Raw genomic sequence first — 55,469 nt, forward strand, 5'->3', positions numbered from 1 at the left:
CCAGCTCCAGGCGGGTGAGGGGGCCTTGGGACAGGACGACCGTGAAGATCTGTGCGGCGGCCGGGGTGTTGACGGGGAAGGTCTCGGCGCGGTGGGTGAAGCGCATGGCCGGGAACCTAGAGGGGTTCTTTTCCGTCGTCAATAAAAGAAGCAGAATTGACGGCCCGCCGGATGGTCGGTCCCTGTGGAACAGCAGGGGATCGAGGGGCGAAATGGTCGATTTCATCCCATTCACCGGCAATACTGCGCGAATCCGCATCGCGCAGTGATCAGCGAATCTCCAACCGTCTGCCCGCTGTGCCGATGTGACTCGTCGACAGGAAGAGAGAGCAGTCGCATGGCATCAGCAACGGTGCGCAGGGGCACGGTGGTGGGGGCGGTCCTGCTGTCTCTGCTGGCGGTTCCCGCACAGGCCGCACCCCGGGAATCGACGGCCTCCGAGACCGGTACCACCGCGCCGGGCGCGCTCCCGAAACCCGACCTCACCGGTCTGCGCGGAGTCCTGCGCACGGCGCTGAAGCAGGGCGCACCCGGCGCGCTGGCCCGGATCGACCACGCCGACGGCACGGTCCGCCTGGCCGCCGAGGGCGTCGCCGACCGGAAGACCCGGCGGACCATCGGCGACGCCGACCGCTTCCGCATCGGCAGCGTCACCAAGGTCTTCACCGCGACGGTGCTGCTGCAACTGGTCGACGAGAAGAAGCTGAAGCTCGACTCGTCGGTCAACCGCTATCTGCCCGGCCTGCTGCCCGACGGCCGGATCACGGTGCGGCACGTGCTGAGCCATCGCAGCGGGCTGTACGACTACACGAACGAGATGTTCGCGAGGACCGTCCCCGGATTCGAGGCGGTCCGCACCAAGGCCTTCACCCTCCGTCAGCTGGTGGAGCGGTCGCTGCGCCGGCCGCGGACCGGCGCGCCGGGCGCCGGCTACTCGTACTCCAACACCAACTTCGTCATCGCGGGGATGCTCGCCAGGAAGCTGACCGGCCACTCCCTGCGGACCGAGTACCAGAACCGGATCATCGAGCCGCTGAAACTGCGCGACACCTTCTACGCGCATCCGGCCACAGAGATCCCCGGCCGCCACGCCCGCGGCTACCTCACCCCGGACCAGGCGGGCGCCGCCCTGGTCGACGCCACCAAGCAGACGGCGTCCTGGGCCCAGAGCGCCGGCGCGCTCATCTCCAGCACCCGGGACCTCAACACCTTCCTCACAGCACTGCTCGGCGGCCGGCTGACCTCGGCCGCGCAACTGGCGCAGATGCAGCGGTGGGTGCCGGCGGGCGGGTCGCAGGCGTACGGGCTCGGGCTGCGCCGCCGCACCCTGTCGTGCGGTGTGTCCGTGTACGGCCACACGGGCGCCGTCCAGGGCTACTACACGTACGCCTTCACCACGAAGCACGGCGGGCGCAGCCTCAGCGCGCTCGCCAACACCTCCAACAACGGGACGGTCCTCAACACGATGCTGGGCACGCTGGAGTCGGCGTTCTGCGGCAAGCGGTCGAAGGCGGCGCGTGGTTCCGCCACGCCGGTCGAGCGGCACGAGGACATCGCTCCGGGGATCACGCTGGGCTGACCGCGGGACAGGCGGGCGGGGAACGCTCACGCGCCTGCGCACGTTGTCCGGACGACCCCCCAGGGGTCCCCAGCGACGACAGCAGGGCGGCACGATGAGCGAGTTGGTCCCCGGGGGCAATCTGCCCCTCCCGGGCGGTGCCGTCACCGTCCGGGTCCCCGGCCCGTTCGACGTGTCCGCGCTCATCACGGACGACGACGGCAAGGTCGGGGGCGACGACGACTTCGTCTTCTACAACCAGCCGGCCACTCAGGGCGCCCGCCTGCACGGCGACACCCTGATCGTCGACCCGTCGCGGCTGCGCGCCGGGGCCACCCGGCTCACGGTGGTCGTCAGCCCGGCCGATCCCGCCACTCCCCTGGGCCGGCTGCCCGCCCCCACCCTCCACGTCACCAACGCGAGCGGCCGTCCCCTCGCCCGGTTCGTCCCGTCACGCCCGAGCCAGGAGACCGTCCTGCTGCTCGCGGAGATCTACCGACGCGGCGACGGCTGGAAGCTGCGGGCGCTGGGGCAGGGGTACACCGACGGCCTGGCGGGCCTGGCCCGCGACTTCGGAGTGGACGTCGCCGACGCCCCACCGGCGCCGACGACCCGCCCGACGCCGTCCGCCTCCTTGCCGACAGCCCGGCCGCCACTGCCGTCCGTGCCGTCGCTGCCGCCACGGACGGCACGGACGGCACGGACGGCACGGACGGCACGGACGGCACGCCAGATCGTGTCGGCACCCGACCCCGACGGCTTCCTCGGCCTCGTCAACTCCGCCCGGGCCGCGGTCGGTGCACCGCCGGTCGCCCTCGATGCCCGCCTGGCCGCCGCGGCACGCGCCCACGCGTCCGCCATGGCCTCGGCGGGGCGGCTCGGCGTCGAGGGCGCGGACGGGGTCTCCGTCCACCAGCGCGTCACCGCCGCCGGATACGCGTATGTCACCGTCGGCGAGCACCTGGTCTCCGGCCCGCGCACGCCGGCCGAGTTCGTCGCGTACTGCCTGCGCACCGAACAGCCGCGGCGCACCCTGCACAACCGGGCGTTCACCCACGCCGGTCTGGCGTACGTCACCGACAGCCGCTCCGGCGACACGTTCTGGACCGCGCTGTGGGCCAGGCCCCTCACTCCGGCCGAACTGGCGCGCGCGCAGGCCGATGTCGTCGAGCTCACCAACCGGGAGCGCGCCCGGGCCGGGCTGCCGCCCCTCGCGCCGGACCCGCCGCTGACCGCCGCCGCGCAGGCCTACAGCACGGACATGGCGGCCCGCGCGTTCTACTCCCACACCTCGCCCGAAGGCACCCAGCCCTGGGACCGGGCCGCCGCCGCGGGTTCCACCCGGCGCTCGATCGGCGAGAACATCGCCTGCGGCCAGCGTTCCCCCGTCGACGTCGTGGAGGGCTGGATGAACAGCCCCGGTCACCGTGCCAACATCCTCAAGCCCGGCTTCACCCACATAGGGGTCGGATTCGCGGGCGGCGGCCCCGCGGGCACGTACTGGACGCAGCTGTTCGGCGCCTGAGGCAGCCGCCCCCAGCCGTCCCCAGGCGTCCCCGAAGAAACGCCCCGTCCGCGATCTTGGCGGAAGGCGTCCCTCCGGGCCAGGATGCCTGCATGAAGGGTGACCTGTTTTCCAGCGAGCACATGGTGCAGCCGGCCACAGCGCCGGGCATGACGGTCGAGAACTCCAAGTGCATCAAGTACGCGGTGCACGGCGAGATGCTCGCCCGCCAGGGGGCGATGGTCGCCTACCGCGGCAATCTCCAGTTCGAGCGCAAGGGCCAGGGCGTGGGCGGCATGCTCAAGCGCGCGGTCACCGGTGAGGGGCTCCCCCTCATGGCGGTGCGCGGGCAGGGCGAGGCGTGGTTCGCACACGAGGCGCAGAGCTGCTTCGTCGTCGAGATCGACCCCGGCGACGAGTTCACCGTCAACGGCCGCAACGTCCTGTGTTTCGACGCCTCGTTGTCGTACCGCATCGCCACCGTGAAGGGCGCCGGCATGACCGGCGGTGGTTTGTTCAACAGCGTGTTCACCGGGCACGGCAAGCTCGGCCTGGTGTGCGACGGCACTCCGCTGGTCATTCCGGTCTCGCCGCAGTACCCGGTGTACGTCGACACGGACGCGGTCGTCGGCTGGACGGCGGGCCTCAACACCTCGCTGCACCGCTCGCAGTCCATCGGGTCGATGCTGCGCGGCGGTTCCGGCGAGGCCGTGCAGCTGATGCTCGAGGGCCAGGGATATGTCGTGGTCCGGCCCAGCGAGGCCACGCCCCAGAAACCCCAGCAGCACTGAGACCTCATGCGGTGATCTGCGCCTCACGGGCAACCCGTTCGGCTCCGTCCGCGTCTTGACCGGCAACAGACCAAGCCCTGGCCTTCGGGCCGGGGCTGATTTTCGAGGCACTATACACACCATGTATACACGCAACGTATAGCTGCGCTGCATGGACGGTGTGCATACGGAACCGAAAGGCATGCATGTACGGCAAGGCATTCGCCCCGGAGTACCAGGGCGCCCTCACCACCCTGTCCGTGAACTCCTCGCTGACCGACGTACTGGCCGCCGGCACCGAGCAGTTGAGGGCAGCCGAGCAAGCCGGCCGGCACGGGGAGGCGGCGCGCTCCGGGCTGGCGGTCGCCGAGGCGCACCGCAGGCTGGGCCGCATCGGGGAGGCGGACCGGGCATGGAAGGCGAGCTACCGTGCGGCCCGGGCCGCCGGGGACCTCGCGGCGATGGCCTGGGCGCTGTGGAGCGGCGGCACGCTGGCCCGGCAGCGCGGCTCCCTGGCGCTGGCCCGGCGGCTGCTTCGGCTCGCGGCCGAACTGGCTGAGCGCGGCGGCGACATCCTCGCCCGCGGCTACTCGCTGGCGGGACTGGCCGAGACCGGCCGCATCCAGGGCGACTACGAGGCCGTCGGCAGGCTGCACGAGCAGCTGCTCGCCGAGGCCCGCCGACGCGGCGAGGCGCGGCACACGGTGTGGGCGCTGGAGGGCATCGCGCAGATGCACCGCAACACCGGTGCGTACGACACGGCGTACGCGATGTTCGAGGAGGCGGCCGGGATCGCCGCACACGCCGACGACCGGCGGGGGCGCGCCTGGGCGCTGCGCGGGCTCGCCGACGTCGTCTCCGTGCGCGACGGCGACACCGAGCGTGCGCTCGCCCTGCTGTCCGAGGCGGAGGTGACGTGCCGAACGATGAAGCTGTCCAGCGCGCTGGCCTACAACCACAAGATGCGCGGCAACGTCCTCTACCGCGCCGGGCGTTACATCGAGGCCCGCGACCTCTACCAGCAGGCGCTGACGGAGTTCCGGGCCATGAGCGAGCCACGCGGTCAGGCGCTGGCCCGCCTCGGGCTGGCCAAGTCCCTGGCCCGGCTGGGCCGCGACAGGGCCGAGACCGCGGCCGAACTGGCCGACCTGGCAGGCACATTGGAACGCATCGGACTGCGACACGCACGGGAGATGGTGGCGCGGGCCCAGGCGGAGTTCGGTCTGCGGGTGCGGGACGAGTCCCCGCTAGGGGCGCAGGACGGGTCCCGACCGCGGGCGGAGGTCGTACGGTGACTGCGCTGACGTTCGCAGTCACCGCACCCGAAGTCCTCGACCGCTGCCGCGCGTTGGTGCGGCCCGCGCTGCGGGAGGCGGTGGGGCGTATGCATCCGTGGGTCGGGGAGATGGCCGCGTACTCGTTCGGCTGGTGCGAGGTCGGTGGCCGGCCCGCCGTCGTGTCCGGCGGCAAAGGGCTGCGGCCGGCGCTCGCCGTGCTCGGGGCCGAGGCGGCCGGTGCGCCCGGGCGGGCCGGGGTGCCGGCGGCGGTTGCGGTGGAACTGGTGCACGCCTTCTCCCTGCTGCACGACGACATCATGGACGGCGACGCGGCCCGGCGCCGCCGCCCGACCGTGTGGAAGGCGTACGGGACGGGTCCGGCGGTCCTCACGGGGGACGCGCTGTTCGCCCTGGCCGTCGAGACGCTCGCCGCGACGCCGGCCGGACCCGCGGCCCTGCGCCTGCTGTCCACGGCGCTGGGCGACCTGGTGCGCGGGCAGGCCGACGACCTGCTGTTCGCCACGCGTCCCTGGACGGGGCCGCGCCGGGTGCGACCGGGCGAGTACCGCACGATGGCCGAGCACAAGACCGGCGCGCTGCTGGGCTGTGCGGCCGCGCTGGGCGCCCTGCTCGGCGGAGCGCCGCCCGCCACGGTCGCCGCCCTGGACCGGGCCGGCCGGCATCTCGGGATCGCGTTCCAGGTCGTCGACGACGCCCTGGGGATCTGGGGTGATCCGGCCGTCACCGGCAAGCCCGTCCACGGCGATCTGCGGGAGGGCAAGAAGACCTTCCCGGTGCTGGCGGCGCTCGATGCGGCGGGCCCCGCGGCGGGACGGCTCGCCGCTCTCCTGGAATCCGCCGGGGAGCCCGCGGAGGCGGCCGCGCTGATCGAGGAGGCGGGCGGCCGGGCGGCGGCGCCGGCCGAGGCGCGCCGGCAGGTCGCCGCCGTGGAGTCGGCCCTCGCCGAGGTGCCGATCGCGACGGGAGCGGCCGACGACCTGCGGTCGCTGCTGGGCTTCCTGGTACGGCGCGACCTCTGAGACCGGGTTGACCGCGCCCGCCCCGCACGTCAGGGTGCGAGTCGGCGTGGATCATCGCCCCGCGCCGGAAGGATGAGTGCCTTGATCGGGATCACGGACATCGAGAACGCGGCCGAGCGGATCGCCGGACACGTCGTACGCACCCCGACGGTCCCGAGCCCCGGCCTGTCCGCGCTGCTCGGTGCCCCCGTCACCGCGAAGCTCGAAATGCTCCAGCGCACCGGCTCGTTCAAGGCGCGCGGGGCGACGGCCAGGCTGCTCGCGCTGAACGGGGCCGAGCGGGCCGCCGGGGTGGTGGCGGTCAGCGGCGGCAACCACGGGATCGCCCTCGCCGTCATGGCGGCGGCCCTCGACGTCAAGGCGACGGTCGTCATGCCGCGTTCGGCGCCCGCCCGCTCCGTCGAGATCGTGCGGGAGACGGGCGCGTCGCTGCGGCTGACCGACGACATGGACGGGGCCTTCTCGCTCGTGACACGGCTGCGCGACGAGGGGCTGACGCTGGTGCACCCGTTCGACGACCCCGTGGTGATCGCCGGTCAGGGCACCGTCGGGCTGGAGTTCGCCGAGGACGCCGACGACCTCACCGACGTGCTGGTGAGTGTCGGGGGCGGCGGGCTGATCGCCGGTGTCGCGGCCGCGTTGCGGGCCCGCCGTCCGGGCCTGCGGATCTGGGGCGTGGAGACCGAGGGCGCCGAAGCCATGTCCCGGGCGCTGGCGGCGGGCGGTCCGGTGCCGGTCCCGCTGTCGTCGATCGTGTCCACGCTGAGCGCGCCCTCGGTGTCGCAGCTGACGTACGACCATGTGTCCGCCCTGGTCACCGAGGTGCTCGTGGTCCCCGACCGGGAGGCCGTGCGAGGCTCGCTCGAACTCGCCGACCACGCCAAGGTGTGGGCCGAACCGGCTGCCGGGTGCCTGCTTCCCGCGGCCCGGCGGGTCCTGGAGCGGGTCGGTGAGGGCGCCCGGCTGGGGCTCGTGGTGTGCGGGGGCAACGCGACGACCGGCGACGTGCTGGACTGGTCCGAGCGGTTCGGGCTGCGCTGAGTCGGGTCAACTGCGATCGCCGGACGGACAGTTCTTACTGAACTGTCGTACAGCGGGTGAACAAAAGAAAAGAGACGCCGTTCAGTTGAGAATTCATTGAACACATCCCGCCGCGGGCGCCGTACCTCTGTGAAAGGTGAGAGCCAGGGGTTCAGCGAGGGATGACATGGTCAAGGCGCACGTCTCCACACACGAGTTGGTCGCCGGAAGGTACCGGCTCCTGGAGGTCCTCCACCGCGAAACCAACCGTATCTGCTGGTACGGCGAGGACATCCAGGTCGAGCGCCCCTGTCTGCTCACCCAGATCGGGCTGCCGGCCGACCCGGACGGGGAGAGCGCGCGCCGGGCCACCGCGCGGGTCATCCGTATGTCGGAGACCATGGCCCTGCTGTGCCCCGGCCGGGTCGCCCCGGTCGTCGACGCCATGGTGGAGTCCGACACGCTGTGGATCGTCACCGAGTGCATCGACGGCATCCCGTTGGGCGAAGTGATCGGCCGGCGGGGCTCGATCAACTACGTACGGGCGGCACGCATCGGTCTCGAGTTGCTCGACGTGCTGGAGGCGGCGCACGGCGAGGGCATCACGCACGGCGAACTCAGCCCCGGCCAGGTGTTCGTACGGGAGGGGGGCACGGTCGTCGTCACCGGCTTCGGCCTGGCCGGCGCGACCCTCGCGCCCCGGGTCACCGTGCCGTCGTACGCCTCCCCCGAGCAGGCCCGTGACGAGCGCATCGGGCCGGCCGCGGACCTGTGGGCGCTGGGCGCGATCCTCTACACGATGGTCGAGGGCCGTCCGCCCTTCCGGGACCGGGACCGGCCCGAGAGCACCCTGAAGGGCGTGGACCGGCTGCCGCTGCGGGCGCCGTTGCGGGCGGGGCCGCTCACTCGGACCGTGCAGGGGCTGCTGCGCAAGAACTGCCAGGAGCGGCTGACCCGCCCGGTGGTCCGCGAGGCGCTCACCCGGGTTCTGAACGAGGACCCGGACATGGCCGTGAGTCCGATGCCCCGAACCCGGCTGCGCGGGATGTACACGGCGGGCCCGGGGTGGAGCAGGCGCACCATGGTCGCCGGAACCGCCCTGGCCGTCGTCACGGTCGCCGTCACCGTCCTGGCCGTGACGCGCCAACTGCCGGGCACCAGCACCGCCGCGAGCGACACGCCGCCGAGTCCGGCCCCCTCCGCCTCGGCCGTCGCGCCCGGCGGCGGCACCGACGGACAGGCCTCCCGACCACCGACGACGCCGACACCCACACCACAGACGCCCACCCCCACACCGACACCGACACCGACACCCGAGCCGACACCGACGGCAACCCCCTCGGGCAACGCGCTGCCTTCCGGATACAGCGTCTACAGCTCCCCCGAGGGCTTCTCCGTGGCCCTCCCAGAAGGCTGGAAGCCGTTGGACACCACGCGCATGGCCGACCTGGCGTACCGCGTGACCTTCGGCGCGAAGGACGACCCGCGCACGCTCGCCGTCACCTACAGCGAACGCGTGGGCGAGGACGCCGTCGCCGTCTGGCGGGACGACGTCGAGCCGGACCTCAAGACGTCGGGCGACTACCGACGGATCGGCGAGATCAGCGCGACGACGTACCAGGGGCGCGAGGCCGCGGACATGGAGTGGCTGGCCGACGTCGACGGCACCCGCGTGCGCACGTTCGGCCGCGGCTTCCTCATCGGAGAAGGCCGCGGCTACTCGCTGCGCTGGACGACCCCGGCCGCGGACTGGAACGACAGCGCGAACCGGGAGGCGCTGGACACCTTCCTCAAGACGTTCCGACAGCCGTCAGACTGACGACCGTCGGGGAGCCTTCATATGGCGCAGACGCCCGCCGCTCAGCGGCTCCGGGCGCCATCGTGCCGTGAAGGTACGGTCCGAGAGCGAGCACGTCACCACCAGATGGTGCGGTGTCTCCAGGAAGGCCAGGTCGACGACGAGGGTGTCCGCGTCGGTCCATCCCCCGCCCGCCGCGACGGGAAGCGGCTCCTCGGTGACAGTCCAACCACCTTGTCCCAGCGGCAGTTCCAGCCGGTGGCCGTCCTCGACGAGCGTCAGACGCCAGCCGTCCCCGTCCGCCGAGACCTGAGCCCCGGTCAGCGCACGCAGGCTCTCGCGCACCACGTCGTCCGGGGCGAACTCGGCGCCGGACCAGGCCTCCGCCCGGTCCGGCGGCGCCGGCTTGCCGGGTACGGTCGGCAGCGCCAGGTGGGCCGTCCGCTCGGCCAGGGCCGCGTCCGTCTCCTGCCGGCCGGACAGCGGTTCGGTCCCGAAGGCGGGCAGCAGATGCTCCCAGGCCAGGTTCAGGATCTGCGGCATGTCCTCGCTCGCCGAGGTCATCGCGACCACCACGTCGTACTCGGGCAGCACCAGGCAGTACTGCCCGTACGCCCCGTCGCCCCGGTAGCCGTGCCGGGACCGCCAGAACTGGAAGCCGTAGCCCTGCTGCCAGTCGGACCGTGCGCCCTCGGGCGTACCGTCGGCGTTCGCGATGTGCACGCGGGTGGCCTCGGCCACCCACCCCTCGGGCAGCAGCCGCTCGCCCTCCCACACGCCGTCCCGCAGGTACAGCTGGCCGAGCCGGGCGATCGCGTCGGTGGTGGCGTGCAGCCCGCTGAAGCCCAGCTCACGGCCCGCCCGGCCGCGCGTCCAGGCCACCTCGCCGATGCCCAGCGGATCCAGCAGCCGCGGCCGCAGGTACTCGGTCAGCGACTGACCGGTCACCCGTTCGATGATCGCGGACAGCGTGTAGGTGGTGGGCTGGTTGTAGGCGAACACGGTCCCTGGATCCCGCTCCGGCGGCAGCAGCAGGAAACCCCGGACGGGCTCGTCCCGGTCCAGTGCGCGCGCCCGGTCGTAGGTCTCGTCGAGGTGCCCGCTGGACATGGACGCCACATGCCGTACGAGCATCGCGCGGCTGCGCGGATCGGTGATGTCGGCGTCGAACTCCGGGAAGTACGAGATGACCGGATCGTCCAGACCTATGAGCCCCTCCCCGACCGCGAGGCCCACGGCCGTCGCCGTGAAGCTCTTGCTGAGGGAGTACAGGAGATGGAGGCGGTCCGGGGTGTACGGCGCCCACCAGCCGGACGCCACCACGTGATCGTGCCGCAGGATCATCAGGCCGTGCGGCTCGATGCCCGGGGCGGCTTCGAGGGCGTCGAGGAAGGCGTGGACACCCGACGCGTCGACGCCCTGGGCGGCGGGGGTACTCGTGGGCAGCGGGCGAAGGGACTCACGGCCAGTACTCATAAGGGCATTCTCTCCCGAGCCCCCGCCGTGATCGAGAGGCGGCGGTCGGCCTGTTTTCCCCGCCGCTCACCGGGGACTCAGGCCTTATGGTGCAAATCGGATACACGATGATGACCGAACAGGCCGGCCCCCGTGAGCTCGTCGACCATGTGGTGCGGGCCGAGGAGGCGGGCTACGACTTCTCGGTGACCTCGGACCACTACTTTCCGTGGTTGCGCACCCAGGGGCACTCGCCGTACGCGTGGAGTGTGCTGGGCGCCGCCGCCCAGGCGACCTCGCGCATTCCGCTGATGACGTACGTCACGTGTCCCACCGTCCGCTACCACCCGGCGGTGGTGGCGCAGAAGGCGGCGACGATGCAGTTGCTGTCCGAGGGCCGGTTCCGGCTGGGGCTCGGCTCGGGCGAGAACCTCAACGAGCATGTGGTGGGCGGCGGCTGGCCGTCCGTCGACACGCGGCACGAGATGCTCGAAGAGGCGGTGGAGATCATCCGCACGCTCTTCAAGGGCGGCCATGTGAACCACCGCGGGACGCACTTCGACGTCGAGTCGGCCCGGCTGTGGGACCTTCCCGACCAGCCGCCGCCGATCGGCATCGCCGTCTCCGGCGAGCAGTCCTGCGACCTCGCGGGCCGGCTGGCCGACCTGGTCATCGCCACCGAGCCCAAGGCGGGGCTCCTCGACGCCTTCGACCGGCACGGCGGCGCGGGCAAGCCGCGCGTGGGCCAGCTGCCGGTCTGCTACGACCCGGACCGGGACGCGGCGGTCAAGCGCGCCCACGCCCAGTTCCGCTGGTTCGGCAACGGCTGGAAGGTCAACTCCGAGCTCCCGCACCCGGATTCGTTCGAGTCGGCCACGCAGTTCGTCACCCCCGACGACGTCGCCGCCTCGATCCCGTGCGGCGACGACCCGGAGGACTTCGTCGAGGCGGTACGGCCGTACGCGGAGGCCGGTTTCACCGAGATCGCCCTGGTGCAGATCGGCGGGGAGTCGCAGCCCGAGTATCTCGACTGGGCGGGCAAGACCCTGCTGCCGGAGCTGCGCGACGCGTTCGCCTGAGCGGGCCCGGGCCGCCCCGGCGGCACCCGCGGGTGCCATAGGCTTTTGACCTGCACCGTGTGCGGTCCGACCAGCCTGCCCAGGAGAATCACCCGTGACCCTTGCGATCGTCCCGTCCGAGACGTCCCCCGTGCCCCTGTCCGACCTCGTGGCGCGGGACGCGCGCGAGTTCGGCGTCTACGCGCGAACCGGCGGATGGGCCTTCGGTCTGATGGTGGCGCGCAGCGTGCGGCCCGGCGGCCAGAGCGCGGACGAGACGCCGAAGGTGTCGGCGAAGGAGTTCGCCGAACTCGCCGGCTGTTCGCCCGAGCGCGTCATGCGCTACTACAAGGCCTGGGACCGGGCCGCCGACGACGGTCTCGTCCCGCACTTCGAGGCGCTCGCACCCGGCCAGGAGGTGGAACTGCCGGACGCCGACGTGTGGCTCGGCTACTACGTCTCCCGTTCCTCCGCGACCTCCGAGCGCGGCACCGCCATCGCGGAGGCCGCGGAGGCCGAGGGCATCCGGCCGACCAAGGCGCTGGAGGTCGCCGAGAACCCGACCGCGCTTCGTGCCGCGATCCTCGCGGACCCCTCCACCGCCCGCGCGGCCCGCAGTGCGCTCCTGGACCGGCTGAGGGAGGACCCGGAGCTCCAGGCCGAGTTGGCGCGTGACGTCGTCCGCACCGACGACCTGAAGAAGGCCGTCGCCACCGAGAGCCGGGCGGCCGACCGGATCGGATACGTGCGCCAGATCGCCGAGTCCGGTCAGGTGAAGACCCCTGCCGGGCAGACGATCGACGCGCCCGTCGACCTCCGCCAGGAGGCCGAGCGGCACCTGTCGCTCCTCGACGAGCTGGAGGAGGACGAGGACACCGGCGAGTGGGCGACCGAGGCGTACGACACCATGAAGTCGCTCGTCGCCGATGCCGTGGAGGCCGACCCCGAACTGCGCGTCCAGGAACGGCGGACGAAGTTCTACAGCAGCCTGCAGAAGGCCACGAAGGTGTTCGAGGAGCTCACCTTCGACGACGCCCAGGAGTTCTACGAGGACGACATGGTCCAGCGCCTGGAGGAACTCCAGAACGCCATCGCCCTGTGCATCACGGAGCTGCGCGGAGCGCGTGGGATTCACCCGTAGGGCTGAGCATCTTGTGCGCGACGGGGGTACTAGAGGGCTTTAAGACTGTTCCTTCCGGAGGCCCTCTCGTGAACTCCTTCGTGCACAAGACCCTCGTCGTGCAGCTTCAGGCCGGCGCCTCGGACCGCTTTCCGGTGCTCGCCCACCTGAGCTATGACGCGGCGGACCCGTTCGCCGTCACCGCGGTGTTCAGCCATGACGGCCGTGTGCTGGCGCGGTGGCGGCTGGACCGCGAGATGCTCACGGACGGTCTGGGCCGCCCGGTCGGCGTGGGCGACGTGCGCATGCGGCCGGTCTCGACGGGGGTCTGGGAGGAACTGCGCCTGGAGTTCCTCGGCGACGCCCGTCCCGACGGAGGCCGCCAGTGCGCCGTGGTCTACGCGTGGGCTCCGGCGCTCGCGACCTTTCTGCGGGAGACCCGCGAGGTCGTGGCGCCGGGGCGGGAGGAAGTGCGGATCGACGACTTCCTGCAGGAGGTCATCGCCGGGAGCTGACCGGGGCGCGCGGACCGGGCGCTGTCACTTCGTCGTATGACGGAACCGCACCAGCAGCGGTACCAGGAACCAGCACAGCACGTACCAGACGACCACGCCCGCGACCAGCCAGGGCACGTACCCGTCGTGGGTCGCGACGCGCAAAATCAGCAGCAGGGCCGCGGTCAGGGTGGCGAGCAGCAGGATCAGGCCGACGAAGGTCAGCCGGGCGGCCCATTCGACGGTCTGCGGTTTGACCCTGCGTCCGACCACCAGACGGTGCAGGGAGACCGGTCCGATCAGCGCACCGGTGGCGGCGGCGCCCAGGACGACCGTGACGATGTAGATGGTCTTGTCCGTGTCCGACAGGTCCACGTACCTGGGGGTGAACACGACGGTGAGCAGGAATCCGAACAGGATCTGCACGCCTGTCTGGGCGACCCTGACCTCCTGGATGAGTTCCGCCCACTTCCGGTCGGCTCTCTCCAGTTCGGTCTCGTTGCGCCCGGTGTTGGTGGTGTCCGCTGTGCTTCCGGTGGCCGACAAGCTTCCTCCCTGGCCGATCGAACCCCGCTTCGTTCCTGTGCACCGGGTTCCCTGTTTCCCGCATTTCTGACCGGTCGTGGCAGCGGAGGAAACGGTCGTGACGGAACGTGTTTGCGGACTCGCCGAACGGCAATCCGGATCCCATGACGGAATCGGACAAGGACACGAGCAAGAACTCAGCAGCCGCCTCGGTCGCCGCGGACAAGGCGCGGCAGAGCGCGGACAAGGCGACGGCCCCGGCCTCACAGACGGCGCGGGCGGCAGCCACGAAGACCGACGAGGCGGCGTCAACCGCCAAGGCAGGTGCGCAGCGGGCGGCCGACGCCACGAGCGCGGCCGCGCACACGGCGGCCAAGAGCGTCGAGGCGGGCCGGCAGGCGGTCGTCTCGGCCTCGGGCCAGGTCGCGGCCGGTGCGAAGACGGCGTGGACGGTGCTCAGCCACCGCAAGCTCGTCGCCGCCGGCGTCGGGGCGGGCCTGACCGCACTGGGCGCCGCGTCCTTCGCGGCGGGCCGCCGGGCCGAGCGCCACACGTACGGGCCGGTCACCCGGCTGACCGGCGGGCGCATCTGAGGGGCGGCTGTTTCGACGATCACCGGGCGGTTACACGGAGCGCGAGGCGAACGGCGTGACGGCCACGGCCGTCACGCCCCGCCCGAAGACATCCAGTATCCGAGGAGTCCCGTTGACCACACCCGGCACCCACCTCACTGTCACACTGTCCGGCGGCAGCGCCACCGACGCGGAGCAGGTCGTACGAGCCCTGGAGCCCGCCTTCGGCTCCCCCGACCGGCTGCCGACCGACGAGAACGCCACCGTTCACACGGCCACGTTCGCCGTCGGTGGGGCCGGGCATCCTCAGGGGAGCGTTGGCCACCTGTCCGCGCCGGTCACGGTCACCGTGCAGGGCACACCGGAGGCCGTCGACAAGGCGAGCGAGACCCTGGCCCACGCCTTTTCCGCGCACGACCAGGGAACCGCGTCCGGCGACCAGGAGCAGGAACGCCAGCTGCTGCTCACGCCCTGAGCTACCAGCGGGTCTCCACCTGGTCCTTGATCCGCCGGTCGTACAGCTCGCGGATCGCGGTGAGCGTGGCCTCGGACAGTTCCGGCAGCTTGGCGGCGGCCGCGTTGGCGCGGGCCTGCTCGGGCGAGCGGGCGCCGGGGATCACGGTGGTCACCCCGGGCTGCTGGACGATCCAGCGCAGCGCCAGCTGGGCCGGGGTGCAGCCCTCGGGCGCGAGCGCGGCGAACTCGGCGGCGGCCTCGACGCCGGTCGTGTAGTCCACGCCGGAGAAGGTCTCGCCCTGGTCGAAGGACTCGCCGTGCCGGTTGTAGGTACGGTGGTCGTTCTCGGGGAAAACGGTGTCCTTGGTGTACTTGCCGGACAGCAGGCCCGAGGCGAGCGGGACGCGGGCGATGATGCCGACGCCGGCCTCCCGGGCCGCCGGCAGCACCTCGTTCAGGGGCTTCATGCGGAACGGGTTCAGGATGATCTGGACGCTCGCCACGCCCGGTCGGGCGATCGCGGTCAGCGCCTCCTGGCAGGTCTCCACGCTGACGCCGTAGGCGGCGATGCGCTCCTCCTCGACCAGGGTGTCGAGGGCGTCGAAGACCTCGTCCGTGGAGTACACGGGCGTGGGCGGGCAGTGCAGCTGGACCAGGTCGAGGCGGTCGACACCGAGGTTGCGCCGGGAACGGTCGTTCCATGCCCGGAAGTTGTCCAGGACGTAGTTCTCTGGGATCTGGTCGACACGGCGGCCCATCTTCGTCGCGACCAGCACGTGCAGGTCGGGCCGGCTGCCGAGGAAGGTGGCGATGGTCTGCTCGCTGCGCCCGTCGCCGTACACGTCGGCCGTGTCGAAGAAGGTGACCCCCGACTCGGCCGCCGCCTCCAGCACCGTCAGGGCTTCCTTGTCGTCGACGTCTCCCCAGTCGGCACCCAGCTGCCAGGTGCCGAGACCGACGACGGATGCGTGCTGCTGCGACCTACCGAATGTGCGCTCGTCCATGGCGTCAGTCTGTCACCCGCCGTCACCCCGCACGGAACCGGCTGCTCCGGCCGGTCACCTGGACGTCTTTCACCCACACGAGTGATTGGGCGAGAGGGAAGGCATGCACGTGTCAACGGGCCCCTAGCGTGAGCCCGTGACTGATCGTTCAGTAAACAACCGCCCGTCGGAAGACTCGTCCTGGAGCCGCCGGGGCGTCCTCCGCTCCACCGCCGCCCTGGCCGCCGTACCCGTCCTGGTGGCCGCCGATCCGGCGGTCGCTGCCGAAGAGGTGCCGGACTTCCCGGCGGGCGTCGCCCTGTACCGCTCGGCGTACCGGAACTGGGTCGGCGAGATCACCGCCGACGGGCTGTGGGCCTGTGCCCCTCAGGACGGCGAGCAGGCGGTCGCCGTCGTCAACTGGGCCTGGCGGCACGGCTGGACGGTGCGGGCCCGGGGTTCCTCGCACAGCTGGTCGCCGCTGACCGTCACGGAGGGGACGGCGTCTCACGCGCCGGTCCTGCTCGTCGACACCGCCTCCCACTTCACCGGTATGGCCCTGGAGTCCGGCTCCTCCGTCCGCTCCGGCACGGGCGTCACGCTGGAGGCGCTGCTCACCTACCTCGAGGAGCACGGCCTCGGCGTCACGGCCGCGCCCGCGCCCGGCGACCTCACCCTGGGCGGCGCCCTGGCCGTCGACGCGCACGGCACCGCCGTACCGGCAAAGGGCGAGCGACGACTGCCCGGGCACACGTACGGCTCGCTGAGCAATCTGGTGCTGTCGCTGACGGCGGTGATGTGGGACGAGGACCGCGGCGCCTACGCGCTGCGGACGTTCCGCCGCGACGAGGCGGACTGTGCCGCGCTCCTCACCCATCTCGGACGGGCCCTGGTCGTCGAGGTGGTACTGCGGGTGGGCGCGAACACCAACCTGCGGTGTGTGAGCCGGGTGGACATCCCGGCGGGCGAGCTGTTCGCGGCGCCCGGCGAGGACGGTCGGACCTTCGCGAGCTTCCTGGAGCAGGCCGGCCGGGTCGAGGCGATCTGGTTCGCCTTCACCGAGTTCCCCTGGCTGAAGGTGTGGAGCGTCTCCCCCACCCGGCCGCTCACCTCGCGCCGCGTGACGTCGCCGTACAACTACCCGTTCTCCGACAACGTCCCGACCCTGGTGGCGGACCTGGCCGGGCGGATGGTGTCGGACGCGGCCTGGTATCTGGCCCCGGTGCTCGGCAACGCGCAGTACGACGCGGCGGCGCTCGGACTCGTGACCACGCTGTCCGCCGACATCTGGGGGCCCTCCAAGAACACGCTGCTGTACCTCAAGCCCACCACGCTCCGGGTGACCGCGAACGGGTACGCGGTGCTCACCACTCGGGACCAAGTGCAGCGTGTCGTCGCCGAGTTCACGTCCTGCTACCGGGAGCGGCTCACGGCGTACGCGGCCCGGGGCCGGTTCCCGGTCAACGGCACCGTCGAGATCCGGGTGACCGGCCTCGACGAGCCGGGCGACGTCGGAGTGGGCGGAGCCCGCACCCCGCTGCTGTCGGCGCTGCGGCCGAGCGAGGAGCACCCGGAGTGGGACACCGCCGTGTGGCTGGATGTGCTGACACTGCCCGGCACGCCGTACGCGGAGATGTTCCTGCGCGAGATCGAGCGGTTCCTGCTGGACACCTACGACGGCGGACACGCGCTCACCCGGGTCGAGTGGTCCAAGGGGTGGGCGTACACGGACGAGGCCGTGTGGAGCGACGAGGAGGTGCTGGGGACGGTGGTGCCCGCCTCGTTCGGCGAGAGCGTGTGGGGGCAGGCGGCCGGCACACTCGACCGGCTCGACCCGCACCGCGTCTTCGGGAACGGCTTCCTCGACCGGTTGTTCCGATGAGGCTCGCCGGCGGAGCTACTCGCGGGACGCCAGGGCCCGCGCCTGCACGGTCCGCGCCACCTTCGGTCCGAGCCAGCGCTTGAACCTGCGCAGCGCCTCCAGCCGCCCGGCCGCGCGGTCGATCCGGTAGTACAGCTGGGGCGGGACGTGGGGCAGCAGGGGTGAGTGGCGCTGGCCGAGCAGGGCGAACATCCGGTCCGGGGGGAGGTGGATGTAGCGCGGCAGGTTCTCGTACCACTGGGCGCTGTAGCGGGCCGCGCTCTGGAGCGACAGGAGCTGCGCCTTGCGTTCCCGCTCGTAACGGGCGAGGGCCTGCGGGAGGGCGGAGTGCGCGCCGAGCGCGTCGGCCAGGGCGGCGGCGTCCTCCAGGGCGAGGGTGGTGCCGGCGCCGATGGAGTAGTGCGTGGTGTGGGCCGCGTCGCCGAGCAGGACGAGGTTGTCGCGGTGCCAGGTGCGGTTGGTGAGGGTGCGGAAGGTCAGCCACTGGGCGCCCGCCCGGGCCGAGGTGCGCCCGATCAGGGGGTGGCCGTCCAGCACGTCGGCGAAGAGCTTCTCCAGGAGGGCCAGGCCGTCGGGCTCGTTCGCCTCGTCCAGACCGAGGCCGGTCCAGGTCTCCGGTGCGCACTCGACGACACAGGTGCTGCGCTCGGGGCCGAAGGCGTAGCCGTAGCACCAGATCCAGCCGTGGTCGGTCTGTGCGAACGCGAAGGTGAAGGCGTCGAAGACCTTGGTGGTGCCGAGCCAGATGTAGCGGTTGCGGCCGGTGCTGATCTCCGTGCCGAAGTGGTCCGCGTGGCGGGTCCGGAGGGTGCTGTGCACGCCGTCGGCGGCCACGACCAGGTCGGCTGCGGGGACGTTCGCGTCCGTGATCCCGTGCTCGAACTCCAGCCGTACGCCGAGTGAGCGGGCCCGTGCGGCGAGGATCTCCAGCAGGCGGTGCCGGCCGATGCCGAAGGCCTCGTCGCCTTGCTGCCGGGTCGCCACCTCCCCCACGTGGGCGACGCCCTCGGCCCAGCGGACCGAGTGCTTCTCCAGGGCGCGGGCCGACTCGGGGTCGTACTCGTGGAGTCTGTCCAGCAGTCCGCGCCAGTACGTCACGCCCCGGCCGTAGGTCGAGCCCTCCGGGTCGCGTTCGTGGACGGTGATGTCGTGGGACGGGTCCCGTCGTTTCAGCAGGATCGAGAGATACAGGCCGGCGGGCCCGCCACCGACGCAGGCGACCTTCACGCACACCCCTAGTAGTTACCCATCGCGGTCAATTGGCAACGCAGAGTAGCAGTTCGGGAGCGTACTCCTGAGACCTTCCTGATCGCGTCACTTTCCGCAGGTGAGACAGCCCACAGGGGGCGCACCCGTCCGCGAAGGATCACCGGAAACACCGCCCCCAGGAGAAGGAATTCCCCCTTCCGGGGTGCCGCGAGCCCTCTCCATGGCAAGATCAACTTCGTTCAACTCTGCACGACATTTTGGTAATTGTCTGGATCGGAGCCAACCCGCCGCCGGGGATTTCTCCCCCTCTCGTCCGGGCCGATAGGCATGCGGGGTCGTCGACCGAACACGCCCCAGGAGGTCCCGCATGCCCGAACTCAGCCGTCGCCGCGCGCTCACCGCCGCTGCCGCCCTCGCCGCGGCGGCCGGTGCCCCGGCGGTCACCGCGCCGGGCGCGTCCGCCGCCGAGCACCGCGACGACTCCCCCGCGCCCTTCGACGAGGTCTACAAGGGCCGCCGGATACAGGGCCGGCCGGCCGCCGGGGGCGGTCACCACCACGGCACCGGACACGGCACCGGATACGCCGTCTTCGTCGACGGCGTGGAGCTGCACGTGATGCGCAACGCCGACGGCAGCTGGATCAGCGTCGTCAGCCACTACGACCCGGTGGCCACTCCCCGTGCCGCCGCCCGTGCCGCGGTGGACGAACTGCAGGGCGCCGCGCTGCTCCCCTTCCCCACCAACTGACCTGATCCGCCCGCTCGTTGGGAGACCCGCACATGACCGTCCGCAAAAACCAGGCGACCCTGACCGCCGACGATAAGCGCCGTTTCGTCGCCGCGCTCCTGGAACTCAAGCGCAGTGGCCGCTACGACGGCTTCGTCAGCACGCACAACGCCTTCATCGTCGGCGACACCGACAACGGCGAACGCACCGGCCACCGTTCGCCGTCCTTCCTGCCCTGGCACCGCAGATTTCTTTTGGAGTTCGAGCGCGCACTGCAATCCGTGGACGCCTCGGTCGCGCTGCCGTACTGGGACTGGAGCAGCGACCGCTCGACGCGGTCCTCGTTGTGGGCGCCCGACTTCCTCGGCGGCACCGGACGCAGCCGGGACGGCCGGGTGACGGACGGGCCGTTCGCCGCCGACACCGGCAACTGGCCGATCAGCGTGCGCATCGACGGGCGGACGTATCTGCGGCGGGCTCTGGGCAGTGGCGTACGGGAGTTGCCGACCCGGGCCGACGTCGAGTCCGTGCTCTCCATACCGACCTACGACATGGCCCCGTGGAACAGCGCCTCGGACGGTTTCCGCAACCATCTGGAGGGCTGGCGGGGCGTCAACCTGCACAACAGGGTCCATGTCTGGGTCGGCGGGCAGATGGCCACCGGTGTCTCCCCGAACGACCCGGTCTTCTGGCTGCACCACGCGTACGTCGACAAACTGTGGACCGAGTGGCAGCGCCGGCATCCCGGCTCCGGATACGCCCCAGCCGCCGGGACGCCGGACGTGGTCGACCTCGACGAGACCATGAAGCCCTGGCACGACACGCGTCCCGCCGACCTGCTGGACCACACCGCCCACTACACCTTCGACACCGACTGACGGCCGCCGGTCCGGGGTTGGCTCCGCAGGTCACGGGTACTCGCGTCGGACCACCCGACGAGACGAAGGAGGCGATGACCTGTGTCGCAGGTCGAGGAATCCATCGAGGTCGGCGTCCCCGTGCACACGGCCTACAACCAGTGGACGCAGTTCGAGACCTTCCCCGAGTTCATGAGCGGGGTGGAGCGCATCGAGCAGCGCACGGACACGCTCACCCACTGGGTGACCAATGTGAACGGCGTCCACCGGGAGTTCGACGCGGAGATCACGGAGCAGATCCCGGACGAGCGGGTCGCCTGGACCACGGTCGCCGGCGAGGCCGAGCAGGCCGGCGTGGTGACCTTCCACCGGCTCGACGACCAGCACACCAAGGTGATGCTGCAGATGGACTTCCATCCGGACAAGGTCACCGAGAAGGTCGGTGACAAGCTCGGGTTCGTGAAGCGGCAGACCAAGGGTGACCTCGAGCGCTTCAAGAAGTTCATCGAGGAGCGCGGCCAGGAGACCGGGGAATGGCGCGGCGTCGTCGTGTGACCGCCGCCCCCGGCTATCCGGCGGCAGCCGTACGGCACTCCGGATGGCCCCAGCCCTGATCGTTCTTGGCGATGGGTTCCCCGGCCGCGTACGGGCGTCCGCAGACGCAGCGGCCGGGGAACTTCGCCTTGATGGTCCGTGCGGAGCCGCCGCTCTTGCCGGACGCCTTGGCCCCACCGGGCCGCTTGCGCGGGCCGCGGGCCACGGGCGCGTCCGGTGCGGGCGGCGGCTCCGGCGAACCGAGACCGCTGCCCGCGGGCTCCTGCACGATCGCCGCCTGGCTGGCGGCGCGGTCGGCGAAGTCGTTGAGCCGGTCGCCGTCGACCTGGTGGGCGGGCACGTAGCGGAACTCGACCGAGCGGCCGTCGAGCAGTTCGTCGATGCGTACGACCAGATCCTGGTTGGCGACCGGCTTGCCGCCGGAGGTCTTCCAGCCGTTGCGCTTCCAGCCGGGCAGCCAGGTGGTGACCGCCTTCATGGCGTACTGCGAGTCCATCCGGATCTCGAGCGGTACGTCCGGGTCGGTCGACGCCAGCAGGCGTTCCAGCGCGGTCAGTTCGGCGACGTTGTTGGTGGCCTTGCCGAGCGGCCCCGCCTCCCAGCGGGAGGGAGTCTCCGACTCGTCCGCGACCACCCAGGCCCAGCCCGCCGGTCCCGGGTTTCCCTTCGAAGCCCCGTCGCACGCGGCCACCACACGTTCACCCATGCGCCCGATCATGCCATGGCCGCGCGGAGCGTTCGGACTCCGTTCAGGAGACGTCCGTGACCTGCGGCATGTCTCCCGAGGTCGTCGTGACGTCGATCACCGAGAAGCTCGCGCCCTGCGGGTCGCTGAGGGCGGCGAAGCGGCCGAAGGGGGTGTCCATCGGCCCGAAGCGGAGGACGCCGCCGAGCTTGGTCGCGCGGGCGACGGCGTCGTCGCAGTCGTCGACGGTGAAGTAGACGTTGATGTACGGCGGCACCTCGGGCGGGAACTCGTCCGTCATCTTCATACGGCCCAGGACCGTGTTGCCGTCGGCGTCGAACAGGCGGAAGTCGACCGCGTCGTCCTGCATCTGCTTGGCCGTGTACGGGAAGACGGCCGGGAAGAACGCGTCCGACTTCTCCGGCTCACGGGTGAAGACCTCGGCCCAGCAGAACGCGCCGGGCTGCTCGGGCGGCGCCTCGAAGCCCTCGTGGACGCCGGCCTGCCACACGCCGAAGACGACGCCGCTGGGGTCGCGGCCCAGGCACATGGTGCCGAAGTCGCCGACCTGCATCGGCTCCATCACCACCTCGCCGCCGTTGTCACGGATTTTGCCGGCGGTGGCGGCGGCGTCCGGCGACGCGAAGTACAGGCACCACTGCGAGTGCCCCTCCTGGCCGGACATCGGCGGTACGACGGCGGCGACGGCCTTGCCGTCCGCGTAGGCCTGCGTGTAGTTGCCGTACTCCGACGACGCCTCGCCGAAGGTCCAGCCCAGAACGTCGCCGTAGAAGCTCTTGGCTCCCTCCACGTCCCTGAACATCGCGTCGGCCCAACAGGGGGTTCCCTCAGGTTGTACGGCCATGGCTGCGGCCCTCTCCGAGTCGGTGGATGGTCCGTTTCCGGCTGTCCGCTTCCTCACGCTAGCCATCGCCTCGCCGGACCGCGCGTCGAACGGTCGGGTCCGTTTCGGAGTGGACAGAAGAGGGCGGCTTTCGACAGAACGTGACGAGATCTGCGGCGGGACGGGGAGCGGTTCGGCGGACGGAACGATGCGGGTGGGGTCGTCGGGGCGGGGCGGATACGCGCAGTACACGACCGTGTCGCGCCGTCTTCGCCCACGGGTGGGCCTGACGGCCTCGACGACGGCCCGCCTGCCGGGGCTGCAGGGCACGGCGGTCCGGCTCGCCGGCGGGGAGTGTGCTCGCGGCCCTCGCAGCGGTCCGGATCATCAAGCGAAGAGCACGGTGAGCGGCCGGCAGGCGGACCGGGCCGCCGACGGGCCAGAGGACCCCGAGACTCGCAGAGCGCTCCGGATCATGAGGCTCAGAGCACGAGCAACGACCGGCAGACGAACCGGCCCACCGACCGACTGCGCGCTCCGCGGCCCTCGCAGCCGTCCGGATCATCAAGCGGAGAGCACGGTGAGCGGCCGGCAGGCGGGACCGGGCCGCCGACGGGCACAGAAGACCCCGACGCTCGCAGAGCGCTCCGGATCATGAGGCTCAGAGCACGAGCAACGACCGGCAGACGAACCGGCCCACCGACCGACAGCGCGCTCCGCGGCCCTCGCAGCCGTCCGGATCATCAAGCAGAGAGCCCGGTGAGCGGCCGGCAGGCGGACCGGGCCGCCGACGGGCACAGAAGACCCCGACGCTCGCAGAGCGCTCCGGATCATGAGGCTCAGAGCACGAGCAACGACCGGCAGACGAACCGGCCCACCGACCGACAGCGCGCTCCGCGGCCCTCGCAGCCGTCCGGATCATCAAGCAGAGAGCCCGGTGAGCGGCCGGCAGGCGGGACCGGGCCGCCGACGGGCACAGAAGACCCCGACGCTCGCAGAGCGGTTCGGATCGGGAGGCTGAGAGCACGAGCAGCGGCCGGCAGACGATCCGGCTGCCGACCGACAGCTCGCTCCGCGGCCCTCGCAGCCGTCCGGATCGTCGGGCAGGGAGTGCGGGAAGTGGTTCGGGCGGCGGTCGGGCGGCCTGTGCGCCGGGGGCTCGGGCCGTGCGACCGGCGTGTGGTCATACGCTCGTTCGTCCTCTACCTCGTTCGGGGGTTTGCACCTCCCGGTCACCGAAGCCGCCCCGTTCGCGCCGTTACCGGCCGCCACCCCGGCTGTTTGGCTTGTTCCTGCGGCGCGCCCGGCACATCCGCCACGAAGCCGCCGCCACCAGGCTGCTGTCAGCACCGACCACTCCACTCGCCCCTGTTCACCCCCAGGGAGGGAATGTGTCCGCACCCGAAAGCGCCCCCGGACCCACCACCGACGACCCCGAGCCCATGGCGCCGCCCGTCGGCGACGGACAGCTCACCAGTCTCAGTACGCGGGCGGCACGTCAGCTCGCCACGACCACCAAGTCCGAACCGCAGATGCAGGCCATCACCTCGCGATGGCTGCTGAAGATGCTGCCGTGGACGGACGTCCGGGGCGGCGCCTACCGGGTCAACCGGCGCCTCCAGCTGCGGATCGGCCGAGGGCGGGTGCAGTTCGACCAGAACGGGGCCGACGACGTCAAGGTCATCCCCGAGACGCTCACCGAACTGCCGGCCCTGCGCGGCTACTCCGACACCGAGGCCCTGAGGGAGATCGCCTCCCGGTTCCGGGTGAAGGAGGTGCGGGCCGGCCAGATCCTCGTCGAGGCCGGCCAGCCCGTCACGGAGGCGTACCTGGTCGTGCACGGCAGGTTCACCCGGTTCGCCGTGGGCAAGTACGGCGAGGAGGAGGTCATCGGCGTCGTCACCGACGGCGAGGGCCTGGGCGACGAGGCCGTCGGCCGGGCCGACCCGCTGTGGCTGACCTCGGTGCGGGCGGAGACCGCCGGGGTGGTGCTGGCACTGTCCTGGGACGCGCTCACCGAGTTCACCGGCCGCACGCCGTCCCTGGCGACCCACCTGGAGGCCTACGCCGAGCGGCAGAACAGGCCGATGAACCGCAAGGGCGAGGCCGACGTACCGGTGCAGGCCGGTCACGTGGGCGAGCCGGTGCTGCCCGGCGGGTACGTGGACTACGAACTCGCCCCGCGCGAGTACGAGTTGTCGCTCACCCAGACCGTGCTGCGGGTCCACAGCCGGGTCGCCGACCTCTACAACGACCCGATGGACCAGACCCAGCAGCAACTCCGCCTGACCATCGAGGAGATCCGCGAACGCCAGGAGTGGGAGCTGGTCAACAACCGGGAGTTCGGGCTGCTCCACAACACCGACTACGGCCAGCGCATCAGCACCTTCTCCGGGCCGCCGACCCCGGACGACCTGGACGAGCTGCTCGCCATGCGCCGCAAGACCCGGCTCTTCCTCGCCCATCCGAAGGCCATCGCGGCGTTCTTCCGGCAGTGCAACCGGCGTGGTCTGGTGCCGGGAACCGTGAACGTGGAGGGGCACGAGGTGCCCGCCTGGCGCGGTGTGCCGCTCTTCCCGTGCGGCAAGATCCCGATCGGCCCGCAACACACCACCAGCATCATCGCGCTGCGCACCGGAGAGGCGGACCAGGGTGTCGTCGGCCTCTACCAGACCGGCATCCCCGAGGAGTACCAACCGGGCCTGAACGTACGGTTCATGGGCATCGACGGCACCGCGATCATCCGTTACCTCGTCACCGCCTACTACTCGCTGGCCATCCTCGTGCCCGACGCGGCGGGGATCCTGGAGAACGTGCAGATCGGACGGACGGCCGACTGACGGGGAGGAGCCTGCGAGGAGTACGTCAATGAGCTCACCCCCTGCATCGGGTTCCAACCTGCGCATTCCCGGCCCCCCGAGCCTCGCCCCCACGCCACGAGCCCGGCGTGGCGGCCCGGTCCCCGGTCTCAGGTACCGGCCCGCCGTCCCCGCCGACCCGGAGAAGGTGCGGGAGGTCGACGAGAGACTGGAGGCCTGGGCCCGCCGGCTCGACCTGTTCCCGCCGGCCTGGACGGGCGACTTCTCGGGGTTCCAGTTCGGCCGGGCCGTGGTGCTCCAGCATCCGGGCGCGGTGGATCTCGAACGCCTGACCGTCGCCGGCGAACTGCTGCTGGCCGAGAACCTCGTCGACAGCTGCTACTGCGAGGAGGACGAGGGCCGGGGCGCCTCCGCCCGCGGCCTCGGCGGCCGGCTGATCCTGGCCCAGTCGGCGATCGACCCCTTCCACGGCACCCCCGAGCTGGAGGAACAGTGGCGGGAGGGCGTCCAGGCCGACGGGCCGCTGCGCTCGTACCACTGGGCCCTGAAGGACTACGCCGCCTTCGCCACGCCCAGTCAGACGGACCGCTTCGTCCACGACATCGCCCGACTGCACCTCGGCTATCTCGCCGAGGCCGCCTGGTCGGAGATCCGGTACGTGCCCCGGGTCTGGGAGTACCTGGTGATGCGGCAGTTCAACAACTTCCGGCCCTGTCTGTCGATCGTCGACGCGGTGGACGGCTACGAACTGCCCGAAGCGGTCTACGCCCGCCCCGAGATACAGCGGATCACGGCGCTCGCGTGCAACGCCACCACGATCGTCAACGACCTGTACTCCTTCACCAAGGAGCTGGCGAGCGACCCGACCCACCTGAACCTGCCGCAGGTCATCGCCGCGGGCGAGGGGTGCGGGCTGAAGGCCGCCTATCTGAAGGCGGTGGAGATCCACAACCGGATCATGGACACCTTCGAGGAGGAGTCCGCGGCGCTGTCCGCCGGCTCGCCCCTCGTCGAGCGCTACGCCCGGAGCCTGGCTGCCTGGGTGTCCGGCAACCACGAGTGGCACGCCACCAACACCCATCGCTATCACCTGCCCAACTACTGGTAACACAGCCCGCCCTGACGTCTCGTCAGACGCACCACGAGGAGCCACCGTTGAAGACCGCCGACGCCGGCACCACGACAGCACTGGTGCCGACCCAGTCCACGTACCAGACCCGTGTCGCGGACTACTGGAACGCCGAGGAGAACCCGGTCAACCTCGAGCTCGGAAAGCTCGACGACCTCTACCACCACCACTACGGCCTCGGAGACGTCGACCGCTCCGTGCTCGACGACCCCGACCCCGTCCGACGGCGGGAGCGGATCACCGCGGAACTGCACCGCCTGGAACACGCGCAGGCCGAACTCCTCGCCGCCCACCTCGGCCCGCTGACCCCCGACGACCGCGTCTTCGACGCCGGCTGCGGGCGCGGCGGCGGCAGCGTCGTCGCCCATCTCAGGTACGGCTGCCGCACCGACGGCGTGACGATCTCCGCCAAGCAGGCCGAGTTCGCGAACGCCCAGGCCCGCAAGCGGGGCATCGACGACCGGGTGCGCTACCACCACCGCAACATGCTGGACACCGGCTTCCCGGCGGGTCAGTTCGCGGCATCGTGGAACAACGAGTCGACGATGTACGTCGAGCTCGACCTGCTGTTCGCCGAGCACGCCCGGCTGCTGCGCCGCGGCGGACGCTATGTGGTGATCACCGGCTGCTACAACGACACCTACGGGCAGGCCTCCCGCGAGGTCTCCCTCATCAACGCCCACTACATCTGCGACATCCACCCGCGCTCGGAGTACTTTCGCGCCATGGCGAGGAACCGGCTGGTGCCCGTCCACGTGGAAGATCTGACGGAGGCGGCCCTCCCGTACTGGGACCTGCGCAAGGAGGCGGACCACCTGGTCACGGGCATCGAGGACACCTTCCTGACCGCCTACCGGAACGGCAGCTTCCAGTACCTGCTGATCGCGGCCGACCGGGTGTGAGTCACGGTCGGACCTCGGCCGGTCCGGTGTCTTCCGCCCTGTGCCCGGCTGTGCTTGCCTGGGGAGCCGTTTCGTCGGCCGGGGCGGGGGTGCTCGTATGCGCAGGGTGTGGGCCGTGGGGATGCTGCTGGCCGGGCTGCTGCTCGGCGCGTGCACGGATCCGGCGTCCGGTCCGGAGGATGCGCCGCCCTCCCCCGACGTACCCGTCTCGTCCCCCGCCACCGAGCACCGGCGGCCGCCCGCCTCGCCGCGCGCACCGGCGAAGGCACCCACCGTGCTGTACCTGGGCGATTCCCTGGCGATGGAGAACCAGCGGGTGCTCGGCGAGGAGCTGCGCCGCGACCTGGGCGCGAAGTACACGAGCGCCCCCTACTCGGGGACCACGGTGTGCGACTACCTGGAGGGCACCGGGGCGCGGTCGCTCGTCCCCGACCGGGACAAGGCGGCCGCCCTGGTGCGGTCGCTGCACCCGGACTACGTGGTCCTGCAGTTCTGGGGCAACGCCTGGGGCTACACCTGGTGCATGGACGGGATCACCCACAACGCCTCGCCCACCGAGTACTTCGAGCGGTACGCCGCGGACGCCGAGCGGCTCACCGAGCAGATCGCGGCGGCCGGCGGGGCGAAGCGGCCGAAGATCGTGTGGGTGCTGCAGGGCCCGGACCCGATCACCCCCGACCGGGTACGGCGCGTGAACAGCCTCTACGAGGAGCAGGCCGCCGCCGCGGGCGACCTCGTCGCCGACGCGGGAAAGACGGTCAGCCCCGCCGGTGCCCGGCAGACCTGGGTCCAGTACCTGCCGTGCACCGCCTACGAGCACGACCACCCGGACTACTGCACCCAGCCCGACCGGGACCGCACCGCCCTCCACCTCGACAAGGACTACCTGCACTTCTGCCTGGCGCCCACGACGGCCACGCCGAAGCCCTGCCCGGTCCGCTCCCCCGGCATCCTGCGCATCGCCCGGGAGATCACGCGGGTGATCGGCGAACGAGCTCGGTCTCGATGAGCCGGTTGAGGTGACGGCGCGCGTCCTCGGTGCTCAGCGCGGGCACCTGGCGCAGCCGTTGCAGGGCGAGTCCGTCGGCGAGGGCGGAGAAGCGGACGGTGAAGCCGTCGAGGTCGTCGCCGGTGAACTCGCCCTCGGCGACGCCCCGTTCGGCCAGGGCGCGGATCTGCTGATGCCAGGCTTCGTACCGCTGGGCCTGTCCGCGCGCGAAGGCCTCGTCCGTACCCTGGTCGCCGGCGTTCCAGTAGTCGAACCACATCCGCCAGTGCCGGTCGGTGTCCTCGGTGAACAGGGCGTCGACCAGCAGCCGCAGCGCCTCGGCCGCGCTGGAGGCCTGCTCGGCGGTCTCGCTCAGCTCGGCGTAGTACCGCTCGATGTGCAGCACCATCGCCTCGGAGAGGATCTCCTGCACGCTGCCGAAGTGATAGGTGACGGTACCGACGGACACCCCGGCCGCGGCGGCCACGTCCCGCACCCCGACCGAGGCATAGCCGCGTTCGGCGATCAGCGGGACGGCCGCCTCGACGATGAGCCGTCGGCGCACCTCGGTGGGCTGGCGGGTACGGTCGGCGGCGGCGACGGCACGACGTGGGGACTTCGCGGCCTGGGAGGGCTTCGCGGCCGTCATCCGGACGTCCTCGGGGTGGTGCGGTGCCATGCGCGCTTGGCCACTGTCTCTCCGTTCGCCCGTGCTTCGACGCGACTGTCCATGATGAAGTCCGCGGCCGTGGCGCGCAGCTCCGTGCGCACCATGATCTCAGCGGCCCAGTCGGCGCTGTCCTCCCCGCGGTTCTGCTCGCGCCGCAGCCGGATGTGCCACTGCGACACGGCCTGCGCGGACAGCGGGTCGTCGCTGCGGATGCGGTAGGTCTCCTGTGCGCTCTCCTCGTACCGCAGTCCGTCCGGGTAGGTCCGGGATCCCCCGTAGTTGGGGTCGACCTCCAGCGTCCACTCGCCCTTCGCCACGTCGTGCGTGACGAGCCGCTCGGGAGCCGGGTCGGGGGGCCGGTCGTAGATGACGGCGAGCGGCGGGGCCTGTTCGGGTTCCTCGAAGCGGATCGGCGGGCCGTCGACGGCTTCCCGTACGGGGAGGAGTACGGCGCTCTCGGCGGGGACGACCCGCAGTTCGCCGCGCTGTCCGTGCGGCCACACCCACGGCCAGTACGCGTCGGAGACGGCGACGCGGACGCGGTGGCCGGGCGGGAAGGCGTAGCCGATGCCGTTGAGCTCGACCTCGACGTCCTCGTACGTCCCCGGGGTCCACTCGACGGCCCGGTCGCGGCCCTGCCTGCTCAGCAGGTTGAGCACGCCACGGCTGACCAGGGTGGACGAGCCGTCCGGGGCGACGTCGCAGAGCCGGGCGATGACGTGAGCCCGCGGGGTGGCGCTGTCCAGGCGGAGCCGTACGCGCGGGCGGCCGAGGATCTCGACGCGCTCGGCGAGGGGCTCCGAGTCGAAGCAGACCGAACGGCCGTCCTCCTCGCGCTGGTCCGGCGGCAGGTCGCTCGCGTTGCCGAACGGGAAGAAGCGGCCGGCGTCGAGGCCGGTGTGCTGCGGGGATCGTACGAGGACCGGGTGGGCGCTCGCACCCAAGGCCCGCTTCTCGAAGGTGACGTGCGGCGAGGGCCAGTCGGTCTCGCCGACCCAGCGGCCCGGCATCTCGTCGTACGAGGTGGCGGGCGGCACCGGGTCGTTGATCCAGGCGCGCAGGAGGGGCTCCTCCATGACGCCCGTGTCGGTGCCCTTCAGGTGCTGGTCCCACCAGCGCAGGGTCTCCTGGAGGAAGCCGATCGCGGGGCCCGGCGGGAGGCCCCGGTCGGGGTACTGGTGCGACCAGGGGCCGATCAGTCCCCGTACCCGGTCGGCGGGCAGGTGCTCGACGAGCCGGAGCACGGCGTCCCGGTAGGGGTCGTGCCAGCCGCCGACGGCGAGGACGGCCGCCTGCAGCGCCCCGTAGTCCTCGCAGACGCTTCCGTGCCGCCAGTAGGCGTCGCGCTGCTGGTGGTCCAGCCAGGTGTGCAGGAAGGGTTCGAGGGCGTCCAGGCGCTCGCGCCACATCGGCAGCCAGCGGTCGGCGCCGACGGTCGCCGGGTCCGGTGGGCGGGAGGCGAAGGCGAGCATGGTGCCGGCCCAGGCGGGCATGTCGATGCCGAGGACGGCGCCTCCGGTGTAGTGGACGTCGTTGTCGTAGCGGTCGTCGGTCGAGCAGACGGTGACGATCGCCTTCAGCGGTTCGGGGGCGAGCGCGGCGATCTGGAGCGCGTTGAAGCCGCCCCACGAGATGCCGAACATGCCGACCTTGCCGGTGCACCAGCGCTGCGCGGCAAGCCAGTCGACGACGTCGACACCGTCCGCGAGCTCCTGCGCGTCGTACTCGTCGCCGGGCGTGCCCTCGCTGTCGCCGTGGCCGCGGATGTCGACGCGGACGGAGGCGTAGCCGTGACCGGCGTACCAGGGGTGGCGCTGGGCGTCGCGCGGGGCGGTCCAGTCGCTCTTGCGGTACGGGAGGTACTCGAGCAGCGCGGGCACGGGGTCGGACTCGGCGTCGGCGGGCCGCCAGACGCGGGCGTGCAGCCGGGTCCTTCCGTCCCGGGTGGGGATCCAGACGTCCTCGCGGATCACCTGGCGCTCGAACTGCTCGCGGTACCTCACGAAACTCCTTCAGCGATCGGGGTGTTGACGGGGCTCCAGCGGCGGACGCGATGGCCGTCGCCGTGGTCGGTCCACAGGTCGTCCGGTGCGGCGGCGTCCTCCCACTCGGCGACGTCCTCGACGAACGGCTGCGCGTCGGGGTCGGGTTCGAGGGCGGCCGCCATCAGCTGCCGGGTGTAGGGGTGCCCGGGCGCGGCGAAGACGACTTCCGTCGGGCCTTCCTCGACGACCACGCCGTGCCGCAGGACGAGGACCCGGTCCGCCACGCCGCGTACGACGGCCAGGTCATGGCTGATGAACAGACAGGCGAGAGCGCGTTCCCGGCGCAGGTCGTCGAGCAGCCTGAGGACGTCGGCCTGCACGGAGACGTCGAGGGCGGTGGTGATCTCGTCGGCGATCAGCACGTCCGGCTCGCCCGCGAGCGCCCGGGCGATGCCGATGCGCTGCCGCTGACCGCCGGAGAGCTGCGCGGGCAGGCGGTCGGCGAGGGCCGGGTCGAGGCGCACGTCCGAGATGAGCTGCCGGGCGCGCTCGGCCGCGTCGGTACGACTGGTCGCGGTGCCGAAGAAGCGCAGGGGCCGTCGGACCGCTTCGCCCACCGAGCGGCGGGGGTTGAGCGAGGTGTCCGCGTTCTGGAAGACCAGCTGGACGCGGCGGCGCAGGGGCAGTGGCCTCTGGTGCGCGGGCGGGTTCAGGTCGCCGGCCTCGTGCGTCATGGTGCCGCCGGACGGGGTGCGCAGGCCCGCCAGTGTCCACGCGAGGGTCGACTTGCCGCTGCCCGACTCGCCGACGAGCGCGAGGACTTCACCGCGCCGGACGTCGAAGGAGACGCCGTGCACGGCGCGGGACCTGCCGTAGTCGATGGTGACGTCGCGCGCGCAGAGGACGACCGGGGCGTCTGCGGCCACGTCGGCCTTGGGCCTGACCTCCCGCTCCCCCGCCTCACCCACGAGCGCGAGCCCGGCGTCGTCGAGGCGCGGCACGCTCGCCAACAGCCTTCGGGTGTACGGGCCTTCGGGTGCGGCGAACAGCTTCCGCGTGGGCGCCGACTCGACCGCCCGGCCCGAGTGCAGCACGGTCACCTCGTCGGCCAGGTGCGCGACCACGCCCAGGTCGTGGCTCACCAGCAGGGCCGCCAGGCCGAGTTCGTCACGCAGTGCGGCGATCAGGTCGAGGACGCTGCGCTGGGTGACGACGTCCAGGCCGGTGGTCGGCTCGTCGAGGACCAGGAGCTTCGGGCGGGCCGCGACGGCCATGGCGATGGCGACGCGCTGCTGCTGGCCGCCGGACAGCTCGTGCGGGTAGCGGCGGGCCAGCTCGGCGGGGCGGGGCAGCCGGACCTGTTCGAGCAGCTCGACGACGGGGACATCACCGCCGACCTCCTCGATCTGCTTCCCGATCCGCATCGAGGGGGTGAGCGCATGCCCCGCGTTCTGGGCGACCATCGCGACGGTCCCGCCGCGCAGGCGCCGCAACTCCCGTGCGGGAAGCGCGAAGACCTCGCGGCCGTCCACGCGGACCGAGCCCCCGGTGATGCGGGAGCCGTGCCGCAGATGCCCCAGCAGGGTCGCGGCGACGGTCGACTTGCCGCTGCCGGACTCGCCGACGAGGGCGAGCGTCCGCCCCTCGGCGACCTCCAGGGACACCTCGCGCACCACGGGCACGTCCCGGCCGCCCGAACGGTAAGCCACCGACAGGGAGTTCACGGCAACGATCGAGGCCATCAGGAGCCCTCCCTGATCCGGTCCACGCCCCACGCCTTGGACAGGCCGTCGGCCGCGAGGTTGAGCCCGACCACGAGCGTGGCCAGGGCGATGATCGGCGCGAGGCTCGCCATCGGGACGACGGTGATGGCGGTGCGGTTCTCGGCGACCATCAGACCCCAGTCGGGGGTCGGCGGGTCGGCGCCGAAGCCGAGGAAGGACAGCGAGGAGATCAGCAGCACGACCCAGGAGGCCCGCATGGCGAACTCGACGTACACCACGTCCGTGATGTTGGGCAGGATCTCCCGGCGCAGGATCGACCAGGTGCTCTCCCCGCGGGCGCGGGCGGCGGTCACGTAGTCGGCGGGCACCACCGCGAGGGCGGCGCCGCGCACGACGCGCACGACCTGAGGGACGTACACGACGGCGACGGCGAGGACGATGACGGCCGGGCCGGTGCCGAGCGCGGTCACGACGACGAGCAGCGCCAGGACGGAGGGCACGGACAGCACGGCGTCCAGGATCCGTCCGAGCACGTCGTCGAACAGGCCGGCGCGCAGTGCGACCGCGCAGCCGACCACCGTGCCGAGGGCGACGGTCAGCACGGTCGCGGCGACGGACACGCCGAGCGCGTACCGGCCGCCGTACAGCACGCGCGCCAGGACGTCACGGCCGTACTGGTCGGTGCCCGCCCAGTGTTGCGGGCTCGGGCCGAGCAGTGCCTGCGCGGGGTCGTTGGCGATGGGGTCGTAGGAGGTGAGGAGCGGGGCCAGCAGGGCGATCACGACGTGTACGGCGACGACGGCGAGGCCGAGGACGGCGGTGCGCGAGGTGCGCAGGGTGCGCCAGGCGCGTGCGGCCGCCGGGGCTGCGGCGAGCGTGGTCATCGGGTCCTCCCGCGCGTGCGGAGCTTGGGGTCGAGGGCCATCGCGCCGAGGTCGGCGGCGAGGTTGCAGACGACGTAGACGACCGCGCTGATCAGGGCGATGGCCTGGATGACGGGCAGGTCCCGGTTCTGCACCGAGGAGAGCATCAGCTTGCCGATGCCGGGGTAGTTGAAGACGTTCTCGACGACGGCGACGCCGCCCGCGAGCCAGGCGACGTTGAGGGCGATAACGTGCAGGGTGGGCAGCAGAGCGCTCGGCAGGGCGTGCCGGGTGACGACCCTCCAGGTCGACAGGCCCTTCAGCCGGGCGGTCGTGACGAACTCGCCCGCCATCACGTCGATCACCGAGGTACGGGTCATGCGGACGATGTACGCGGCCATGACCACGGCGAGCGCGAGGGCGGGGAGCCAGACGGCGGGCAGGAGTTGGCCGACGGTGGCGTCCGGGCCGTAGAGGACGACCGCGGGGAACCACGGCAGCGCCACCGAGAAGCACAGCACCAGCACGGTCGCCACGACGAACTCGGGGACGCTCATGCCGACGAGGCTCGCGGTCGAGATGACGTGGTCGGGCCAGCGGTCGCGGTACAGGCCCGCGAGGATGCCGAGGACGACCGATCCGGTGACGGCGAAGAGGACGGTCACGAGGGCTATCAGCGCGGAGTTGCCGAGGTACGACGCCACCTCGCCGCCCACCGGCCGGCTGGAGACGAGGGAGGTACCGAAGTCGCCGTGCGTGGCGCCCGCGATCCAGTCGGCGTAGCGCTCCCAGGCGGGCCGGTCGAGCCCGAGCTGCCCCCGCAGTGCGGCGACGGCGTCCGGGGTGGCGTCCTTGCCGAGGACCTGGGTGGCGACGTCACCGGGCAGGGCCTGAACGGCGAGGAAGACCAGCACGGAGGAGAGGAAGAGCGTGCCGAGGGCGGCCGCGATCCGGCGGGCCAGGAAGGAGAGCATCCTCAGGCTCCCTTCAGGCCGATGCCGAGGTAGTCGAACTCGAAGCCGTGCTCGGCGTATCCGCGCACCTTGCGCGAGATCCCGACGAGCCGGTCGGCGAACATCGGGGTCATCGCCCCGCCCTTCTCGATCACCATCGTCTGCGCCTCGCCGTACAGCTCGCGGCGCCGCGTGTCGTCCGTCTCGGCGCGCGCCCGGTCCAGGAGGGCGTCGAAGTCCTTGTCGGACCAGGCTGTTTCGTTGTACGAGGAGCCGCTGCGGAAGATCTGGGTGAAGAGCTGGTCGACGGGTCGGCCGGTGAACCAGTAGGTGGCCATCAGGGGCTTCTTCATCCAGATCTGCGTGTAGTACGAGTCCGCCGACGCCGTCTTGACCCGGATGCGGATGCCGGCCCGTCTGGCCGAGTCCTGGTAGGCGAGGGCCATGGGCGTGAACAGCGGGTCGTAGGAGGAGGTGTGGAGGTCGACGGCGAGGCCCTCCTGGCCCGCCTTCTTGAGCAGGTGACGCGCCTGTTCCGGGTCGTGCTTCGGGTGCGCGGGGATGTGGACCGGGTCGCTCGGCGGCACGGGGTTGTCCCAGCCTGCGGTGCCCGCGCCCTGGAGGGCGACCTTGACGACGTGCTCGGGGTCGTAGGCGAGCTTCATGGCCTGCCGTACCCGGACGTCGGTGAAGGGCTTCTCCGTGGTGAGCATCGGCAGGACGTACCACTGGGCGTTCTTCACGCGCGCGATGGTGGCCCGGTCGGAGGCGGCGACCACCCGGGCGGTCGCGAAGTCGAGGTTGGTCTGGGAGAGCAGGTCCACCTGGCCCGCGAGCAGGGCGTTCGAGCGGGCCGACATGTCGGCGACCGAGTAGAAGGCGATGGCGTCGAGGACGGGAGCGCCCGCCCAGTGGTCCCGGTACGCGGTGACCCGGCCGGGTCCGGCGGGCGCGAAGGACTCCAGCTGGAAGGGGCCGGTGCCGATGCCGGTGCGGCCGATCGACTTCGCGCTGCCGTCCGGGACGACGTAGCAGTTGTAGTGCGTGAGGAGGCTCGGGAACTCGGCGTTCGGGGACTTGAGCGGGACGACGAGGGTGTGGGCGTCGGGGGTGCGCAGCCGCTCCGGGTCGACGAGCGGGGCGAGTACGGCGGCCTGCGGGGACGCCGTCGCCTTGTCGAGGATGTGGCGGAGCGTGTAGACCGCGTCGGCGGCGGTGAAGGGGCGGCCGTGGTGGAAGGTGACGCCCTTGCGGAGCCGGAAGGTCCAGGTGCGGGCCGTGCTGTCGGGCTCCCAGGACTCGGCCAGGTCGGGGGCGAGCTCGCCGTTCGCGTCGACGCGGACCAGCCGGTTGTAGAGGGCGCCCAGGTATTCGTACGCCGACAGGGCGCTCGCCGGGTCCAGGGTCTCGGCGTCGGAGGCGGGCGGCCGGGCGATGCGCAGGGTGCCGCCGCGGTCGGGGGCGCCCTTCGCCGCGGCGGCCGGCAGGACGGGGGTGGACGCGACGCCTGTGCAGCCGGACAGCAGCGAGGCCGCGCCCGCGGCCAGTACCGACCGCCGTCCCGGATGGTGGATGTCGGACATGGACCGACCGACCCTCTCGCTATTCGTTCAGCGGAACGATTGAGTGAAGTGCGTGAACGATAACGAGAGGGTGGTCCGGCGCCAACCCGTGGGGCGCGGAAATTAACCTCGGGAAACCGAGTGGTTACGCGGGCCGCAGCGACGCGGGTGCGTCACTCGCCCGCGTAGGCCTTGTCCAGGGCAGCGATGTCGAACTTGGTCATCGCCATGAACGCCTTGGTCACGCGGGCCGCCTTCGCCGGGTCCGGGTCGGAGATCATGTCGACGAGCCGGTCCGGGACGACCTGCCAGGACACCCCGTACTTGTCCTTGAGCCAGCCGCATGGGCCGGGCTCGCCGCCGTTCTCGGTGAGCTTGGCCCAGTAGTAGTCGATCTCCTCCTGGTTCTCGCAGAAGATCATGAAGGAGACCGCCTCGGTGAACTTGAACTCGGGGCCGCCGTTGAGTGCGAGGAACTTGTGGCCGTTGGCCGTGAACTCGACGGTCAGCACGGTGCCGGCGGGCTGGGGCGCGCCCTCGGGGTAGTGCATGACCCTGCCGACGCTGGAGTTCTTGAAGACCGAGACGTAGTAGTGGGCGGCCTCCTCGGCCTGGCCGTCGAACCAGAGACACGTGGTGAAACCGTCGGTTGCCATGGGTACCTCCTGGGCGTGCGGAAAGCTGTCACCTGTGTCGACCGATCCTCACCCCGGAACTCATCGGCCGGGCCGCCGGTTAATCCAGGTGGCCGATACACCGTTCGGAACTAGCATCGCGGCCATGACGTCTTCACCCGCTCACCGCGGCATCCAGCCCTTCCGTGTCGACATACCGCAGAGCGATCTGGACGACCTGCACGACCGCCTGGACCGGACCCGGTGGCCGGACGAGCTGCCAGGGGTGGGCTGGGCGTACGGAGTTCCGTCGGACTACCTGCGCGACCTGGTGCGGTACTGGCGGCACACGTACGACTGGCGGGCGGCCGAGGCGCGGCTGAACGCGTGGCCGCAGTTCACGACCGAGATCGACGGCGCGCACGTGCACTTCGCACACATCCGCTCCCCCGAGCCCGACGCCACCCCGCTGATCATCACGCACGGCTGGCCGGGCTCGATCGTCGAGTTCCTCGATGTCGTGGGCCCTCTGACGGACCCGGCCGCGCACGGCGGTGACCCCGCCGACGCCTTCCACGTCGTGCTGCCGAGCATCCCCGGCTTCGGGTTCTCCGGGCCCACCCGGGACACCGGCTGGGAGGCGCGCCGGATCGCCGACGCGTGGGTCGAGCTGATGACGCGCCTCGGCTACGAGCGGTTCGGCGCCCAGGGCGGCGACTGGGGCGCCGGCATCTCCCGCGAACTGGGCCGCGTCCACCCCGACCGGGTCATCGGCATCCACCTCAACCTGCTGCCCGGCGGGCAGGCGGCCACCGAGCCGACCCCCGAGGAGCTGGCGGCGCTGAGCCCCGGGGAACGCGAGCGGACGCTCCTCTCGTGGCGCAGGTGGGCCGAATGGTCGCGCGAGGGCACGGGCTACTACGGCATCCAGCACACCCGCCCGCAGACCCTGTCCTACGCGCTCACCGACTCGCCGGTCGGCCAACTCGCCTGGATCGTCGAGAAGTTCCGGGAGTGGACCGACTCCGAGGAGCTGCCCGAGGAGGCCGTCGACCGGGACCTGATGCTGACGAACGTGATGCTGTACTGGCTGACGGGCACGGCGGGTTCGTCCGCCCGGATCTACTACGAGCGCGCCCACACCGAGGGAGACCGGGTCGCCGCCCCGAACAAGCCCTCGACCGCCCCGACCGCGGTGGCGTCCTTCCCCGGCGATCCGCAGATCCCGCTGCGCCACAAGGCGGAGCGGACGGAGAACATCGTGCGCTGGACGGAGTTCGACCGGGGCGGGCACTTCGCGGCGATGGAGGAGCCGGACCTGCTGGTGGGCGACGTGCGGGCGTTCTTCCGGCAGCTGCGCGAGAAGGGCGACGGCTGACGCGGTAGGGGCCCAGGACCTGTCCGGCGGATCATGCCGCAGACGCGGGGCTTGGCACGCCGATCTGCGGCGTTGTCGTCGGTTGCCGACTCCCCCACGCTCGAACAACCTCGCGCGGGGGCCCTCATCGCGTCGACGCCCTCCTCCGCCTCGCAGCTCGACGCACCAAGCCCCGCTCACCCGCGTCGATGAGGCGCCGTCGATTTCCTGTGACCTGATCCGCCGGACAGGCCCTCGACCGCCCGCTCTGCCCGCAGCGAATCTGCCGCGGGCAGAGAATCCGCATTCCGGCCTCGTCCGGGGCCAAGAGTGGAGTCGACGGCATCCCCGCCACCACGAGGAGAACCGATGACTCCACGCACCATGCTCGCTCCGCGGGCCGAGGAAGGCGACACCGCGCCCACGCGCTTCGACGACCACCTGGCCGCCCAGTTGCTCGCGCAGCGCATCGTCCTGCTGGGCACCCAGGTCGACGAGGTCTCCGCGAACCGGGTCTGCGCCCAACTGCTGATCCTGTCCGCGGAGGACCCGCGCACCGACATCAGCCTGTACGTCAACAGCCCGGGCGGTTCCGTGCACGCGGGCCTGGCCATCTACGACACGATGCGGCTGATCCCGAACGACGTGTCCACGCTCGCCATGGGCTTCGCCGCGAGCATGGGCCAGTTCCTGCTGAGCGTGGGCACCCCCGGCAAGCGCTACGCGCTCCCCAACGCGCGGATCATGATGCACCAGCCGTCGGCGGGCATCGGCGGCACCACCGCGGACATCGAGATCCAGGCGGAGAACCTGGAACAACTGAAGCGGACCATGGAGCGGATCACCGCGGAGCACACCGGGCAGAGCCCGGAGACCATCTCCCGGGACGGCGACCGCGACCGCTGGTTCACGGCCGAGCAGGCCAGGGAGTACGGCATGGTCGACCGGGTCGTGGAGTCCTTCGCGGACGTCCGCCCGGGCGCCTCGAAGCGACGGATGGGGCTGTGACCATGGGGACCTACACGATTCCGAACGTCGTCGAGCGGACCCCGCAGGGCGAGCGGTCCTACGACGTCTTCAGCCGGCTGCTGTCGGAGCGGATCATCTTCCTCGGCACCCAGATCGACGACGGCGTGGCGAACGTCGTCATCGCGCAACTCCTCCATCTGGAGTCGTCGGCCCCGGAGAACGAGATCGCGATCTACATCAACTCCCCCGGCGGCTCGTTCACTTCGCTGATGGCGATCTACGACACGATGACGTACGTCCAAGCGCCGATCTCGACCGTCTGCGTCGGCCAGGCGGCCTCCACGGCGGCCGTACTGCTGGCCGGCGGGGATGCCGGGCGGCGGATCGTCCTCGAGCACGCACGCGTGCTGCTCGGGCAGCCGGCCAGCGGCGGACAGCGGGGCACGGTGTCCGATCTCGCGCTGCAGGCCAAGGAGATGGTGCGGATCCGCTCCCAGGTGGAGGAGGTCCTGGCGCGGCACACGCACCACGACATCGCGAAGCTGCGCGCGGACATGGACCGGGACAAGGTGTTCACCGCCGAGGAGGCGGTGGCGTACGGGCTCGCCGACCAGGTGCTGAGCCGGCGCCTCGTGACGGTCTGAGGCGCCGGCCGCGGGCTTCGTCAGGCGGCCAGGCAGAGCCCGTTGTACGGCGCCGTGGAGCGGCCGTGGCTCCTGACGGACCGGGGCGTCGTTCGCCGGACGAGCTCGCCCTGCGCCAGGGACAGCAGGTCGCCGAGGCCCAGGCCCAGGGCGCCGGCGGCGGCCGCGAGGACCTCCGAGGAGGCTTCCTTGCGGCCGCGCTCCACCTCGGAGAGGTACGGCATGGAAATCCTGGCCGTATCGGCGACGTCCTTGAGCGTGCGTTCCTGGGCGAGGCGTTCGCGCCGCAGGACGTCTCCGACGAGGTCGCGCAAGAGGGGTTCCTTGGCGGCGGGCTCGGGAGGGGCGGTGACGGGGCGTTCGGACACTGGGCCGGTGGTCCCGGGGCGCGCGGCGGGCGGGCGCAGGGGGATCACGCGGGCTTGGTTCGGCGCTTGGCTGCTCACCTCTTCAGACTAGATTTCCTGGACGTGAGGGGAAGGGGTCGGCATTCTGCCCTGGGTGGAATCGCGGCGGCCAAGGGGCGTGGGAACAGTGCTACGAGAGACGTTCAACGAGGTCGCGGAGCTGTACGACCGGGCGCGGCCCCGCTATCCCCGCGCCCTCGTCGACGAGTTGGCGCGCGCCGCGGGCCTCGGGCCGGACAGCCGGGTCCTGGAGGTGGCCCCGGGGACCGGCCAACTCACCGTCCCGCTGGCGGAGTTCGGCTGCCGGGTCACGGGAGTGGAGCTGGGGCCCGCCATGGCGGCCGTGGCCCGGCGGCGGCTGCGGGAGTTTCCCCTGGCCGACGTGGAGGTGGCGGACTTCGAGCACTGGCCGCTGCCGCCCCGGCCGTTCGACCTGGTGGTGTGCGCCACCGCGTTCCACTGGCTCGACCCGGCCGTGCGCCTGCGGAAGCCGGCGGACGCGCTGCGCCCCGGAGGCCGGCTCGCGGTCGTCACCACCGAGCACGTGGCGGGCGGCAGCACGGACTTCTTCGCGCAGGCCCAGCGCTGCTACGAACGCTGGGACCCGGCCACCCCGCCCGGACTGCGACTGCAGGACGAGTCGGAGATCGCCACGGACACGGCAGAGTGGGAACGCGGCGGGCGCTTCGGGCACGTCGTGGCCACCCGGTACCTCCAGGACATCACGTACTCCGCCGACGGGTACATCGACGTACTGCTCACCTACTCGGGCCACCGCGCGCTCGACGAGGCCCGTCGGGACGGCCTCCTGACCTGTGTCCGGGATCTGATCGAAAGCCGGCACGGCGGCAGCGTCACCAAGCGCTACCTGCACGAGCTGATCGTCGCCACCCGTACCTGAGCTGAATCCGCGGCCGCACCGCCACCGGTTTTTCGCCGCATGGACACAGAACAGGCATGCGCCGTCACAGCCCGGGTACGTGCCAGGAAGGACCTGCTCGGCGGTCGGCGTGCATACGTCACCGCTGTCCGGGTACTCGCAGCCGACGAGCGCTGAGCAGGACCCGAAGACAACCGAGGCCGAAGAGGCAGACGTCGAGCCGTGACTTTCGTGGGAGAGGTAATGGACACCGCCGTGATCCGGTCGGAGGCACAGGTCGTCGAGGAGACCGCCGGGACCAGGACGACGGGTGACGGACCGCTGCCGGGAGTCGAGAATCCGCGGACCGTGGCTCCGCGCGACGCGCGAGAGCTGTCCCGCCAGTTCTTCCAGCGCCTGACCGAACTCGAGGAAGGCACGCACGAATACCAGTACGCACGCAACACCCTCATTGAGATGAACATGTCTCTCGTGCGGTTCGCGGCCGGCCGGTTCCGCGGCCGCGGGGACGACATGGAGGACATCGTCCAGACCGGGATGATCGGTCTGATCAAGGCCATCGACCGCTTCGAACTGGCGCGTGAGGTCGAGTTCACGTCGTTCGCGCTGCCCTACATCGTGGGTGAGATCAAGCGGTTCTTCCGTGACACCACCTGGGCGGTGCACGTGCCGCGCCGGCTCCAGGAGCTGCGCGTGGAGCTGGCCAAGGCCCGCGAGGAACTCGCCAGCCGCCTGGACCGCGAGCCGACCGTCGCCGAGCTCGCCACCCTGATGAACATCGCCGAGAGCGAGGTCGTCGAGGCGCAGATCGCCTCCAACGGCTACAACTCCTCGTCCTTGGACGCCGCGCTGACGGGTGACGGCCCCGAGGGCGGCGAGTCGGTCCTCGCCGACTTCATCGGCGTGGAGGAGGACGGGCTGCGGCTCGTGGAGGACTTCCAGTCGCTGGCTCCGCTCATGGCGGAACTGAGCGAACGCGACCGGCAGATCATCCATATGCGGTTCGTGGAGGAGGCCACCCAGGCGGAGATCGGCGAACGCCTCGGCTGCTCCCAGATGCATGTGTCGCGGCTGATCAAGCGGATCATCATGCGGCTGCGCCAGGGCATGCTGGGGGAGCTGGGCTGCGCCTGACCCCGACACACCGCGCAGCGGGTGCCGCCCCACAGGCAGGAATCAGGAGCGGAGCGGCACCCGCGACGGGCGGCTCAGTGCGTCACTCGGTACCCAGGTCCACGACGGCGCGTACGCGCTTGCCGACCGGCACCCGTTCGACGGCGAGGTCGGTCGCGAGCACGTGGACTATCTCCAGGCCGTGCCGGCCGACGCGTTCCGGGTCCTTGGGGAAACGCCGGGGCAGCGCGGCGCTGCTGTCGTAGACGATCACCGCCACCGCCGCGTCCGTGCCCTCCAGCTCCAGGATGTACGGCCCGTTGCTGTGCCGGTCGGCGTTGGTGACCAGTTCGCTCACCACGAGGAGCACCGCGTCCTCGGCCCGGCTCTCGACTTCGGCGCACCACTCGGTCCTGAGCTGCTCGATGAAGCCCGCGGCGAAGGACCTCGCCTCGGCTATGCAACCCGGTTCGCCCGTGTAGTGCGCCGCCCGCCGTAGCGGTTCCACGGGCACGTCGAAACCAGTCGGTACCACTGCCCCGTCCAGATGCTCGATCATGCGTTTCTCTCTCGGAAGCCGGACTGGCCGGACGCTGCTGCACCAGTGCTCGTACCCCGAGCCGCGCGCCCCAGTCCCCCAGTCCCCGTGACGGCGCTTACGCCCTCGTCGAACAACCCGGACGGGTCACAGCGCCGGGGAGGTCGTAGCCGATCCGAGGGACGCGGGCTATGTCGTCGGGTCGGAGGTCAGAGGGGGCTGCGGAGGCGAGGACTCGGGCGACGGCGGCTCGGTCGTGTCCGGGTCGAGGGTGGGCGGTTCGGAGCTCGAGGACGGCGAGGACGGGGCGGTCGACGTCGAAGTCGACGGGCACGGAGTCTCCGCACCGGTGGGCGTCCGCGTGCTGTCGGCGGAGAGGGAGACGCACGGCGGCGGGGAGCCGGTCGTCGGGGACGTCGGCGTGGACACGCTCACGGACGGAGTGGGGTGGCGCGCCGGCGGGTCGGTCTTCTTGTCCTTCTCTCCGGTGTCGCCGCGGGGCCGGGAGAACCAGTCGCCGCGGTCGGGGTCGTAGACCACGAAGATGTTGACGACCTGCACCGAGGGGGTGACCACGACCACGTTCGAGGGCTGGTACGACGGCCAGGAGTCTCCGGTGCGGCGAGGCGTGGTCTGCTGGGCGACGGGCGGGGTGAGCGGGTTGCCGCAGGCGCAGCGGACCCGGGGCACTCCGTGGCCGTCGACGAGGACGGCGGTGCCGGACTGCAGGACGGCCTGGTAGCCGGTGGCGGCGCCGTCGCGGTAGCCGTGGTTGGTGACGCGGGTGTCCATGCGCAGTTGCAGGGGGGTGAGGGAGCGGAGGTAGGCCGGGACCTCGGCCGGGTCGGCGCCGGCGACGGAAGCGAACGCCCGGTTCTTCTCCGGGGCCCCCTGGAGGGCGGTGATCTGCTTCTCCACGTCGCAGCTGGCGACCTTGCGGGTGCCGCCGTAGAGGCCGGGCGCCCCGCCGTCGACGCCGCGCACCGCGTTGGCGGGGGCCGACTCGGTGGTCGGTGAGGCCGAGAGCGGCGGGGCGGAGCTGTCCGTCGCCGTGGACTCGGTGAAGGGGTCGGGGCCGGACTTGCCGGCGGCCTGCAGGAAGACCTCGCCGCCCTTGGCCGAGCCGCCGCCGTCGGACCGGGTGAAGACGACGGTGAGGACCACGGCGGCCACGACCAGGCCGGCGAGGATCGCGACCCGCGGGACGGACCGCCACCAGGGGCGGCCCGGTTCCGGCGCGTGTGCTCCACCGCTGCCCGGGGGCTGTGAGGGCGGGCCCGAGGGCGGCTGGGAGGGACCCGACAGCGGGCCGGAGGGGGGTCCTGTGGGGCGGCCGGAGGACGGCGGTTCGACACTCACGAGCTCTTCTTCCCTACGAGGGATTCCAGCGGCTTCATCAGGCTTTTTCAGCTGATTTCCGCAACATCACCATTGTGTGCTCCGATCCCGTGCCTCCCGCAAGCCGACGCGGACGGCCCTCCCGGCAGGCGCGTCCCCCGGGCGCTGCTTAGCGTGGCAGGGTGAGTGTCCGAACCCGCTCCGACCAGGCAGTCCTCGCCCGCCACGGCTGGGTGCAGGCGGTGGCCACGGTCCTGGGCGCGCTGATCGCCATGGGGATGGTCGCCGCGCTGGGGCTGTGGGCGGCCGGTGCGGCGGACCTTCCGGACAACGCGTTCCCCCGGGTGGTGGCGGCGACCGTCGTCACGGCCGTCGGCGGCACGATCGAGCTGTCGGGGAACGCCGGCGGGCTCGCCGACACGAACGCGGGGCTCACCGTGATCCCGCTCTCGGTCACGCTCGTCGGGGCGCTGGTGCTCGGCGCGGGCTTTCTGCGGCCGCTGCGGCACCGGGCGGTCACGGGTGCCGGGGAGCTGGCCGGGTGGGCGGCGCGGATCGCCGTACTGTGGCTGCTCGCGCTCCTGGGGCTGGCACTGGCGGCCCGCCAGACGTTCCAGCTCTCCCTCGGGGAGGGCACGCTGAGCGATCTCGGCGAGCTGTTCGGTGTGTCGCCGGAGGTCGGTTTCACCACGGACGTGCCACCGACCCTGTTCTTCGGGCTGCTGTGGCTGGCGGGAGTGCTGGTGGTGGCCCTGGCGGTCTCGCGCGGGGCGCCGCTGCCGGCCCGGCTGCTGCGGTTCCAGGCGTCGGTGCGGCCGGCCGCGTACGCCATGGTCGTGCTGCTGCTGGCCTACGTCGTCCTCGGTGTCCTCATCGCCCTGGTCGTCGCGGCGACGCGAGGCCATGCGGTGGAGACGCTCGCGGTGATCCTGCTCGGCATCCCCAACCTGGTCTGGCTCGCTCTCACGATCGGTCTCGGGGCCACCTGGAACGGCCGGGTGGAGGGGCCCTTCGGGCTGCCGATGCCGCACGTCCTCGACGAGGTGCTGCGCTCCTCGGACACCGCCACGCTCAATCTGAGCACGCTCGCCGAGCACGACGGCAGGGTGTGGTGGCTCGTCGTCGTGGACGCCGTGCTGCTGCTGGCCGCCGCCTTCGTCATGGCGGCCCGCTCACCGGCCCGGATGCGCGCCTGGCAGCACGCCGTGCACATGGCGGTGGCCCTCGCGCTCACGGTGCTCATGATCTGCCTCGTCGGCCGCATCTCCGCGCACTACGGCCTGTCCGTCCTCGGCATCGGTGACCTCGGCGGCGACTTGGGCGGCGACCTGTTCCTGAAACCCGAACTGTGGGCGGCGGTCGGCCTGGCCCTGCTGTGGGGGCTGGTCACCGGGTTCCTGGGCGGGCTGCTGGCCACGCCGGTCCGGCGGCGGGGCATCGCCGGAAACGGCTCGCAACGGTGACGTCGAGTAGGTAACGTGCGCCCGGTCGAAGAAGGGCAGGGCATGACACTGGCACTCGAAGACCGCCTGGCCGTCACCGAGTTGATCGCACTGCACGGGCACCTGATGGACGCCGGGGAGCTGGAGCGCTCGGGGGAGCTCTACACCCCGGACGTCGTCTACGACCTGTCCGACTTCGGCCAGGGCGAGGTCACCGGCATCGCCGCCCTCACGGCGGCGGCCCTGGCTCTCGGCGCGGCGAACCCCGTCGCGCACCACGTCACCAACGTGGTGATCGAAGAGGCGGCCGGGGACCGGGTGCGGGCTCGGTCCAAGGGGCTGGCCGTGATGGCGGACGGCTCGTGCGGATCCGTGACGTACGAGGACACCGTGGTGCGCGTCGCCGACGGCTGGCGTATCAGCCACCGCAGGGTGCTGGCGCGGCGCGTGCCGCTGAACGGGCTCGGTCAGGGCTGACGGCCTACCGCTTCCCGAAGACCGGTTCGGCCCACCGTGGCGGGGGCTTCGGCCGGTCCTGATCCGGTGCCACGACACTCGGGACGACCTCTGTCGGCGGGTGGCCGACCGCCGGGGCGCCGCGCAGGGCCGCGACGAAGGCGAGGCAGGAGTCGTAGCGGTCGTCGGGGCTCTTGGCCAGGGCCTTGGCGAACACGGTGTCGAGGTACGGGGCGAGGTCGGAGCGGGACTCGGTCAACGGGGGCGGTTCGTCGTACTGGTGGGCCCACAGCAGGGCCATGTCGTCGTCGCGGCGGAAGGGCGGGCGGCCCGCGAGGGTCTCGTAGACGACGCAGGCGAAGCCGTAGACGTCGCAGCGGCCGTCGACGGGGCGGCCGGAGATCTGCTCGGGGGCCACGTAGTCGAGCGTGCCGACGAACTGGCCGACCGTGGTGAAGCCTGTCAGGGACAGGGACTTCTTCGTCAGGCCGAAGTCGGTGAGGTAAACGTGCTCGGGGTGGTCGGTGTCGGTGCCGCGGGCCACCAGGATGTTGCCGGGTTTGACGTCGCGGTGGACCAGGCCGTGCTCGTGGGCCGCGTCCAGCGCGGAGCCGACCTGGGCGGCGATGCGGACGGCGGTCGCCAGCGGCAGGGGGCCGTCGCGGTCCAGGAGGTGGCGCAGGTCACTGCCGGGGACGTAGCGCATCGCGATGTACAGGACGCCGTCCGTCTCGCCCGCCTCGAAGACCGGCACGATGTTCGGGTGGTCGATCGCGGCGGCCACATGGGACTCGTGGGTGAAGCGGCGGCGGAAGGTGTCGTTGCGGGCGAGTTCGGGGGCGAGCAGTTTGAGGGCGACGGTCCGGTCCAGGCGCAGGTCCCGGGCGCGGTAGACGACGGCCATGCCGCCGCGGCCGATCTCGTGCTCGATGCGGTAGCTCGCGACCTGCTTGCCGATCAGCTCGGAGGGCCGGCCGGAGAAGAGGCTCGCCTCACGCGCCATCGGGCGTCACGACCTGGGTCGGGGCGTGCCCGGGGTCCGCGGCGGCGGTGCGGGGCCCGTCGTCCGTGACGTAGGTGCTCAGCCGCGCCCCGTCCGCGTAGGCCCACCTGCCCTGTTCGGCGTCGTACAGCCACATCGACTCCCCGTCCACGACGACACCGAGCCGCAGTCCCCGCGTCCGCACGCGGAAGGCCTCGCCCGCCAGCCCGCCGGCCGCCAGTTCCTCGACGGCGGCCCGGTAGCGGGCCAGCGTCTGTTCGGCGCGGGTGAGCAGCGGGCGGGGGTCGGCGGTGCGGGTGAGGGGGCCGTCGGCGAGTGGCGGGTCCTGGGGTACGGCGACCAGGTGGCGGCCGTCGACCCAGGCGGACCAGCCGTTGGCGCACAGGACGCGGCCCCAGTCGCCGCGTCGCTCGACGAGCTGGACCGGCAGCAGCGCGTCGAGGGGCACGGTGGGGCGGGCGGGGTCGGGGGCCTCCCAGGCGGGCATCCCGTTCTGGGGGACGACGTGGGTGGGCCGGAAGCCGACGGTTGTCATCGCGGCCCCTACTTCCGCATCACGGCGGGTTCGTGCCGGCGCAGCAGCCGGGAGACGACGTACCCGAAGACCGCCGACAGCACGACCAGCATGAACACGTTCAGCAGCCACACCCCGGCCGAGTGCTTGAACAGCGGATCGCCGGTGAGCTCGCCGGGCACGATCCGGGCCAGGCCGACGGTGCCGGCCATCGCACCGAGGGCCCACCGCGAGGGCACCAGCCACGCCAGCTGTTCCAGACCGGGCACGCCGTCGAGCTTCAACAGGGCGCCGCAGAAGACCACTTGGACGATGGCGAGCAGCACGAGCAGCGGCATCGTCACCTCTTCCTTGCGCACCATGGCGGAGACCAGCAGGCCGAGCATCATCGCGGTGAACGCCAGCAGGGCGACGGCGACGGTGATTTCGGCAAGGGGTGGCATCAACACGCCTTCGCCGCCGGGTGCGTTGAGATCGACGCCGAGCAGGGCGACCAGGGTCAGTACCACGGCCTGCAGCACGGTGATCGTGCCGAGGACGACGACCTTGGACATCAGGTACGCCGATCTGGACAGGCCGACCGCCCGTTCACGCTGGTAGATCACGCGTTCCTTGACGAGTTCGCGCACGGCGTTGGCCGCGCCGGTGAGGACTCCGCCGACGCACAGGATCAGCAGGGCGTTCATCGCCGTTTCCTGGGTCAGCTTGCTGCCGGCCAGGGCCCGGCCCATGGCGCCCATCACGAACGGCAGCGCGATCATGATGGCGAGGAAGGTGCGGTCGGCGCTGAGGGCGGCCGCGTACCGGCGCACCAGGGTGCCAAGCTGGGCGCCGCGACTGCGAGGCCGGGCCGGGGGCGTGATGAGGACGGGGCCCTCGCGGGGCCGCCGGGGCTGCGCGGTCGCGTCCAGGACGTAGCGGCGCTGGGACGGGGAGGTGCGGAACTCCCCCGCCCAGTCGCGCTCGCGGTCCCGTTCGAAGGCCTCGAAGGCCTCCGGCCATTCGGCGAAGCCGAAGAAGGCGAGGGCGTCCTCGGGCGGGCCGTAGTAGGCGATCTTCCCGCCGGGCGCGAGCACGAGGAGCCGGTCGCAGACGTCGAGGCTGAGGACGCTGTGGGTGACGACGATGACGGTGCGGCCGTCGTCGGCGAGGCCGCGCAGCATGTGCATCACCGAGCGGTCCATGCCGGGGTCCAGGCCCGAGGTCGGCTCGTCGAGGAAGAGGAGGGACGGCTTGGTCAGCAGCTCCAGGGCCACGCTGACCCGCTTGCGCTGGCCGCCCGACAGGCTGTGCACGGGCTGGCCCGCCCGCTCCTCCAGCCCGAGCTCCCGGATGACCTCGTCGACCCTGGCCCGGCGCTCGGCCTTGGCGGTGTCCTGCGGGAAGCGCAGTTCGGCGGCGTAGGACAGGGCGCTGCGGACGGTCAGCTGGGCGTGCAGGATGTCGTCCTGCGGGACGAGGCCGATGCGCTGGCGCAGCTCGGCGTAGTCGCGGTAGAGGTCGCGGCCGTCGTAGAGGACGGTGCCGTGGTCGGCGGGGCGCTGGCCGGTCAGGGCGTTGAGGAGCGTGGACTTGCCCGCTCCGCTCGGGCCGACGACCGCGAGCAGGCACTTCTCCCCCACCGGGAACGACACGTGGTCGAGGAGGGTCTTGCGGCCGTGGTCGACGGCGACGGTGAGGTCCTGTACGTCGAGGGAGACCTCGCCGGTGTCGACGTACTCCTGCAGCTGGTCGCCGACCAGGCTGAACGCCGAGTGGCCGATGCCGACGATGTCGCCGGGTCCGACGAGGGCGCGGGTGATGGACAGGCCGTTGAGGAACGTGCCGTTGTGACTGCCCAGGTCGACGATCTCGTACGTCCCGTCCGGCAGGGCGCGCAGCTCGGCGTGCCGGCGGGAGACGACCAGGTCGTCGATGACCAGGTCGTTGTCCTCGGCGCGGCCGATGCGCACGGTGCGGGTGGGCAGCGGCCGTACGGTGGTCGGCTGCCGGAAGGTGCCGGTCAGCGCGGGCATCGAGACCGCGGACGGGCGCTCCGGTGCCGGGGGCGGCAGGCCGGCCAGGACGGCGCACGGGCCGTCGGCGGGGCTGCCGAAGCGGATGACGCTGCCGGGGCCGACACCCCACTCGTGGACGCGGCGGCCGTCGGCGTAGGTGCCGTTGGTGCTGTTCTCGTCCTCGAGGGTCCAGTGGTCGGCCTCGGGCCGCAGTACCGCGTGGTGCCAGGAGACCCGGGCGTCGTCGATGACGATGTCGCACAGGGGATCGCGACCGACGTGGTAGTCGTGGCCCGGACTCATCACCGTGGAGCCGGTCTCGGTCTCCACCACGAGTTCGGGCGCCGTCGGTGCCACCGGCCGCTGCGCCATACCCGAATTCTACCGATGAGGACCGGTCTGCGCCCGGCGTCGCCGGTCAGGCCACGGGCGTGAACAGTGTCGAGGCGGTCCGCTGCATCCGCAGGGCGTCCACGGACTCCGCCAGCAGTTCGTACTCGGTGGTGTCGTCGCAGGCGGCGATCCTCACCAGCCGCCCCGCGGCCAACTCGTCGGCGATCAGCGCCTGTTGGTCCGGGTCCCCGCACCAGGACCGGAGCACGGCGGGCACGTCGAGCACCGTGTCCGCCACCGGGACGAGCGCGCCCGCCGGTAAGTGCTCGGACTCCGGCTGGGGGTCGAGGCGGTCGGCGATCCAGGCGGCGCGGTCGCGCAGCCACCACAGGGCGAGGGCGAGGGTGGGAGCCCGGTAGGTCCCGAGCGGCACGCCGATGCGCCGCCCGCCGCAAGTGCCGTACCCCGTGACATGGCACAGGAATTCGTCGTGCACGATCCACTCCCCCGCTGCTTCGCTAGCCTGCCGGCCGGGCCTCGCTTTCCATGCGGCTCATGTGCTGTGCGTGACGGGTGCTTCGCTGGATGTGAAGCCCTAACAGTCGAGTATGTTCACTACTGAAACACTGTCACCACGACTTTTTGGCCAGTCTCCTGGCATATTCACGGCCCTTCCTGGCCGAAAAATGACGAGTACATGGGGACGCCGTCATTACCTGAGGGGTAATCGACCGCCGGGAGCGATCCGGGCATGGTTCCGGTATGAACTCAGACCGATACGAGAATGCCGTCGCCCGCTACTTCGAGGCCTGGAACGCCCGGGAGACCGAGGCGCGGGCCAAAGCGGTCGCCGCCGCCTGGACCGCGGACGGCGGCTACACCGACCCGTTCAGCGAGGCCGGCGGTCACGAACAGATCGCCGCTGTCATCGCCGGGACCCACGAGCAGTTCCCGGGCTTCGCCTTCCGGCTCGCCGGCGCGGTGGACGGGCACCACGACACGGCGCGCTTCTCCTGGGAACTGGTGAGCGAGACCGACGGCTCGGCGCCCGTGGCCGGCTCCGACGTGATCGTCCTGGACGCGGACGGCCGGATCAAGGCCGTGCTCGGCTTCCTCGACCGGGTGCCCGCCGGGACGTGAGGGACCGGTCCGCGATGAGTTTCTCCGCTCCCGGCGGTCTCTAGAGGAGAAGACCACCAGGAGCGGAGACCATCATGGGTACAACCGGAAAACTGGACACCGAATTCACCGCCGTCCTGCGCAGGAGTCCGCAGGAGGGCGGCTGGACCTATCTGGTCTGGCCCGACTCCGTCGCCTTCTTCGGCACCCGAGGGCTGGTCAAGGTGCGGGGCACGATCGACGGGCACCCCTTCCGCAGCTCCTTCATGGCCCTGGGCGACGGCACGCACAAACTGCCCGTGAAGGCCGAGGTGCGCAAGGCGATCGGGAAGGAGGAGGGCGACACCGTGACCGTGCGGCTCGAGGAGCGGATTACGGCTTGATCACCTTGTTGATCCGGGCCAGTTCGTCCGCGTCGAAGTCCAGGTTCGCGAGGGCGCCGACGCTGTCCTCCAGCTGCTGCGGGCTGCTCGCGCCGACCAGGGCGGAGGTCACCCGGCCGCCGCGCAGCACCCAGGCCAGCGCCAGCTGGGCGAGGCTCTGACCGCGGGACCTGGCGATGTCGTCGAGGGCGCGCAGCCGGCCCACCAGGTCCTCGGTGACCGCGTCCGAGTTCAGGAACGGGCTGTCGCTCGCCGCCCGCGAGTCCTCGGGGATGCCGTCGAGGTAGCGGCCGGTCAGCAGGCCCTGCTCCAGCGGGGAGAACACGATGGAGCCGACCTGGAGCTCGTCCAGCGCGTCCAGGAGGCCCTCGTCCTCGGGACGACGGTCGAGCATCGAGTAGCGGGGCTGGTGGATCAGCAGCGGGGTGCCCAGCTCGCCCAGGATGCGGGCGGCCTCACGGGTCTGCTCCGCGGAGTAGTTGGAGATGCCGACGTAGAGCGCCTTGCCCTGCTGGACCGCCGAGTGCAGGGCGCCCATCGTCTCCTCCATGGGAGTCTCCGGGTCCGGGCGGTGCGAGTAGAAGATGTCGACGTAGTCCAGGCCCATCCGCTTCAGGCTCTGGTCGAGCGAGGACAGCACGTACTTGCGCGAACCCCATTCGCCGTACGGACCGGGCCACATCAGGTAGCCGGCCTTGGTGGAGATGACCAGCTCGTCGCGGTACGCAGCGAAGTCGTCCTTCAGTGCCTCGCCGAACGCGGACTCGGCGGCGCCGGGGGGCGGGCCGTAGTTGTTGGCCAGGTCGAAGTGGGTGACGCCGAGGTCGAAGGCGCGGCGCAGGATGGCCCGCTGCGTCTCGACCGTGCGGTCCGCCGGGCCGAAGTTGTGCCACAGTCCGAGCGACAGCGCGGGAAGCTTCAGTCCGCTGCGGCCGGTCCGCCGGTAGGGCATGTCGGCGTAGCGGTCGGGGTGTGCGGTGTACAACGCGACTCCTGAGGGTTGGGCACGGTGGAACCAGGTTCCCTGAGAACCGCTGCCCACTCTTTCGCGACCTGGGGTCAGTGGTCCAACAGAAGAATCCGATGGAATTCAGCGGATAAGCTTCTCAATCATGGAACTACGCCATCTTCAGCACTTCGTGGCGGTCGCCGAGGACCAGCATTTCACCCGGGCCGCCGAACGGCTGCTGGTGTCGCAGTCCGGTCTGTCCGCCTCCATTCGCGCACTGGAGCGGGAGCTGCAGACCCCGCTGTTCGTCCGGACGACCCGGCGGGTGACACTCACCGAGGCCGGGCGGGCGCTGCTCGGCGAGGCCGAGCGGATCCTGGCGCAGGTGCGGTCGGCGCACGAGGCCGTCGCCGCCGTACAGGGCGTACTGCGCGGCACGCTGGCGCTGGGCACCGAGCAGTGCATCGCGGGCGTGCACGTGGCGCGGCTGCTGGCCGCGTTCCGGCGGCTGCATCCGGACGTGGAGATCCGGCTGCGGCAGGCGGGGGCGGGGGCGCTCGCCGAGGAGGTCGCCGCCGGCCGCCTCGATCTCGCTTTCGCGGTCCGTACGCACGCGGACTCCGACCAGCTGCGTTCCGTACCGCTGACCAGCGAGCCGATGACCCTGCTGTGCCATCCCAGCCACCGGCTCGCGACCGCCGGCGCGGCGGTCACGCCGGACGAGCTCGGCGGCGAGATCTTCGTCGACTTCCACCCGGACTGGGGGCCGCGCCGGATCACCGACGCCGCGTTCGCCGCGGCGGGCGTCCGGCGGACGGTCGCGCTGGAGGTGAACGACGTGCACAGCCTCCTCGACCTGGTGGACGAGAACCTCGGCATCGCCGTCGTACCGCGGCACTTCCGGCACAAGCGGGAGACCCTCGCCGCCCTGCCGCTGAAGGGCACCGACGAGGCGGTGTACGAGACGGTCGCGCTGCTGCCGCCCCCACAGGCGGCCAGCCCGGCGGCACGGGCACTGATGACGCTTCTGGAGACAGAGGGCGCGTGACGGACGCGGATGCGCGATGGTGGACCGTATGCATGCCAAGGACATCCTCATCGACGCGTACAGCCGCATCCAGGAAGAGGTCCATGCCGCCGTCGAGGGCCTCGGGTCCGACGACCTCAACGCGCGCCCCGGCGCCGACGCCAACTCCGTCGCCTGGCTGGTCTGGCACCTCACCCGGGTCCAGGACGATCATGTGGCCGACGCCTCCGGGCTCGACCAGGTCTGGTTGTCACAGGGCTGGGAGAAGCGCTTCGGACTCGACCTGCCGCGCCTGGACACCGGCTACGGCCACAGCTCGGCGAAGGTCGCCAAGGTGCGGGTCGACTCCGCCGACCTGCTGACCGGGTACTACGACGCCGTGCACGAGCAGACCCTCGGGTACGTGCGCGGGCTGGCCGCCAAGGACTTCGAGCGCATCGTGGACGAGCGCTGGGATCCGCCGGTCACCCTGGGCGTACGGCTGGTCAGCGTCCTGTCCGACGATCTCGAGCACGTCGGCCAGGCCGCCTATGTCCGCGGGCTGCTTCAGAGCGCGGCCGCGTAGCCCGGCAGGACGACGTCCTCGATGAGGGCCTCGCGCTCGTCGAACGGGATGAACGCGCTCTTGAGGGCGTTCACCGTGACCGTGCGCAGGTCCTCGATCGTCCAGCCGGCCTCCTGGACCAGCAGGGACATCTCACGGGTCATGGTCGTGCCCGACACCAGACGGTTGTCGGTGTTCAGGGTGACCCGGAAGCCGAGGTCCTTCAGCTCGGTGATCGGGTGCTCGGCGATCGAGGTGGCCGCGCCGGTCTGGAGGTTCGACGTCGGGCACATCTCCAGGGCGATACGGCGGTCACGCACCCAGCCCGCGAGACGGCCGAGCTTGCCGTCCACGATGTCGTCGGTGATGCGGACGCCGTGGCCGATGCGCTGGGCGCCGCACACCTGCAGGGCCTGGTGGATGCTGGGCAGACCGTGCGCCTCACCGGCGTGGATGGTGAACGGGACGCTCTCCCGGCGCAGGTGCTCGAAGGCAGCCAGGTGGTCGGCGGGCGGGAAGCCGTCCTCGGCGCCGGCGATGTCGAAGCCGACGACGCCCGCGTCGCGGAAGGCGACAGCCAGGTCGGCGGCCTCCCGGACGCGGTCGAACATCCGCATGCCGCACAGCAGGGTGCCGACTAGCACCGGGGTGCCCGCGGCCGCCGCCTTCGCCATGCCGGCCGCCAGGCCCTCCTGAACGGTCTCGACGACCTCGGGCAGGGCCAGCCCGCCGTTGACCAGCAGCTCGGGGGCGTAGCGCACCTCGCCGTAGACGACGCCGTCCGCGGCGAGGTCGAGGACGTACTCCTCGGCGGTGCGCAGCAGACCCTCGCGGGACTGCATGACAGCCAGGGTGTGCTCGAAGGTGGCTATGTAGCGGACCAGGTCACCGGAGTTGGCGGCCTCGAAGTACCAGGCCGCCAGGGCGTCCGGGTCGGTGGTCGGCAGGGTGTGGCCGACCGCGTCCGCGAGCTCCACCACGGTGGCGGGGCGCAGGCCGCCGTCGAGGTGGTCGTGCAGCACGGCCTTGGGCAGCCGGCGGAGGGTGTCGGTGTCGATGCGGGGCGCGGTCATGTGCGGTGTGTCTTTCTCGGGCTCAGGCGGTGATGGTGGGCTGGAGCAGGTCCCAGCGGTTTCCGTACAGGTCCTGGAAGACGGCGACCGAGCCGTACGGCTCGTGGCGCGGGGCCTCCAGGAAGGTCACGCCGGCGGCGAGCATGCGGGCGTGGTCGCGGGCGAAGTCGTCGGTGTGCAGGAAGAAGCCGACGCGGCCGCCGGCCTGGTCGCCGACGCGGGCGCGCTGGCCCTCGTCCTTGGCGCGGGCCAGCAGCAGATCGGTGCCGTCCTGATGAGCGCTGGGCCGTACGACGACCCAGCGGGAGCCGTCGGGGCTCGGGGTGTCCTCGACGAGCCGGAAACCGAGGGCCTCGGTGTAGAAGCGCATCGCCTCGTCGTAGTCGTCGACGACGAGGGTGACCAGGGCGATGCGTCTCATCGGGGCCTTTCGGGAGGGGTGATTGACGCGAGAGGTTATACGTAAAACTTCGTGTGCGCCAGTCAGCCGGGAGGGGGCGTCGATGCGGCCCGGTCGGTGCATGACAGGCTGGAGATAACGTCGGGGGCTGCGCCCCCACCACGCACTGCCGCACAGGAGTCGAGTGCCATGACCGAACTGCCGAAGTCGACCGGTGCCCCGGCCCGTCAGAACGTCACGTTTCCCAGTGGCGGGACCACCGCGCACGGCTACTTGGCACTGCCGCCGTCCGGGCGCGGACCGGGCGTCATCGTCATCCAGGAGTGGTGGGGTCTGACCGACCACATCGCCGACATAGCCGACCGGCTCGCACGGGAGGGTTTCG

At 71.6% G+C, this 55,469-nt stretch carries 56 protein-coding genes (2 of these 56 running past the window's edge); 32 read left to right on the forward strand and 24 right to left on the reverse strand.

Annotated elements, in window-relative coordinates; genetic code table 11:
* Positions 1-106 carry the beginning of an ROK family protein gene (locus AC5P09_RS19555; RefSeq protein WP_493875105.1) on the reverse strand. It extends 1,079 nt beyond the left edge of the window, so the window shows 106 of its 1,185 coding nt (coding positions 1-106); its start codon is at positions 104-106; its stop codon lies off the left edge, out of view.
* A gap of 231 nt (positions 107-337) precedes the next feature.
* Between AC5P09_RS19555 and AC5P09_RS19560 the strand changes: the two genes are divergently transcribed.
* From AC5P09_RS19560 to AC5P09_RS19590, 7 genes are all read left to right on the forward strand, one after another.
* Entirely contained in the window at positions 338-1,579 is a 1,242-nt protein-coding gene (locus AC5P09_RS19560; RefSeq protein WP_493875106.1) for a serine hydrolase domain-containing protein, read from the forward strand.
* A gap of 94 nt (positions 1,580-1,673) precedes the next feature.
* Complete coding sequence (locus AC5P09_RS19565; protein WP_493875107.1) at positions 1,674-3,083, forward strand: CAP domain-containing protein; 1,410 nt, start codon at positions 1,674-1,676, stop codon at positions 3,081-3,083.
* A gap of 92 nt (positions 3,084-3,175) precedes the next feature.
* Positions 3,176-3,853 (forward strand): AIM24 family protein, encoded by a 678-nt coding sequence (locus AC5P09_RS19570; RefSeq protein WP_493875108.1) that lies wholly within the window; start codon positions 3,176-3,178, stop codon positions 3,851-3,853.
* Positions 3,854-4,038: 185 nt separating this feature from the next.
* On the forward strand, positions 4,039-5,127 hold the full coding sequence (locus AC5P09_RS19575; protein ID WP_493875109.1) for a tetratricopeptide repeat protein: 1,089 nt from the start codon (positions 4,039-4,041) through the stop codon (positions 5,125-5,127).
* On the forward strand, positions 5,124-6,149 hold the full coding sequence (locus AC5P09_RS19580; protein ID WP_493875110.1) for a polyprenyl synthetase family protein: 1,026 nt from the start codon (positions 5,124-5,126) through the stop codon (positions 6,147-6,149). The genes AC5P09_RS19575 and AC5P09_RS19580 overlap by 4 nt, the downstream gene beginning before the upstream one ends.
* An 81-nt stretch (positions 6,150-6,230) precedes the next feature.
* Positions 6,231-7,190: a threonine/serine dehydratase family protein gene (locus tag AC5P09_RS19585; RefSeq protein ID WP_493875111.1), complete on the forward strand. Its 960-nt coding sequence runs from the start codon at positions 6,231-6,233 to the stop codon at positions 7,188-7,190.
* Positions 7,191-7,356: 166 nt separating this feature from the next.
* Positions 7,357-8,988, forward strand: a complete 1,632-nt coding sequence (locus AC5P09_RS19590; RefSeq protein ID WP_493875112.1) for a serine/threonine-protein kinase — start codon at positions 7,357-7,359, stop codon at positions 8,986-8,988.
* Here the strand turns inward: AC5P09_RS19590 and AC5P09_RS19595 are convergent.
* On the reverse strand, positions 8,980-10,443 hold the full coding sequence (locus tag AC5P09_RS19595; RefSeq protein ID WP_493875113.1) for a serine hydrolase domain-containing protein: 1,464 nt from the start codon (positions 10,441-10,443) through the stop codon (positions 8,980-8,982). The two genes, AC5P09_RS19590 and AC5P09_RS19595, sit on opposite strands and share 9 nt — an antisense overlap.
* Before the next feature lie 86 nt (positions 10,444-10,529).
* On the opposite strand from AC5P09_RS19595, the gene AC5P09_RS19600 reads away from it, so the two are divergent.
* From AC5P09_RS19600 to AC5P09_RS19610, 3 genes are all read left to right on the forward strand, one after another.
* Positions 10,530-11,501, forward strand: a complete 972-nt coding sequence (locus tag AC5P09_RS19600; protein WP_493875114.1) for an LLM class F420-dependent oxidoreductase — start codon at positions 10,530-10,532, stop codon at positions 11,499-11,501.
* 94 nt (positions 11,502-11,595) lie between these two features.
* Complete coding sequence (locus AC5P09_RS19605; protein ID WP_493875115.1) at positions 11,596-12,621, forward strand: hypothetical protein; 1,026 nt, start codon at positions 11,596-11,598, stop codon at positions 12,619-12,621.
* A 68-nt stretch (positions 12,622-12,689) separates the two neighbouring features.
* Positions 12,690-13,115 (forward strand): SsgA family sporulation/cell division regulator, encoded by a 426-nt coding sequence (locus AC5P09_RS19610; protein WP_493875116.1) that lies wholly within the window; start codon positions 12,690-12,692, stop codon positions 13,113-13,115.
* Positions 13,116-13,139: 24 nt separating this feature from the next.
* Here AC5P09_RS19610 and AC5P09_RS19615 read toward each other — a convergent pair whose 3' ends face one another.
* A complete protein-coding gene (locus AC5P09_RS19615) occupies positions 13,140-13,640 on the reverse strand; it encodes a DUF6328 family protein (protein ID WP_493875117.1) in 501 nt (166 codons plus the stop codon).
* A gap of 143 nt (positions 13,641-13,783) precedes the next feature.
* On the opposite strand from AC5P09_RS19615, the gene AC5P09_RS19620 reads away from it, so the two are divergent.
* Entirely contained in the window at positions 13,784-14,212 is a 429-nt protein-coding gene (locus AC5P09_RS19620; RefSeq protein WP_493875118.1) for a hypothetical protein, read from the forward strand.
* 112 nt (positions 14,213-14,324) lie between these two features.
* Positions 14,325-14,666: a hypothetical protein gene (locus AC5P09_RS19625; protein WP_493875119.1), complete on the forward strand. Its 342-nt coding sequence runs from the start codon at positions 14,325-14,327 to the stop codon at positions 14,664-14,666.
* 1 nt (position 14,667) lies between these two features.
* Here AC5P09_RS19625 and AC5P09_RS19630 read toward each other — a convergent pair whose 3' ends face one another.
* Positions 14,668-15,651: an aldo/keto reductase gene (locus AC5P09_RS19630; protein WP_493875120.1), complete on the reverse strand. Its 984-nt coding sequence runs from the start codon at positions 15,649-15,651 to the stop codon at positions 14,668-14,670.
* 136 nt (positions 15,652-15,787) lie between these two features.
* Here AC5P09_RS19630 and AC5P09_RS19635 point away from each other — a divergent pair, with 136 nt between their 5' ends.
* On the forward strand, positions 15,788-17,512 hold the full coding sequence (locus AC5P09_RS19635) for a cholesterol oxidase substrate-binding domain-containing protein (RefSeq protein ID WP_493875121.1): 1,725 nt from the start codon (positions 15,788-15,790) through the stop codon (positions 17,510-17,512).
* 15 nt (positions 17,513-17,527) lie between these two features.
* Here the strand turns inward: AC5P09_RS19635 and AC5P09_RS19640 are convergent, their stop codons facing one another.
* Entirely contained in the window at positions 17,528-18,745 is a 1,218-nt protein-coding gene (locus tag AC5P09_RS19640; RefSeq protein ID WP_493875122.1) for an FAD-dependent monooxygenase, read from the reverse strand.
* 343 nt (positions 18,746-19,088) lie between these two features.
* Between AC5P09_RS19640 and melC1 the strand changes: the two genes are divergently transcribed.
* The 3 genes from melC1 (at position 19,089) to AC5P09_RS19655 (ending at position 20,860) form a co-directional block, all read left to right on the forward strand.
* Positions 19,089-19,469: an apotyrosinase chaperone MelC1 gene (gene melC1, locus AC5P09_RS19645; protein ID WP_493875123.1), complete on the forward strand. Its 381-nt coding sequence runs from the start codon at positions 19,089-19,091 to the stop codon at positions 19,467-19,469.
* Between the two features lie 32 nt (positions 19,470-19,501).
* Positions 19,502-20,326: a tyrosinase MelC2 gene (melC2, locus tag AC5P09_RS19650; protein ID WP_493875124.1), complete on the forward strand. Its 825-nt coding sequence runs from the start codon at positions 19,502-19,504 to the stop codon at positions 20,324-20,326.
* Between the two features lie 81 nt (positions 20,327-20,407).
* Complete coding sequence (locus tag AC5P09_RS19655; RefSeq protein ID WP_307672626.1) at positions 20,408-20,860, forward strand: SRPBCC family protein; 453 nt, start codon at positions 20,408-20,410, stop codon at positions 20,858-20,860.
* 13 nt (positions 20,861-20,873) lie between these two features.
* Here the strand turns inward: AC5P09_RS19655 and AC5P09_RS19660 are convergent, their stop codons facing one another.
* A complete protein-coding gene (locus AC5P09_RS19660) occupies positions 20,874-21,578 on the reverse strand; it encodes a ribonuclease H family protein (protein ID WP_493875125.1) in 705 nt (234 codons plus the stop codon).
* Between the two features lie 31 nt (positions 21,579-21,609).
* Positions 21,610-22,410 carry a VOC family protein gene (locus AC5P09_RS19665; RefSeq protein ID WP_493875126.1) on the reverse strand — a complete coding sequence of 267 codons (801 nt, stop codon included), beginning with the start codon at positions 22,408-22,410 and terminating at the stop codon, positions 21,610-21,612.
* 1,370 nt (positions 22,411-23,780) lie between these two features.
* On the opposite strand from AC5P09_RS19665, the gene AC5P09_RS19670 reads away from it, so the two are divergent.
* The 4 genes from AC5P09_RS19670 to AC5P09_RS19685 all read left to right on the forward strand — a co-directional run bounded on the left by AC5P09_RS19670 (position 23,781) and on the right by AC5P09_RS19685 (position 28,248).
* Positions 23,781-25,229, forward strand: coding sequence for a family 2B encapsulin nanocompartment shell protein (locus AC5P09_RS19670; RefSeq protein WP_493875127.1), 1,449 nt, complete (start codon positions 23,781-23,783; stop codon positions 25,227-25,229).
* Between the two features lie 28 nt (positions 25,230-25,257).
* On the forward strand, positions 25,258-26,316 hold the full coding sequence (locus tag AC5P09_RS19675) for a family 2 encapsulin nanocompartment cargo protein terpene cyclase (protein WP_493875128.1): 1,059 nt from the start codon (positions 25,258-25,260) through the stop codon (positions 26,314-26,316).
* Between the two features lie 47 nt (positions 26,317-26,363).
* A complete protein-coding gene (locus tag AC5P09_RS19680) occupies positions 26,364-27,239 on the forward strand; it encodes a geranyl diphosphate 2-C-methyltransferase (RefSeq protein ID WP_493875129.1) in 876 nt (291 codons plus the stop codon).
* Positions 27,240-27,336: 97 nt separating this feature from the next.
* A complete protein-coding gene (locus AC5P09_RS19685; protein WP_493875130.1) occupies positions 27,337-28,248 on the forward strand; it encodes an SGNH/GDSL hydrolase family protein in 912 nt (303 codons plus the stop codon).
* On the opposite strand, the gene AC5P09_RS19690 is transcribed toward AC5P09_RS19685, so the two are convergent.
* From AC5P09_RS19690 to AC5P09_RS19720, 7 genes are all read right to left on the reverse strand, one after another.
* Positions 28,211-28,876, reverse strand: a complete 666-nt coding sequence (locus tag AC5P09_RS19690) for a TetR/AcrR family transcriptional regulator (RefSeq protein WP_266445839.1) — start codon at positions 28,874-28,876, stop codon at positions 28,211-28,213. The genes AC5P09_RS19685 and AC5P09_RS19690 overlap by 38 nt on opposite strands.
* The gene (locus AC5P09_RS19695; protein WP_493875131.1) at positions 28,873-30,900 is read right to left on the reverse strand and encodes a CocE/NonD family hydrolase; all 2,028 of its coding nucleotides are present in this window, start codon (positions 30,898-30,900) and stop codon (positions 28,873-28,875) included. Before AC5P09_RS19695 ends, AC5P09_RS19690 begins: the two co-directional genes overlap by 4 nt.
* On the reverse strand, positions 30,897-32,624 hold the full coding sequence (locus tag AC5P09_RS19700; RefSeq protein ID WP_493875132.1) for a dipeptide ABC transporter ATP-binding protein: 1,728 nt from the start codon (positions 32,622-32,624) through the stop codon (positions 30,897-30,899). The genes AC5P09_RS19695 and AC5P09_RS19700 overlap by 4 nt, the downstream gene beginning before the upstream one ends.
* The gene (locus AC5P09_RS19705; protein WP_493875133.1) at positions 32,624-33,490 is read right to left on the reverse strand and encodes an ABC transporter permease; all 867 of its coding nucleotides are present in this window, start codon (positions 33,488-33,490) and stop codon (positions 32,624-32,626) included. The genes AC5P09_RS19700 and AC5P09_RS19705 overlap by 1 nt, the downstream gene beginning before the upstream one ends.
* Positions 33,487-34,443: an ABC transporter permease gene (locus tag AC5P09_RS19710; protein ID WP_493875134.1), complete on the reverse strand. Its 957-nt coding sequence runs from the start codon at positions 34,441-34,443 to the stop codon at positions 33,487-33,489. Before AC5P09_RS19710 ends, AC5P09_RS19705 begins: the two co-directional genes overlap by 4 nt.
* A 2-nt stretch (positions 34,444-34,445) precedes the next feature.
* Positions 34,446-36,005: an ABC transporter substrate-binding protein gene (locus AC5P09_RS19715; protein WP_493875135.1), complete on the reverse strand. Its 1,560-nt coding sequence runs from the start codon at positions 36,003-36,005 to the stop codon at positions 34,446-34,448.
* A gap of 152 nt (positions 36,006-36,157) precedes the next feature.
* Entirely contained in the window at positions 36,158-36,640 is a 483-nt protein-coding gene (locus AC5P09_RS19720; protein WP_493875136.1) for a VOC family protein, read from the reverse strand.
* 124 nt (positions 36,641-36,764) lie between these two features.
* Here AC5P09_RS19720 and AC5P09_RS19725 point away from each other — a divergent pair, with 124 nt between their 5' ends.
* The 3 genes from AC5P09_RS19725 to AC5P09_RS19735 all read left to right on the forward strand — a co-directional run bounded on the left by AC5P09_RS19725 (position 36,765) and on the right by AC5P09_RS19735 (position 39,568).
* Positions 36,765-37,976, forward strand: a complete 1,212-nt coding sequence (locus AC5P09_RS19725; protein WP_493875137.1) for an epoxide hydrolase family protein — start codon at positions 36,765-36,767, stop codon at positions 37,974-37,976.
* A gap of 348 nt (positions 37,977-38,324) precedes the next feature.
* Entirely contained in the window at positions 38,325-38,963 is a 639-nt protein-coding gene (locus AC5P09_RS19730) for an ATP-dependent Clp protease proteolytic subunit (protein WP_307672638.1), read from the forward strand.
* Positions 38,964-38,965: 2 nt separating this feature from the next.
* On the forward strand, positions 38,966-39,568 hold the full coding sequence (locus tag AC5P09_RS19735) for a ClpP family protease (RefSeq protein ID WP_493875138.1): 603 nt from the start codon (positions 38,966-38,968) through the stop codon (positions 39,566-39,568).
* Positions 39,569-39,588: 20 nt separating this feature from the next.
* Here AC5P09_RS19735 and AC5P09_RS19740 read toward each other — a convergent pair whose 3' ends face one another.
* Entirely contained in the window at positions 39,589-40,014 is a 426-nt protein-coding gene (locus AC5P09_RS19740) for a helix-turn-helix domain-containing protein (RefSeq protein WP_307672640.1), read from the reverse strand.
* Positions 40,015-40,102: 88 nt separating this feature from the next.
* Between AC5P09_RS19740 and AC5P09_RS19745 the strand changes: the two genes are divergently transcribed.
* Positions 40,103-40,876, forward strand: coding sequence for a class I SAM-dependent methyltransferase (locus AC5P09_RS19745; protein WP_493875139.1), 774 nt, complete (start codon positions 40,103-40,105; stop codon positions 40,874-40,876).
* Positions 40,877-41,098: 222 nt separating this feature from the next.
* Positions 41,099-41,989 carry an RNA polymerase sigma factor SigF gene (locus tag AC5P09_RS19750; RefSeq protein ID WP_493875140.1) on the forward strand — a complete coding sequence of 297 codons (891 nt, stop codon included), beginning with the start codon at positions 41,099-41,101 and terminating at the stop codon, positions 41,987-41,989.
* Between the two features lie 82 nt (positions 41,990-42,071).
* Here AC5P09_RS19750 and AC5P09_RS19755 read toward each other — a convergent pair whose 3' ends face one another.
* Together AC5P09_RS19755 and AC5P09_RS19760 are read right to left on the reverse strand one after the other, a co-directional pair.
* Positions 42,072-42,527 (reverse strand): ATP-binding protein, encoded by a 456-nt coding sequence (locus tag AC5P09_RS19755; RefSeq protein ID WP_493875141.1) that lies wholly within the window; start codon positions 42,525-42,527, stop codon positions 42,072-42,074.
* A gap of 168 nt (positions 42,528-42,695) precedes the next feature.
* Positions 42,696-43,865, reverse strand: coding sequence for a DUF6777 domain-containing protein (locus AC5P09_RS19760; RefSeq protein ID WP_493875142.1), 1,170 nt, complete (start codon positions 43,863-43,865; stop codon positions 42,696-42,698).
* A 161-nt stretch (positions 43,866-44,026) separates the two neighbouring features.
* On the opposite strand from AC5P09_RS19760, the gene AC5P09_RS19765 reads away from it, so the two are divergent.
* Together AC5P09_RS19765 and AC5P09_RS19770 are read left to right on the forward strand one after the other, a co-directional pair.
* Entirely contained in the window at positions 44,027-45,307 is a 1,281-nt protein-coding gene (locus AC5P09_RS19765) for a streptophobe family protein (RefSeq protein ID WP_493875143.1), read from the forward strand.
* A 42-nt stretch (positions 45,308-45,349) separates the two neighbouring features.
* Positions 45,350-45,763 carry a nuclear transport factor 2 family protein gene (locus AC5P09_RS19770; RefSeq protein ID WP_493875144.1) on the forward strand — a complete coding sequence of 138 codons (414 nt, stop codon included), beginning with the start codon at positions 45,350-45,352 and terminating at the stop codon, positions 45,761-45,763.
* A gap of 4 nt (positions 45,764-45,767) precedes the next feature.
* Here the strand turns inward: AC5P09_RS19770 and AC5P09_RS19775 are convergent, their stop codons facing one another.
* Genes AC5P09_RS19775 through AC5P09_RS19790 form a run of 4 tightly spaced genes read right to left on the reverse strand, consistent with a single transcriptional unit; the run spans position 45,768 to position 50,085 of the window.
* A complete protein-coding gene (locus tag AC5P09_RS19775) occupies positions 45,768-46,745 on the reverse strand; it encodes a serine/threonine-protein kinase (RefSeq protein WP_493875145.1) in 978 nt (325 codons plus the stop codon).
* Positions 46,735-47,280, reverse strand: coding sequence for a hypothetical protein (locus AC5P09_RS19780; protein ID WP_493875146.1), 546 nt, complete (start codon positions 47,278-47,280; stop codon positions 46,735-46,737). Before AC5P09_RS19780 ends, AC5P09_RS19775 begins: the two co-directional genes overlap by 11 nt.
* A gap of 8 nt (positions 47,281-47,288) precedes the next feature.
* Entirely contained in the window at positions 47,289-49,628 is a 2,340-nt protein-coding gene (locus AC5P09_RS19785) for an ABC transporter ATP-binding protein/permease (protein ID WP_493875147.1), read from the reverse strand.
* 46 nt (positions 49,629-49,674) lie between these two features.
* Positions 49,675-50,085: a hypothetical protein gene (locus AC5P09_RS19790; protein WP_493875148.1), complete on the reverse strand. Its 411-nt coding sequence runs from the start codon at positions 50,083-50,085 to the stop codon at positions 49,675-49,677.
* 266 nt (positions 50,086-50,351) lie between these two features.
* Between AC5P09_RS19790 and AC5P09_RS19795 the strand changes: the two genes are divergently transcribed.
* Positions 50,352-50,729, forward strand: coding sequence for a nuclear transport factor 2 family protein (locus tag AC5P09_RS19795; protein WP_493875149.1), 378 nt, complete (start codon positions 50,352-50,354; stop codon positions 50,727-50,729).
* Between the two features lie 74 nt (positions 50,730-50,803).
* Positions 50,804-51,091: a DUF1905 domain-containing protein gene (locus AC5P09_RS19800; RefSeq protein WP_493875150.1), complete on the forward strand. Its 288-nt coding sequence runs from the start codon at positions 50,804-50,806 to the stop codon at positions 51,089-51,091.
* On the opposite strand, the gene mgrA is transcribed toward AC5P09_RS19800, so the two are convergent.
* A complete protein-coding gene (gene mgrA, locus AC5P09_RS19805) occupies positions 51,081-52,076 on the reverse strand; it encodes an L-glyceraldehyde 3-phosphate reductase (protein WP_493875151.1) in 996 nt (331 codons plus the stop codon). The genes AC5P09_RS19800 and mgrA overlap by 11 nt on opposite strands.
* Before the next feature lie 127 nt (positions 52,077-52,203).
* Between mgrA and AC5P09_RS19810 the strand changes: the two genes are divergently transcribed.
* Positions 52,204-53,088 (forward strand): LysR family transcriptional regulator, encoded by an 885-nt coding sequence (locus AC5P09_RS19810; protein ID WP_493875152.1) that lies wholly within the window; start codon positions 52,204-52,206, stop codon positions 53,086-53,088.
* Positions 53,089-53,116: 28 nt separating this feature from the next.
* Positions 53,117-53,632 carry a mycothiol transferase gene (locus tag AC5P09_RS19815; protein WP_493875153.1) on the forward strand — a complete coding sequence of 172 codons (516 nt, stop codon included), beginning with the start codon at positions 53,117-53,119 and terminating at the stop codon, positions 53,630-53,632.
* Here the strand turns inward: AC5P09_RS19815 and AC5P09_RS19820 are convergent.
* Positions 53,614-54,684: an adenosine deaminase gene (locus tag AC5P09_RS19820; RefSeq protein WP_493875154.1), complete on the reverse strand. Its 1,071-nt coding sequence runs from the start codon at positions 54,682-54,684 to the stop codon at positions 53,614-53,616. The two genes, AC5P09_RS19815 and AC5P09_RS19820, sit on opposite strands and share 19 nt — an antisense overlap.
* Before the next feature lie 22 nt (positions 54,685-54,706).
* Positions 54,707-55,105, reverse strand: a complete 399-nt coding sequence (locus AC5P09_RS19825) for a VOC family protein (protein ID WP_493875155.1) — start codon at positions 55,103-55,105, stop codon at positions 54,707-54,709.
* Positions 55,106-55,273: 168 nt separating this feature from the next.
* Here AC5P09_RS19825 and AC5P09_RS19830 point away from each other — a divergent pair, with 168 nt between their 5' ends.
* Positions 55,274-55,469, forward strand: the 5' end (the start) of a protein-coding gene (locus tag AC5P09_RS19830; protein ID WP_493875156.1) for a dienelactone hydrolase family protein. Its footprint extends 512 nt past the window's final position; 196 of the gene's 708 nt are visible here — the first part of the coding sequence; its start codon is at positions 55,274-55,276; the stop codon falls past the right edge of the window.

This window comes from Streptomyces sp. a15 (assembly GCF_059026085.1).

Coding starts and splice junctions, on each gene's coding strand:
- AC5P09_RS19560 (WP_493875106.1), top strand. CDS start 338: ATGGCATCAGCAACGGTGCGCAGGGGCACGGTGGTGGGGGCGGTCCTG.
- AC5P09_RS19565 (WP_493875107.1), top strand. CDS start 1,674: ATGAGCGAGTTGGTCCCCGGGGGCAATCTGCCCCTCCCGGGCGGTGCC.
- AC5P09_RS19570 (WP_493875108.1), top strand. CDS start 3,176: ATGAAGGGTGACCTGTTTTCCAGCGAGCACATGGTGCAGCCGGCCACA.
- AC5P09_RS19575 (WP_493875109.1), top strand. CDS start 4,039: ATGTACGGCAAGGCATTCGCCCCGGAGTACCAGGGCGCCCTCACCACC.
- AC5P09_RS19590 (WP_493875112.1), top strand. CDS start 7,357: ATGGTCAAGGCGCACGTCTCCACACACGAGTTGGTCGCCGGAAGGTAC.
- AC5P09_RS19595 (WP_493875113.1), bottom strand. CDS start 10,443: ATGAGTACTGGCCGTGAGTCCCTTCGCCCGCTGCCCACGAGTACCCCC.
- AC5P09_RS19600 (WP_493875114.1), top strand. CDS start 10,530: ATGGTGCAAATCGGATACACGATGATGACCGAACAGGCCGGCCCCCGT.
- AC5P09_RS19620 (WP_493875118.1), top strand. CDS start 13,784: ATGACGGAATCGGACAAGGACACGAGCAAGAACTCAGCAGCCGCCTCG.
- AC5P09_RS19630 (WP_493875120.1), bottom strand. CDS start 15,651: ATGGACGAGCGCACATTCGGTAGGTCGCAGCAGCACGCATCCGTCGTC.
- melC1 (WP_493875123.1), top strand. CDS start 19,089: ATGCCCGAACTCAGCCGTCGCCGCGCGCTCACCGCCGCTGCCGCCCTC.
- melC2 (WP_493875124.1), top strand. CDS start 19,502: ATGACCGTCCGCAAAAACCAGGCGACCCTGACCGCCGACGATAAGCGC.
- AC5P09_RS19660 (WP_493875125.1), bottom strand. CDS start 21,578: ATGATCGGGCGCATGGGTGAACGTGTGGTGGCCGCGTGCGACGGGGCT.
- AC5P09_RS19665 (WP_493875126.1), bottom strand. CDS start 22,410: ATGGCCGTACAACCTGAGGGAACCCCCTGTTGGGCCGACGCGATGTTC.
- AC5P09_RS19675 (WP_493875128.1), top strand. CDS start 25,258: ATGAGCTCACCCCCTGCATCGGGTTCCAACCTGCGCATTCCCGGCCCC.
- AC5P09_RS19685 (WP_493875130.1), top strand. CDS start 27,337: ATGCGCAGGGTGTGGGCCGTGGGGATGCTGCTGGCCGGGCTGCTGCTC.
- AC5P09_RS19690 (WP_266445839.1), bottom strand. CDS start 28,876: ATGACGGCCGCGAAGCCCTCCCAGGCCGCGAAGTCCCCACGTCGTGCC.
- AC5P09_RS19700 (WP_493875132.1), bottom strand. CDS start 32,624: ATGGCCTCGATCGTTGCCGTGAACTCCCTGTCGGTGGCTTACCGTTCG.
- AC5P09_RS19705 (WP_493875133.1), bottom strand. CDS start 33,490: ATGACCACGCTCGCCGCAGCCCCGGCGGCCGCACGCGCCTGGCGCACC.
- AC5P09_RS19710 (WP_493875134.1), bottom strand. CDS start 34,443: ATGCTCTCCTTCCTGGCCCGCCGGATCGCGGCCGCCCTCGGCACGCTC.
- AC5P09_RS19715 (WP_493875135.1), bottom strand. CDS start 36,005: ATGTCCGACATCCACCATCCGGGACGGCGGTCGGTACTGGCCGCGGGC.
- AC5P09_RS19720 (WP_493875136.1), bottom strand. CDS start 36,640: ATGGCAACCGACGGTTTCACCACGTGTCTCTGGTTCGACGGCCAGGCC.
- AC5P09_RS19725 (WP_493875137.1), top strand. CDS start 36,765: ATGACGTCTTCACCCGCTCACCGCGGCATCCAGCCCTTCCGTGTCGAC.
- AC5P09_RS19730 (WP_307672638.1), top strand. CDS start 38,325: ATGACTCCACGCACCATGCTCGCTCCGCGGGCCGAGGAAGGCGACACC.
- AC5P09_RS19735 (WP_493875138.1), top strand. CDS start 38,966: ATGGGGACCTACACGATTCCGAACGTCGTCGAGCGGACCCCGCAGGGC.
- AC5P09_RS19750 (WP_493875140.1), top strand. CDS start 41,099: ATGGACACCGCCGTGATCCGGTCGGAGGCACAGGTCGTCGAGGAGACC.
- AC5P09_RS19755 (WP_493875141.1), bottom strand. CDS start 42,527: ATGATCGAGCATCTGGACGGGGCAGTGGTACCGACTGGTTTCGACGTG.
- AC5P09_RS19770 (WP_493875144.1), top strand. CDS start 45,350: ATGACACTGGCACTCGAAGACCGCCTGGCCGTCACCGAGTTGATCGCA.
- AC5P09_RS19775 (WP_493875145.1), bottom strand. CDS start 46,745: ATGGCGCGTGAGGCGAGCCTCTTCTCCGGCCGGCCCTCCGAGCTGATC.
- AC5P09_RS19780 (WP_493875146.1), bottom strand. CDS start 47,280: ATGACAACCGTCGGCTTCCGGCCCACCCACGTCGTCCCCCAGAACGGG.
- AC5P09_RS19785 (WP_493875147.1), bottom strand. CDS start 49,628: ATGGCGCAGCGGCCGGTGGCACCGACGGCGCCCGAACTCGTGGTGGAG.
- AC5P09_RS19795 (WP_493875149.1), top strand. CDS start 50,352: ATGAACTCAGACCGATACGAGAATGCCGTCGCCCGCTACTTCGAGGCC.
- AC5P09_RS19800 (WP_493875150.1), top strand. CDS start 50,804: ATGGGTACAACCGGAAAACTGGACACCGAATTCACCGCCGTCCTGCGC.
- AC5P09_RS19810 (WP_493875152.1), top strand. CDS start 52,204: ATGGAACTACGCCATCTTCAGCACTTCGTGGCGGTCGCCGAGGACCAG.
- AC5P09_RS19815 (WP_493875153.1), top strand. CDS start 53,117: ATGCATGCCAAGGACATCCTCATCGACGCGTACAGCCGCATCCAGGAA.
- AC5P09_RS19820 (WP_493875154.1), bottom strand. CDS start 54,684: ATGACCGCGCCCCGCATCGACACCGACACCCTCCGCCGGCTGCCCAAG.
- AC5P09_RS19825 (WP_493875155.1), bottom strand. CDS start 55,105: ATGAGACGCATCGCCCTGGTCACCCTCGTCGTCGACGACTACGACGAG.